The 56604-nt window shown below is 60.2% G+C and carries 54 protein-coding genes and 1 pseudogene (1 of these 55 cut by a window edge); 24 read left to right on the top strand and 31 right to left on the bottom strand.

The features are described 5' to 3' along the window. The first annotated feature begins 199 nt into the window (after window positions 1-199). Together BLV61_RS21160 and BLV61_RS21155 are read left to right on the top strand one after the other, a co-directional pair. Window positions 200-700 (top strand): DUF3916 domain-containing protein, encoded by a 501-nt coding sequence (locus BLV61_RS21160; RefSeq protein WP_090467285.1) that lies wholly within the window; start codon window positions 200-202, stop codon window positions 698-700. Between the two features lie 156 nt (window positions 701-856). After that, window positions 857-1465, top strand: coding sequence for a LysE family translocator (locus tag BLV61_RS21155; protein WP_090467283.1), 609 nt, complete (start codon window positions 857-859; stop codon window positions 1463-1465). 132 nt (window positions 1466-1597) lie between these two features. On the opposite strand, the gene BLV61_RS21150 is transcribed toward BLV61_RS21155, so the two are convergent. Beyond that, window positions 1598-1966, bottom strand: a complete 369-nt coding sequence (locus tag BLV61_RS21150; protein ID WP_090467281.1) for a PH domain-containing protein — start codon at window positions 1964-1966, stop codon at window positions 1598-1600. Between the two features lie 497 nt (window positions 1967-2463). Here BLV61_RS21150 and BLV61_RS21145 point away from each other — a divergent pair, with 497 nt between their 5' ends. The 4 genes from BLV61_RS21145 to BLV61_RS21130 are packed head-to-tail and all read left to right on the top strand — an operon-like array spanning window position 2464 to window position 7596. Then, window positions 2464-2940, top strand: a complete 477-nt coding sequence (locus tag BLV61_RS21145) for a formate dehydrogenase subunit gamma (RefSeq protein WP_047538018.1) — start codon at window positions 2464-2466, stop codon at window positions 2938-2940. Further along, window positions 2940-4499: a formate dehydrogenase beta subunit gene (locus BLV61_RS21140; RefSeq protein WP_090467279.1), complete on the top strand. Its 1560-nt coding sequence runs from the start codon at window positions 2940-2942 to the stop codon at window positions 4497-4499. Before BLV61_RS21145 ends, BLV61_RS21140 begins: the two co-directional genes overlap by 1 nt. Beyond that, on the top strand, window positions 4496-7378 hold the full coding sequence (gene fdhF, locus BLV61_RS21135) for a formate dehydrogenase subunit alpha (RefSeq protein ID WP_090467277.1): 2883 nt from the start codon (window positions 4496-4498) through the stop codon (window positions 7376-7378). Before BLV61_RS21140 ends, fdhF begins: the two co-directional genes overlap by 4 nt. Further along, window positions 7375-7596 carry a formate dehydrogenase subunit delta gene (locus BLV61_RS21130; RefSeq protein ID WP_090467275.1) on the top strand — a complete coding sequence of 74 codons (222 nt, stop codon included), beginning with the start codon at window positions 7375-7377 and terminating at the stop codon, window positions 7594-7596. Before fdhF ends, BLV61_RS21130 begins: the two co-directional genes overlap by 4 nt. Window positions 7597-8361: 765 nt before the next feature. Here BLV61_RS21130 and BLV61_RS21125 read toward each other — a convergent pair. Next, on the bottom strand, window positions 8362-8826 hold the full coding sequence (locus tag BLV61_RS21125; RefSeq protein WP_090467273.1) for a hypothetical protein: 465 nt from the start codon (window positions 8824-8826) through the stop codon (window positions 8362-8364). A gap of 163 nt (window positions 8827-8989) precedes the next feature. Between BLV61_RS21125 and BLV61_RS21120 the strand changes: the two genes are divergently transcribed. Next, the gene (locus BLV61_RS21120) at window positions 8990-10912 is read left to right on the top strand and encodes an alkaline phosphatase D family protein (protein ID WP_090467271.1); all 1923 of its coding nucleotides are present in this window, start codon (window positions 8990-8992) and stop codon (window positions 10910-10912) included. Between the two features lie 312 nt (window positions 10913-11224). Beyond that, window positions 11225-11725 (top strand): P-loop NTPase family protein, encoded by a 501-nt coding sequence (locus tag BLV61_RS21110; RefSeq protein WP_090467269.1) that lies wholly within the window; start codon window positions 11225-11227, stop codon window positions 11723-11725. A 36-nt stretch (window positions 11726-11761) separates the two neighbouring features. On the opposite strand, the gene BLV61_RS21105 is transcribed toward BLV61_RS21110, so the two are convergent. Beyond that, the gene (locus BLV61_RS21105; RefSeq protein ID WP_090467267.1) at window positions 11762-12937 is read right to left on the bottom strand and encodes an aspartate aminotransferase family protein; all 1176 of its coding nucleotides are present in this window, start codon (window positions 12935-12937) and stop codon (window positions 11762-11764) included. A 101-nt stretch (window positions 12938-13038) separates the two neighbouring features. Here BLV61_RS21105 and BLV61_RS21100 point away from each other — a divergent pair. Continuing rightward, window positions 13039-13941 (top strand): annotated as a pseudogene (locus tag BLV61_RS21100) (LysR family transcriptional regulator); the annotation flags it as partial. A gap of 10 nt (window positions 13942-13951) precedes the next feature. Here the strand turns inward: BLV61_RS21100 and msrA are convergent. Together msrA and msrB are read right to left on the bottom strand one after the other, a co-directional pair. Further along, a complete protein-coding gene (gene msrA / locus BLV61_RS21095; protein WP_090467263.1) occupies window positions 13952-14659 on the bottom strand; it encodes a peptide-methionine (S)-S-oxide reductase MsrA in 708 nt (235 codons plus the stop codon). Window positions 14660-14763: 104 nt separating this feature from the next. Further along, window positions 14764-15294: a peptide-methionine (R)-S-oxide reductase MsrB gene (gene msrB, locus BLV61_RS21090; RefSeq protein ID WP_090467261.1), complete on the bottom strand. Its 531-nt coding sequence runs from the start codon at window positions 15292-15294 to the stop codon at window positions 14764-14766. 270 nt (window positions 15295-15564) lie between these two features. Here msrB and BLV61_RS21085 point away from each other — a divergent pair, with 270 nt between their 5' ends. The 4 genes from BLV61_RS21085 to BLV61_RS21070 all read left to right on the top strand — a co-directional run bounded on the left by BLV61_RS21085 (window position 15565) and on the right by BLV61_RS21070 (window position 20383). After that, window positions 15565-16281, top strand: coding sequence for a response regulator transcription factor (locus BLV61_RS21085; RefSeq protein ID WP_090467259.1), 717 nt, complete (start codon window positions 15565-15567; stop codon window positions 16279-16281). Next, complete coding sequence (locus BLV61_RS21080) at window positions 16278-17798, top strand: sensor histidine kinase (protein WP_090467257.1); 1521 nt, start codon at window positions 16278-16280, stop codon at window positions 17796-17798. The genes BLV61_RS21085 and BLV61_RS21080 overlap by 4 nt, the downstream gene beginning before the upstream one ends. A 178-nt stretch (window positions 17799-17976) precedes the next feature. Continuing rightward, the gene (locus tag BLV61_RS21075) at window positions 17977-18681 is read left to right on the top strand and encodes a hypothetical protein (protein ID WP_090467255.1); all 705 of its coding nucleotides are present in this window, start codon (window positions 17977-17979) and stop codon (window positions 18679-18681) included. 271 nt (window positions 18682-18952) lie between these two features. Then, the gene (locus tag BLV61_RS21070) at window positions 18953-20383 is read left to right on the top strand and encodes an aminotransferase-like domain-containing protein (RefSeq protein ID WP_047537978.1); all 1431 of its coding nucleotides are present in this window, start codon (window positions 18953-18955) and stop codon (window positions 20381-20383) included. Between the two features lie 820 nt (window positions 20384-21203). Here BLV61_RS21070 and BLV61_RS21065 read toward each other — a convergent pair. The 10 genes from BLV61_RS21065 to BLV61_RS21020 form a co-directional block, all read right to left on the bottom strand. Then, on the bottom strand, window positions 21204-22004 hold the full coding sequence (locus BLV61_RS21065; RefSeq protein ID WP_090467253.1) for an N-acyl homoserine lactonase family protein: 801 nt from the start codon (window positions 22002-22004) through the stop codon (window positions 21204-21206). A 13-nt stretch (window positions 22005-22017) separates the two neighbouring features. Next, window positions 22018-22977 carry a diiron oxygenase gene (locus BLV61_RS21060; protein ID WP_090467252.1) on the bottom strand — a complete coding sequence of 320 codons (960 nt, stop codon included), beginning with the start codon at window positions 22975-22977 and terminating at the stop codon, window positions 22018-22020. Window positions 22978-23043: 66 nt separating this feature from the next. After that, complete coding sequence (locus BLV61_RS21055; protein WP_090467250.1) at window positions 23044-23802, bottom strand: TauD/TfdA family dioxygenase; 759 nt, start codon at window positions 23800-23802, stop codon at window positions 23044-23046. A 21-nt stretch (window positions 23803-23823) separates the two neighbouring features. Continuing rightward, window positions 23824-24696: a branched-chain amino acid aminotransferase gene (locus tag BLV61_RS21050; protein WP_090467247.1), complete on the bottom strand. Its 873-nt coding sequence runs from the start codon at window positions 24694-24696 to the stop codon at window positions 23824-23826. Window positions 24697-24727: 31 nt separating this feature from the next. Then, complete coding sequence (locus BLV61_RS21045) at window positions 24728-26080, bottom strand: KamA family radical SAM protein (protein ID WP_090467245.1); 1353 nt, start codon at window positions 26078-26080, stop codon at window positions 24728-24730. Between the two features lie 25 nt (window positions 26081-26105). Continuing rightward, on the bottom strand, window positions 26106-26750 hold the full coding sequence (gene yfcF, locus BLV61_RS21040) for a glutathione transferase (RefSeq protein ID WP_090467243.1): 645 nt from the start codon (window positions 26748-26750) through the stop codon (window positions 26106-26108). Window positions 26751-26960: 210 nt separating this feature from the next. Next, window positions 26961-27446: a cupin domain-containing protein gene (locus BLV61_RS21035; protein WP_047537959.1), complete on the bottom strand. Its 486-nt coding sequence runs from the start codon at window positions 27444-27446 to the stop codon at window positions 26961-26963. 83 nt (window positions 27447-27529) lie between these two features. Then, window positions 27530-28024 (bottom strand): RidA family protein, encoded by a 495-nt coding sequence (locus BLV61_RS21030; RefSeq protein WP_090467241.1) that lies wholly within the window; start codon window positions 28022-28024, stop codon window positions 27530-27532. Between the two features lie 61 nt (window positions 28025-28085). Beyond that, window positions 28086-29366: an ATP-grasp domain-containing protein gene (locus tag BLV61_RS21025; protein WP_090467239.1), complete on the bottom strand. Its 1281-nt coding sequence runs from the start codon at window positions 29364-29366 to the stop codon at window positions 28086-28088. Between the two features lie 42 nt (window positions 29367-29408). Next, window positions 29409-30509: an MFS transporter gene (locus tag BLV61_RS21020; RefSeq protein WP_047537951.1), complete on the bottom strand. Its 1101-nt coding sequence runs from the start codon at window positions 30507-30509 to the stop codon at window positions 29409-29411. A 150-nt stretch (window positions 30510-30659) separates the two neighbouring features. Between BLV61_RS21020 and BLV61_RS21015 the strand changes: the two genes are divergently transcribed. Together BLV61_RS21015 and BLV61_RS21010 are read left to right on the top strand one after the other, a co-directional pair. Further along, window positions 30660-32078 carry an aminotransferase-like domain-containing protein gene (locus tag BLV61_RS21015; RefSeq protein ID WP_090467237.1) on the top strand — a complete coding sequence of 473 codons (1419 nt, stop codon included), beginning with the start codon at window positions 30660-30662 and terminating at the stop codon, window positions 32076-32078. A gap of 329 nt (window positions 32079-32407) precedes the next feature. Then, window positions 32408-32686: a DUF3077 domain-containing protein gene (locus BLV61_RS21010; RefSeq protein WP_047537945.1), complete on the top strand. Its 279-nt coding sequence runs from the start codon at window positions 32408-32410 to the stop codon at window positions 32684-32686. Between the two features lie 99 nt (window positions 32687-32785). On the opposite strand, the gene BLV61_RS21005 is transcribed toward BLV61_RS21010, so the two are convergent. The 9 genes from BLV61_RS21005 to hmpA form a co-directional block, all read right to left on the bottom strand. After that, complete coding sequence (locus tag BLV61_RS21005) at window positions 32786-33238, bottom strand: hypothetical protein (protein WP_090467235.1); 453 nt, start codon at window positions 33236-33238, stop codon at window positions 32786-32788. Continuing rightward, window positions 33222-33860, bottom strand: a complete 639-nt coding sequence (locus BLV61_RS21000) for a DUF6036 family nucleotidyltransferase (protein ID WP_208604213.1) — start codon at window positions 33858-33860, stop codon at window positions 33222-33224. Before BLV61_RS21000 ends, BLV61_RS21005 begins: the two co-directional genes overlap by 17 nt. A gap of 231 nt (window positions 33861-34091) precedes the next feature. Beyond that, entirely contained in the window at window positions 34092-34979 is an 888-nt protein-coding gene (cyoE, locus tag BLV61_RS20995) for a heme o synthase (protein WP_047537940.1), read from the bottom strand. An 11-nt stretch (window positions 34980-34990) separates the two neighbouring features. Beyond that, window positions 34991-35332 carry a cytochrome o ubiquinol oxidase subunit IV gene (gene cyoD, locus BLV61_RS20990; RefSeq protein WP_047537937.1) on the bottom strand — a complete coding sequence of 114 codons (342 nt, stop codon included), beginning with the start codon at window positions 35330-35332 and terminating at the stop codon, window positions 34991-34993. Further along, window positions 35333-35956 (bottom strand): cytochrome o ubiquinol oxidase subunit III, encoded by a 624-nt coding sequence (locus BLV61_RS20985; protein ID WP_047537935.1) that lies wholly within the window; start codon window positions 35954-35956, stop codon window positions 35333-35335. A gap of 3 nt (window positions 35957-35959) precedes the next feature. After that, window positions 35960-37990 (bottom strand): cytochrome o ubiquinol oxidase subunit I, encoded by a 2031-nt coding sequence (cyoB, locus tag BLV61_RS20980; RefSeq protein ID WP_047537932.1) that lies wholly within the window; start codon window positions 37988-37990, stop codon window positions 35960-35962. 3 nt (window positions 37991-37993) lie between these two features. Continuing rightward, complete coding sequence (cyoA, locus tag BLV61_RS20975) at window positions 37994-38929, bottom strand: ubiquinol oxidase subunit II (RefSeq protein WP_090467233.1); 936 nt, start codon at window positions 38927-38929, stop codon at window positions 37994-37996. An 819-nt stretch (window positions 38930-39748) separates the two neighbouring features. Beyond that, complete coding sequence (locus BLV61_RS20965) at window positions 39749-40258, bottom strand: disulfide bond formation protein B (RefSeq protein ID WP_090467231.1); 510 nt, start codon at window positions 40256-40258, stop codon at window positions 39749-39751. A gap of 270 nt (window positions 40259-40528) precedes the next feature. Next, entirely contained in the window at window positions 40529-41710 is a 1182-nt protein-coding gene (gene hmpA / locus BLV61_RS20960; protein WP_047537922.1) for an NO-inducible flavohemoprotein, read from the bottom strand. Between the two features lie 156 nt (window positions 41711-41866). Between hmpA and norR the strand changes: the two genes are divergently transcribed. From norR to BLV61_RS20935, 5 genes are all read left to right on the top strand, one after another. After that, complete coding sequence (gene norR / locus BLV61_RS20955) at window positions 41867-43417, top strand: nitric oxide reductase transcriptional regulator NorR (RefSeq protein ID WP_047537919.1); 1551 nt, start codon at window positions 41867-41869, stop codon at window positions 43415-43417. Window positions 43418-43691: 274 nt separating this feature from the next. After that, window positions 43692-44594 carry a chemotaxis protein CheV gene (locus tag BLV61_RS20950; RefSeq protein WP_047537916.1) on the top strand — a complete coding sequence of 301 codons (903 nt, stop codon included), beginning with the start codon at window positions 43692-43694 and terminating at the stop codon, window positions 44592-44594. Window positions 44595-44621: 27 nt separating this feature from the next. Next, on the top strand, window positions 44622-45080 hold the full coding sequence (locus tag BLV61_RS20945) for a GNAT family N-acetyltransferase (RefSeq protein WP_090467229.1): 459 nt from the start codon (window positions 44622-44624) through the stop codon (window positions 45078-45080). 58 nt (window positions 45081-45138) lie between these two features. After that, entirely contained in the window at window positions 45139-45465 is a 327-nt protein-coding gene (locus tag BLV61_RS20940; RefSeq protein WP_090467227.1) for a hypothetical protein, read from the top strand. A gap of 78 nt (window positions 45466-45543) precedes the next feature. Further along, window positions 45544-46293 carry a YkgJ family cysteine cluster protein gene (locus BLV61_RS20935; RefSeq protein ID WP_047537906.1) on the top strand — a complete coding sequence of 250 codons (750 nt, stop codon included), beginning with the start codon at window positions 45544-45546 and terminating at the stop codon, window positions 46291-46293. A 113-nt stretch (window positions 46294-46406) separates the two neighbouring features. Here BLV61_RS20935 and BLV61_RS20930 read toward each other — a convergent pair whose 3' ends face one another. Then, on the bottom strand, window positions 46407-46664 hold the full coding sequence (locus tag BLV61_RS20930) for a hypothetical protein (protein ID WP_047537903.1): 258 nt from the start codon (window positions 46662-46664) through the stop codon (window positions 46407-46409). A gap of 200 nt (window positions 46665-46864) precedes the next feature. Between BLV61_RS20930 and BLV61_RS20925 the strand changes: the two genes are divergently transcribed. Both BLV61_RS20925 and BLV61_RS20920 read left to right on the top strand, forming a co-directional pair. Then, window positions 46865-47839: a 2-hydroxyacid dehydrogenase gene (locus tag BLV61_RS20925; protein WP_090467225.1), complete on the top strand. Its 975-nt coding sequence runs from the start codon at window positions 46865-46867 to the stop codon at window positions 47837-47839. Between the two features lie 166 nt (window positions 47840-48005). After that, window positions 48006-48515: a DUF2165 domain-containing protein gene (locus BLV61_RS20920; RefSeq protein WP_047537897.1), complete on the top strand. Its 510-nt coding sequence runs from the start codon at window positions 48006-48008 to the stop codon at window positions 48513-48515. A gap of 25 nt (window positions 48516-48540) precedes the next feature. Here BLV61_RS20920 and BLV61_RS20915 read toward each other — a convergent pair whose 3' ends face one another. Next, on the bottom strand, window positions 48541-49443 hold the full coding sequence (locus BLV61_RS20915) for a DMT family transporter (protein ID WP_090467222.1): 903 nt from the start codon (window positions 49441-49443) through the stop codon (window positions 48541-48543). 138 nt (window positions 49444-49581) lie between these two features. Here BLV61_RS20915 and BLV61_RS20910 point away from each other — a divergent pair, with 138 nt between their 5' ends. Beyond that, a complete protein-coding gene (locus tag BLV61_RS20910) occupies window positions 49582-50457 on the top strand; it encodes an AraC family transcriptional regulator (RefSeq protein WP_090467220.1) in 876 nt (291 codons plus the stop codon). A gap of 117 nt (window positions 50458-50574) precedes the next feature. Here BLV61_RS20910 and BLV61_RS20905 read toward each other — a convergent pair whose 3' ends face one another. The 4 genes from BLV61_RS20905 to BLV61_RS20890 all read right to left on the bottom strand — a co-directional run bounded on the left by BLV61_RS20905 (window position 50575) and on the right by BLV61_RS20890 (window position 55405). Then, window positions 50575-53001 (bottom strand): TonB-dependent siderophore receptor, encoded by a 2427-nt coding sequence (locus BLV61_RS20905; RefSeq protein WP_090467218.1) that lies wholly within the window; start codon window positions 52999-53001, stop codon window positions 50575-50577. 147 nt (window positions 53002-53148) lie between these two features. Next, on the bottom strand, window positions 53149-54138 hold the full coding sequence (locus tag BLV61_RS20900; RefSeq protein WP_090467216.1) for a FecR family protein: 990 nt from the start codon (window positions 54136-54138) through the stop codon (window positions 53149-53151). Then, window positions 54135-54707 carry an RNA polymerase sigma factor gene (locus tag BLV61_RS20895; protein WP_090467215.1) on the bottom strand — a complete coding sequence of 191 codons (573 nt, stop codon included), beginning with the start codon at window positions 54705-54707 and terminating at the stop codon, window positions 54135-54137. Before BLV61_RS20895 ends, BLV61_RS20900 begins: the two co-directional genes overlap by 4 nt. Window positions 54708-54994: 287 nt before the next feature. Further along, window positions 54995-55405: an HPF/RaiA family ribosome-associated protein gene (locus BLV61_RS20890; protein ID WP_047537880.1), complete on the bottom strand. Its 411-nt coding sequence runs from the start codon at window positions 55403-55405 to the stop codon at window positions 54995-54997. A 734-nt stretch (window positions 55406-56139) separates the two neighbouring features. On the opposite strand from BLV61_RS20890, the gene BLV61_RS20885 reads away from it, so the two are divergent. After that, window positions 56140-56457, top strand: a complete 318-nt coding sequence (locus tag BLV61_RS20885; protein WP_047537876.1) for a DUF3509 domain-containing protein — start codon at window positions 56140-56142, stop codon at window positions 56455-56457. On the opposite strand, the gene BLV61_RS20880 is transcribed toward BLV61_RS20885, so the two are convergent. Further along, window positions 56454-56604, bottom strand: the final stretch of a protein-coding gene (locus BLV61_RS20880) for a phosphate-starvation-inducible protein PsiE (protein ID WP_047537873.1). 350 nt of this gene lie beyond the right edge of the window; 151 of the gene's 501 nt are visible here — the last part of the coding sequence; the start codon falls outside the window, past its right edge; its stop codon occupies window positions 56454-56456. The genes BLV61_RS20885 and BLV61_RS20880 overlap by 4 nt on opposite strands.

Raw genomic sequence — 56604 nt, 5'->3', positions numbered from 1 at the left:
TGCGGTTGAAATGTACGATCCCCAGCGGAAACATCCTGTGGGGGTTAAATCCAGAGACGCGGAAAAGAGGGCGGATATTTTTTCGTTAGGCCGATGCTTGGCAGGTTTTTTGGTTGGAATACAAAACTGACCTGCACACTTTTCCATAGCACCAACAGACAACAACGAAAGACTCTTTCGGCATCACAAGGACGTATCAATGCGGCAAATCGCCCTCAGCAACAAGCCACTCAGAGGCGTTCACCGCCGCCTTCGCGCGCTGGAACACTGGGCCTGCAGTTTTCGCGACCAGTTTCACCCGCGATCCGTGCACATGGAGCGCTACACACATTGGAAGATTCCTGTGCACGAGGCCCTCGTCCAAGGCCCTCAAGCCAGGATCGAAGTTCAGGCCTTCTGCATTCAGCAACTGCTCGAAGCTGCTAGCCATCTCTCCAACGCCGCTGACCGCTCAAAGGGTTATTACCGGGTCGCGTGCCTGCTGGTGTGGCCATGGGTTCATCAGAGTGAGATCACCCTCTTCTATGACCGGGACTACTATCTGGGTTTTCTCGGTGAAACCAACTCGCTCAAGCCAGAGCGGATCAGTCATGCTCTTGCGTTGCGCACGCCAGCGCATTTCATCGAGCACGGGCATGACGTAACTCAATCTGAAGATGAGGTCGCAATACAGTGGTGGTGTATCGGCGAACCGGCCTGACGGCTTAGGCGAGCAGGAATCGTATGAAAAAAGGGACAGATTCATTCTCGGAATCGATCCAACAATAAATCTGTCCTCTTTTTGCAGATTTGTTGCGCGAGTACATCCTTTGGGCTAAGCAGTGTCTTCGGAATGCCCTATTTAATGGAGTGGTTCATGGCTAATTACGGACTGTTTATCATTCTGGCAACCTTGACCGTGCTTAGCCCCGGCCCTGGGGTGGTGTTGACGATTTCCAACTCCCTGCGTCATGGCTGGACTGGCTCGCTGCCCGGTATCTTTGGTATCGCGTTGGGTGCTTTTGTCGTCGCGGGTATTTCCGCCAGTAGCGTCGGGGTGATCCTGGCCACCTCGGCCACTGCGTTCACCCTTCTCAAGTACGTGGGTGCAGCGTACTTGTTGTATCTGGGGATCAAGATGTGGCGTGCCAAGAGTTTCATCCCCGAACTCAAAGTCACGTCCTCGCGTCCGTGGCGTCGTTTTTCCGAGGCGTTGTCGATTCAGTTGCTGAATCCCAAGGCCGGTTTCTTCTTTCTCGCAGTATTCCCTCAGTTCATCCAATCGGAGGGTAACTACTACAGCCAGTTCTTCTTGCTGGTGTCGTCCTATAGCTTGCTCGTCCTACTGGTTCATACCGGATATGCCCTCATGGCCAACAGTGCAAGAAGCTGGCTCACCACGAACAGTGGCGCCCGGATTGTCGGCAAACTGTCGGGCACTACCTTTTTTTGCTTTGGCGTGCTGATGGCCTCGGCCAGCAAATAAACTGACTTGGATGATTTCGAAAAAGGGGCACAGATTAATTTTCAAGGTGATTCCCTTTTTGATTAGCCCCGAGTTCTCGGGGCTTTTTATCGGGCGGGATTTGGCTGGGCGGGGATTCGGCAGACCGTCAGGTCAAAGCAGATGCTGAGAAATCAGTTTCGAAATTTCCACCATCAAAGTCCTGCCGGTAAATTCGAATTTCACTTTTCCCAGCGACGAGAAATAAATCTCCAGTTCGGAGTCCAGGTCGAACGTGCCCGAGGTTTCAACCGAGTACGCCACGATGTTTTTGTACGGTAACGAGGTGAAGTCTTTTTTGCTGCCGGTGATGCCTTGGACGTTGACCGAGATGATGCGTTTGTTGGTAAACACCACGCCGTCGCGCATGGATTTGTAGGCATCGATAACGTGTTCGCCGTCGATCAACAGGGCTGAAACGCGTTCGGCGTATTCGTCGTTTTGCTTGAGTTTGAAGAATCCCTTGTTGTTGAAGTCAATCATCTGTCTTTCCCTGTTTATCCAATGAACGGCTTGTGCATGACTTCATACCGTATCTCGATCGACAGTGCAGGGCCAACCCCCACTCCGCCGTTTTCCCCGCAATGGCTCGACCCATCTGCTCCGCAGAATCGCCCACGGTTCTGATGCTTCTTCTCACCTGCAATGCTTGCTATACATCCCCCTCGACAAGCCCTCCGGGCATCAGGCCAGTGAGTGAACGCCCCTGGCGGCACTCATCTAGACTGAATGGAGAGTCGTAGGCAGAACCGAGCACGTCGCTTTGGTGCAGTTCGATCAATAGCGGCGTGGCAAGCTGCCCTTTATGCCCGGTAGAGGCGCGGCGAAGACCGCGTCGGGCGCAACAAGATGCCCATTGAGGGTGCCCTGGCCAACGGCCTGACAATGCCACGATACCGTGACGTGGTGTGAATGCCGCAGCCGACACTTTCGGACGACCGACAACCCTATGGTTTGTCCGTGACCGTGAGGATTGCTGAATGCCTGATGAGAGTATGCACTTGCCTTTGGTCAACAGCCTGCTGGAGCGCCACAAGGGCGCTGCGGGTGCGCTGTTGCCCATTCTTCACGATATTCAGGAGCGCATCGGCTACATCCCCGATGCCGCCGTCCCCGAGATTGCCCATGCGCTGAACCAGAGTCAGGCCGAGGTGCGCGGGGTGATCAGTTTTTACCATGACTTCCGCACCGCGCCACCCGCTCGGCACATTCTGCGGCTGTGCCGGGCTGAGTCGTGCAAGAGTCGCGGCGCCGAGCAACTGGCCGCGCAGCTGCGCGAACGCCTGCAACTGGACGACCACGGCAGCAGCGCCGATGGCAGCATCAGTTTGCGGCCGGTGTATTGCCTGGGGGCCTGCGCCTGTTCGCCGGCGCTGGAGCTGGATGGCCGGGTGCATGCGCGGCTCAGTGCCGAGCGTCTGGATGCCTTGCTTGATGCTTGCCGGGAGGACGCTTGATGCCGACTCTCTATCTGCCCTGTGATTCGCTGGCCCGTGCCGTGGGCGCCGATGAGGTGGCGACGGCCCTTACCACTCAGGCCCACGAACGCCATTTGCCGCTGGAGCTGCAACGCACCAGTTCACGCGGCCTGTACTGGCTGGAACCGCTGCTGGAAGTGGACACCCCGCAAGGCCGTTTCGGCTTCGGCCCACTGACGGCTGACGATGTACCGTCAGTGCTCGAAGCCTTGAAAGGCGAGCCGTCTACTCATCCTTTGGCCCTGGGCCTGGTGGAAGACCTGCCCTATCTGAAGACTCAACAGCGCCTGCTGTTTGCCCGCGCCGGCATCACCCGGCCGCTGTCCCTGGACGATTACCGGGCCCATGGCGGTTTCGAAGGTTTGAACAGATCCGTCACCCTTGGCGGCGAGGAGACCGCGACTGAGGTGTTCGATTCAGGCCTGCGTGGCCGTGGCGGCGCGGCCTTCCCCGCCGGGATCAAATGGCGCACGGTGCGCCTCACCGAAGCGGCGCAAAAGTACATCGTGTGCAACGCCGACGAAGGCGACTCCGGCACTTTCGCCGACCGCATGTTGATGGAAGGCGACCCCTTCCTGCTGATCGAAGGCATGGCCATTGCCGGCCTGTGCGTCGGCGCCACCTACGGCTACATCTATGTGCGCTCGGAATATCCGGATGCCGTGGCCACCCTGCGCGAAGCGCTGGAAATTGCGCGTTCGAACGGTTACCTCGGCGCCAACGTCGGCGGCAGCGGCTTGGCCTTCGACATGGAAGTGCGGGTCGGCGCCGGTGCGTACATTTGCGGTGAAGAAACCGCGTTGCTGGACTCCCTCGAAGGCAAGCGCGGGATCGTACGTGCCAAGCCGCCGATCCCTGCGTTGAAGGGCCTGTTTGGCCAGCCGACCCTGGTGCACAACGTGCTGACCCTGGCCTCGGTGCCGCTGATTCTGGCCAAGGGCGCGCAGTTCTATCGCGATTACGGCATGGGCCGCTCCCTGGGCACCATGCCGTTTCAACTGGCGGGCAATGTGCGTCACGGCGGGTTGGTGGAACGGGCCTTTGGCCTGACCCTGCGGGAACTGGTGGACGACTACGGCGGCGGGACCGCCAGTGGTCGGCCGCTGAAAGCCGCTCAAGTGGGCGGCCCCCTCGGCGCCTGGGTGCCGCCGTCGCAATTCGACACGCCGCTGGATTACGAGGCCTTCGCCGCCATGGGCGCGATGCTCGGTCACGGAGGCGTAGTGGTGGCCGACGACAGCCTGGACATGGCCCAGATGGCGCGTTTTGCCATGGAGTTCTGCGCCGAGGAATCCTGTGGCAAATGCACGCCGTGCCGCATCGGCTCGACCCGCGGCGTCGAGGTGATCGACCGCTTGCTGGCCGCACCGGACGCGAGCGGTCGCGATGAGCAGGTGATCATCCTCAAGGACCTGTGCGACACGATGCAATACGGTTCGCTGTGTGCGTTGGGCGGCATGGTTTCCTTCCCGGTCGCCAGCGCCCTCAAGCACTTCCCCGCCGACTTCGGCTTGCAGCCCTCGGAGGCCGAGCAATGATCACTCTCTTCGACCCGAAAACCGATATCGATCTGGGCACCCCTGCCCGTGACAGCGACGTGCACGTCACCCTGAACATCGACGGCCGCAGCATCAGCGTGCCCGAAGGCACCTCGGTGATGCGCGCCGCCGCATTGCTGGGCACCACCATTCCGAAACTGTGCGCCACCGACAGCCTGGAAGCCTTCGGCTCCTGCCGCATGTGCCTGGTGGAGATCGACGGCATGCGCGGCTACCCGGCGTCCTGCACCACGCCGGTCAGCGAAGGCATGACCGTGCACACCCAGACGCCGAAGCTCGCGACCCTGCGCCGCAACGTCATGGAGCTGTATATCTCCGATCACCCTTTGGACTGCCTGACCTGCTCGGCCAACGGCAATTGCGAGCTGCAAACCGTGGCCGGTCAAGTCGGCCTGCGCGAAGTGCGCTACGGCTATGAAGGCGACAACCATCTGGCCGATGTGAAGGACACGTCCAACCCCTATTTCGACTACGACCCGAGCAAGTGCATCGTCTGCAACCGTTGCGTGCGTGCCTGCGAAGAAACCCAGGGTACCTTTGCCCTGACCATTACCGGGCGCGGTTTCGAGTCCCGCGTGGCCGCTGCCGGTGGGGATGACTTCCTCGACTCCGAATGCGTGTCTTGCGGCGCCTGTGTGCAGGCTTGCCCGACCGCGACCCTGATGGAAAAAAGCGTGGTTGAACTGGGCCAGCCCGAGCGCAGCGTGATCACGACGTGTGCCTATTGCGGTGTGGGCTGCTCGTTCCGCGCCGAGATGAAAGGCGAGCAACTGGTGCGCATGGTGCCGGACAAGAACGGTCAGGCCAACCACGGCCACTCCTGCGTCAAGGGGCGCTTTGCCTGGGGCTACGCCACGCACCCGGATCGCATCACCAAACCGATGATCCGCCAGCACATCAACGACCCTTGGCAGGAAGTCAGCTGGGACGAAGCGGTGACCTACGCCGCCAGCGAATTCCGCCGGCTGCAGCAGAAATACGGCCGCGACTCCATCGGTGGCATCACCTCCAGCCGTTGCACCAACGAAGAAACCTACCTGGTACAAAAACTGGTACGCGCCGCGTTTGGCAACAACAACGTCGACACCTGTGCGCGGGTCTGCCATTCGCCGACCGGCTATGGCCTGAAACAAACCTTGGGCGAGTCCGCCGGCACCCAGAGTTTCGACTCGGTGATGCAGGCCGACGTGATCCTGGTGATGGGCGCCAACCCCAGCGATGCGCACCCGGTGTTCGCTTCCCAGCTCAAACGTCGCTTGCGTGAAGGCGCACGACTGATTGTGATCGATCCTCGCCGCATTGATCTGGTGGATTCGGTGCACGCCCGCGCTGAATATCACCTGGCCCTGCGCCCCGGTACCAACGTCGCCATGCTCAACGCCCTGGCCCATGTGATCGTCACCGAAGGCCTGCTCAACCAGGCCTTTATCGACGCCCGATGCGAAGGCAGCGATTTCGCCAACTGGCGTGAGTTCGTCAGCCGGCCAGAAAACTCACCGGAAGTGCTGGGCGCGATTTGCGGTGTACCCGCTGCCGACATCCGTGCCGCCGCGCGCCTGTATGCCACGGGCGGCAACGCAGCGATCTACTACGGCCTGGGCGTCACCGAACACAGCCAGGGCAGCACCGCGGTCATGGGCATCGCCAACCTGGCCATGGCCACCGGCAACATCGGCCGCGAAGGCGTGGGCGTGAACCCGCTGCGCGGTCAGAACAACGTGCAGGGCTCCTGCGACATGGGCTCCTTCCCCCACGAACTGCCCGGCTACCGGCACGTCTCCAACGAGGTGGTGCGTACGCAGTTCGAACAGGCGTGGAACGTCACCCTGCAATCCGAACCGGGCCTGCGCATTCCCAACATGTTCGAAGCAGCCCTGGGCGGCAGCTTCAAGGGCTTGTATTGCCAGGGTGAAGACATCGCCCAGAGCGATCCGAATACCCAGCACGTCACCGCCGCGTTGTCGGCCATGGAGTGCGTGGTGGTGCAGGACATTTTCCTCAACGAAACCGCCAGGTTCGCCCACGTGTTCTTGCCGGGCAGTTCGTTCCTGGAAAAGGACGGCACCTTCACCAACGCCGAACGGCGTATATCCCGGGTGCGCAAGGTCATGGAACCGCTGGGCGGCAAGGCCGACTGGGAAGGCACCGTGGCCCTGGCCAATGCCTTGGGTTACCCGATGAATTACAAACACCCGTCCGAAATCATGGATGAAATCGCCCGCCTGACACCGACCTTCACCAACGTCAGCTACGCCGAACTGGAGCGCCACGGCAGCCTGCAATGGCCGTGCAACGCGGCGGCTCCGGACGGCACGCCGACCATGCACATCGAGGAATTCGTGCGCGGCAAAGGGCGTTTCATGCTCACCGGGTACGTGCCCACCGAAGAGAAGGTCAACAGTCGCTATCCGCTGCTGCTGACCACCGGGCGCATCCTCAGCCAGTACAACGTCGGCGCTCAAACCCGGCGTACCGAAAACGTTGCCTGGCACGAAGAAGACCGCCTGGAAATCCACCCGACCGACGCCGAGAGCCGGGGCATCAACGAAGGTGATTGGGTCGGCATCGGCAGCCGTGCCGGGCAGACGGTATTGCGTGCGCGGATTACCGAACGGGTTGCGCCGGGCGTGGTGTACACCACCTTCCACTTCCCGGAATCGGGGGCCAACGTGATCACCACCGACAACTCCGACTGGGCCACCAACTGTCCGGAGTACAAGGTCACGGCGGTAGAGGTCAGCCGCGTCTATCACCCTTCCGAGTGGCAAAAGCGCTATCAGGCCTTCAGCGACGAACAGGACCGTTTGCTCAAGGATCGGCGCCAGGCCCGTGGCGATAAGGCGGAGGCACGCCGATGAGCAACGACAACCTGATCAAGATGGCCAACCAGATCGCCCAGTACTTCGCCAGCCAACCGGACCAGGAACAGGCCGTGCTCAGTGTGCGCAATCACCTGCAAATGTTCTGGGCGCCGAGCATGCGCAAGGCACTGCTGGCCTGGCAGACCGAGCATCACGGGGAGGATTTACACCCGCTGGTGCAGGCGGCGGTGACCGGGGCGGGCTGGGAGGCTTAGCCCAATACTGAAAAACCACCTGTAGGAGCGAGCCTGCTCGCGATGGGCCCAAGACCGCCGCGTTTAGCCTGAAAGCACGCGTCATCGTTGACGACCATCGCGAGCAAGCTCGCTCCCACAGGGGCATTGGCGGCGTAACCCTATTCCGCGTTCGACCAGGACCACTGTAGGAGCGAGCCTGCTCGCGATGGACCCAAGACCGCCGCGTTTAGCCTGAAAGCACGCGTCATCGTTGACGACCATCGCGAGCAAGCTCCACACAGGGGAATTGGCGGCGTAACCCTATTCCGCGTTCGACCAGGCCCACTGTAGGAGCGAGCCTGCTCGCGATGGACCCAAGACCGCCGCGTTTAGCCTGAAAGCACGCGTCATCGTTGACGACCATCGCGAGCAAGCTCGCTCCCACAGGGGAATTGGCGGCGTAACCCTATTCCGCGTTCGACCAGGACCACTGTAGGAGCGAGCCTGCTCGCGATGGACCCAAGACCGCCGCGTTTAGCCTGAAAGCACGTGTCATCGTTGACGACCATCGCGAGCAAGCTCGCTCCCACAGGGGAATTGGCGGCGTAACCCTATTCCGCGTTCGACCAGGACCCCAGTATTATCGCCAGCACCCGCGATACCGCCCGTTTGGGCACCCCATCAGCGTGGCACAAACGCTGGATTTCGATGGCCGGGCCAACGCCGCGCCGCCCATCACCGACGGCCACCACGCCGGGCTAATGCGACAGAGGAAATACCGTAGCGACAGGCCTGTATCCGCGATTATTCGACCTCAATGGGCCCTTTTGTCCCGGCATCGCTGTCGGTCCAGTAGTCTTCCCCCGTCAGGCGCCGATCACCCTGGATCGTGAACGTCATCTTGCCCTGGCGGAACTGCAGCGTGCCGTCGGTGCGCTTGGCGTTGACCCGCTTGCCATTGACCCAGACGTTCTCCTTCGAGTCGATACGTATGGTGGCGACGGTCGCTCCGGCGTCGCTCTTGGCGACCCACTGCCCGGCATACGGCGTCTGGGTGTTCGCGCTGTCGTTGGCGACCGGCGCTTGCGGATTGCTGAACCCGGCCTTGGCGTTTTCGGCCTTGCTCTTGTGGATATCGCAGCCCTCCAGTTCACTCATCTGGGTGCAACCGGATTGTTCGAGCTGTTTGCGGTACTTGTCGTTGATGGCATAGGCCGGGGACTGGGCAACGATCAACATGGCCAGCGCCGGCAGGATGATCTTCTTCATGTGTTCCTCTTCTCTGAGCGAAAGCGTGTCGACAGTCAGGTCATTCACTCTAGCCTCTATTGGCCATCGGTCAGCTGACACTGATCACTTCAACGTTAACAGGCAGCAGCAACGACCTGCGCTATCATCGCCCGCTTCGGTGCCCCAAGAGTCTTGAACCCGGATGTCCGTCACTCTGCCATTGCCTGCTGATCATCATTCACTGCCACCGGTTCTGGCCGGGCCGCTGTTACGCCGTCTGGAGCCCACGCGGCTGGTGATGTGGCTGGTCGGCTCACGGTCGCTGGCACTGACGTTGCGCGTGCAGGGCATCGCCGATAGGCGTCTGGATGCCGGACAATGCACAGTCATTCAGGTGGGCACGCAGGCCTTCGTGCATTTGATCGACGTGACGCTGGAGGCCGCCCTGCCCTGGGACACGCTGATTGAGTACGACCTGCTGATCGATGACGCACAAACAGGTATCGCCGACTGGGCGCCCCATCTGTTGTACGGCGATGCCCGTCGTCCGAATTTCGTTCTGCGCTCACGCATCGATCAGTTGCTGCACGGCTCCTGTCGCAAACCTCATCACCCGTCAGCCGACGGCTTGCTGTGTGTCGATGCCTTGCTGGCGCAAACCCATGAAGCCAGCGAGCGCCCGGCACTGCTGATGATGAGCGGCGATCAGGTGTACGCTGACGATGTCGCCGGGCCGATGTTGCGGGCCATTCATGCCTTGATCGAGCGACTGGGGTTGTTCGGCGAGCACCTGGAAGGTGCCGTGGTCAGTGACAGCGCCAAACTCTACGAGCATCCCGCCAGCTACTACCACCGTGCGGATTTGTTACCGGCGCTTGAGAGCAACGAGACCTTGCGCGAGCGATTTTTCGGCGGGGCGCGCAAGCCGATTTTCACCAGCAGCAACGCCGACAACCATCTGGTGACCTTCGCCGAAGTCATGGCCATGTATGTGTTGGTCTGGTCGCCCACGCCCTGGACCTTGATTGCCCCGCAGCCGCCGACACTGACGCCGGACAGGGCTCAACGTTATGCGCTGGAACAAACCCGCATCGATGGCTTCAAGACCGGGCTCGGCAAGGTCGCCCGGGCGCTGGCGCATTTGCCGACGCTGATGATTTTCGACGACCACGACATTACCGATGACTGGAATCTTTCCGCGCAATGGGAGGAAACGGCCTACGGCCATCCGTTTTCCAAACGCATCATCGGCAACGCACTGCTGGCCTACATGCTGTGCCAGGGCTGGGGCAACAACCCGGAAGCCTTCAGCGGAGTCCTTGAAAACGCGCGCCTGTTGAGCGCCACCGGGCAGGACCGTTATCTCGACAGCCCTGTGCAAGATGACTTGATCGACCAATTGCTGACATTTCAGAACTGGCACTACGTGCTGCCCACCCAGCCAGCCATGGTGGTGATCGACACCCGCACCCGGCGCTGGCGCAGCGAGATGAACCTCAAGCAACCCTCGGGCCTGCTCGACTGGGAAGCCCTCAGCGAACTGCAACAGGAACTGCTGGATCACCCGTGCGCGATCATCGTTTCGCCGGCGCCGATCTACGGTGTAAAACTGATCGAGACCGTGCAGCGGGTGTTCAGTTGGTGCGGTTATCCACTGCTGGTGGACGCGGAAAACTGGATGGCCCATCGCGGTGCGGCGCAGGTGATCCTGAACATTTTCCGACACTCGCGCACGCCGGCTAATTACGTGGTGCTGTCGGGGGATGTGCATTATTCCTTTGTCTACGAAGTGCTGATCCGACACCGCAAGGCCGGGCCGCATATCTGGCAGATTACCAGCAGCGGCATCAAGAACGAATTCCCCCGCGCCCTGCTCGAGTGGTTCGATCGCCTCAATCGCTGGCTGTACTCGCCGCGCTCACCGCTCAACTGGCTGACCAAACGTCGGCGCCTGCGCATCGTGCCGTACGTCCCCGAGCATGCCGAGGCCGGTGAACGGCTATGGAATTCGGCGGGGATCGGCCAGGTGTTTTTCAATGATCAGGGTCAGCCGCAAGATATCTATCAGCACAACGCCAATGGAGCGCCGAAGACGCGCATGGTGCCGCCCGAAGCTGAAGACTGAAGGGATGACCACCGCTCCTGATCATGAGCGCAAACCTGTGGGAGCCAGCCTGCTGGCGATGGACCCGAGTGCGCCGCGTTTAACCAGGCCACACGCGTTATCGTTAACGACCATCGCGACGGTGCGACGATTCGACAGGCTCGCTCCTACACATGACCGCAAACCCGTGGGAGCCAGCCTGCTGGCGATGGACCCGAGTGCGCCGCGTTTAACCAGGCCACACGCGATATCGTTAACGACCATCGCGACGGTGCGACGATTCGACAGGCTCGCTCCTACAATGGATCGTGTCACGAATAGAGGCGATGCGAATTGGACCTCACTCGAACCCTGATCATCGGCAACTCAGGTTCCGGCAAGAGCTGGTTGGCAGAGCGACTGTCGCAGCCGTTGCACGTGCCATGGACCGATCTCGACCGCATTCACTGGATATCTGACGAACACAGCATCGCCCGCCCCCGGAACGAGGCGTTGGCCATGGCACGGGTGGCGGCCAGTGAAGAGCGCTGGGTCATCGAAGGGGTGTATGGCTGGATCGCCAGCGAACTTCTGCCCCGCGCCACCGCGTTGATCTGGCTGAGTGTTGAAGATGAGGATTGCGTGGCCAACATTCGCCAGCGCGAGGCCGGGCGCGATGAAGATGACCTGTTGCTGATCGCCTTGCTGGACTGGGCCGGTTGCTATCGCAAGCGTAAGGGATCCAGTGGGTTTGCGGCGCATCAGCGGCTGTTCGAGGATTTCACTGGCTCGCGCATTCAGCTGACGAATCGGGCGCAAATCACCTCCTTCGCAACACAGACTCCGCCCGTGTAGGAGCAGCCACAAGCGGCTCCTGCACGAGAACCCGGTTCAGGCAGCTCCTATCGACAACGCTATCCCCCTGACAATCATCTCCACCTCCCGCTCATCAATCGTCAGCGGCGGCAACAGGCGGATGATCTGGCCCCGGGTCACGTTGATCAGCAGGCCGTGATCCCGTGCGGCGATCAGGGACAGGTCGCGGATCGGTTGCTTGAGTTCGATGCCGATCATCAAACCCTGGCCGCGAATCGCCAACACGTTCGGGTCGTCCGCCAGTTCCGCGCGCAATCTTTCGAGCAGGCGTTCGCCCTGTATCCGCGCGTTTTCCCGCAGTTGCTGTTCCTCGATGATGTCCAGCACGGTGCACGCGACCCGACAGGCCAACGGGTTGCCACCGAAGGTGCTGCCATGGCTGCCGGGCGTGAAGAGTTCGGCGGCTTTGCCACGGGCCAGGCAAGCGCCAATCGGGATGCCATTGCCCAGGCCTTTGGCCAGGGTCATGACGTCCGGCACGATGCCTTCGTGCTGGAACGCAAACCACTGGCCGGTGCGGCCGATGCCGGTCTGGATTTCATCGAGCATCATCAACCACCCGCGCCGATGGCACAGCTCACGCACGGCTTTGAGATAGCCCGGCGGCGCCAGTTGCACGCCGCTTTCGCCCTGGATCGGCTCCATCAGAATTGCCACGATGCGCGGGCCATGGGCTTGTTGCACCTGATCCAGTGCCTTGAGATCGCCGAACGGCACCTTGACGAAATCCCCCGGCAACTTGTTGAAGCCCAGGCGCACGGCCGGGCCGTCGCTGGCAGACAGGGTGCCCAGGGTCCGGCCATGAAACGCGTTCTCCATGACCACCACCAACGGTTGCTCAATGCCTTTGTGCCAGCCATACAGCCGCGCGATTTTCAGCGCCGTTTCGTTGGCCTCGGCACCGGAGTTGTTGAAAAACGCCCGCTCCATGCCGGCCAGGCGCGTCAGTTTCTGCGCCAGTTGCTGCTGCCAATCGATGCTGTACAGGTTCGAGGTGTGCAACAGCAAACCGGCCTGTTCGCTGATGGCCGAGACGATTTTCGGGTGTGAGTGGCCGACGTTGGTCACCGCCACGCCGGCGATCGCATCCAGGTATTCACGACCGGCCTGATCCCACAGGCGTGTGCCAAGGCCCTTGGTGAAACTCAAGGCCAGCGGTTGGTAAGTGCTCATCAGGCAGGCGGCGGTCATGGCAAAAGCTCCCTCTATGGTCGGTGTTTTTGCAGTATGGTTAGCCACCAGCGCTGGATAAACTCAGCAAAACTTCATTCATTTTAAAGCCAGGCTTGATAATGGATTTGTTCCAGGCAATGAGCGTTTACGTACGTGTGGTCGAAGCCGGCAGCATGACCGCCGCCGCGCAGCAATGTGAGATGTCCACGACCATGGTGGGCAATCATCTCAAGGCCCTGGAGCAGCGCCTGGGTGTGCGCCTGCTCAACCGTACGACCCGGCGCCAGCGCCTGACCGAATTTGGCACGGCGTACTATCAACGCTGCCTCGAAGTGCTGGGGCTGGTGGCCGATTCCGAGCGCTTGGCGGAGCAAACCCACGATGAGCCCAGCGGCACCCTGCGTATCACCGCTCCGCTGACCTTCGGCACCGAGCGCCTGGCGCCGGCCTTGAGTGAGTTCAGCTTGCATAACCCGCGGGTGAAGCTGGACGTGGTGCTCACCAATCGACGCCCGGACTTGCTGGACAATGGCTTTGACGTGGCCTTCCGCCTGGGCGCGCTCGAGCCGTCCAACCTGATCGCCCGCCCGCTGATCGACTACACCCTGACCATGTGCGCCTCCAGGGAATACCTGGCGCGTCGGGGCACCCCGGAAAAACCCGAAGACCTGCAACAGCACGACTGCCTGGCGTTCGCCTACCCGGCCGGTGATGACTGGCAATCAGTGGCCCGGCAATGGCGCCTGCACGGTCCTGAAGGCGAAGTCGAGGTGGCGGTCAGCGGTCCGATGCTGATCAACAGCTCGGCGGGTTTGCATCAAGCGGCGCGCACCGGCATGGGCATCGTGATGGTGCCCGATGCGCTGGTGGAGCAAGACCTGCGGGAAGGCAAACTGGTCGCCCTGATGCCGAGCTATCAACTGCCGAGCCGGCCGATGCACCTGGTCTATGCCCAGGATCGACATCGCCTGCCGAAACTGCGTCGTTTCGTCGACTTCGCCGTGAAGATGTGGGGCAAGCACTCGCCGCCCCTCACATCCTCGCCTTCACCAGCACCGGTTTTTCCTGATAGCGATCCGGGTACAGCTGCTTGAGCTGCGCCACTTTCGGCAGGTCGTTGATCACGATGTAAGGGTACGTCGGATGCTCGGTCAGAAAGTCCTGATGCTCTTCCTCCGCCGGGTAGAAACCGTTGTAGCTCTCCAGTTTGGTCACAATCGGTTTGTTGAATGCATGAGCGGCGTCGAGCTGGCTGATGTAGGCCTGGGCCACCCGTTGCTGTTCGCTGCTTTGGGTGAAAATGGCCGAGCGATACTGGGTGCCGGTGTCCGGCCCCTGACGGTTGAGCTCGGTCGGGTTGTGCGCCACCGAGAAGTAGATTTGCAGCAAGGAGCCATAGCTGACCTGACTCGGGTCGAAGGTCACTTCAACCGACTCCGCATGTCCGGTATTGCCATTGCTGACGCGCTCGTACCGGGCCGTGTCAGCGGCACCACCCGCGTACCCCGAGACGGCATTTTTCACGCCTTTGACATGCTGGAACACCCCTTGAACGCCCCAGAAGCAACCACCGGCAAACACGGCGGTTTCGCTGTGGGCCTGCGTGCTTTCATCCAGGGCCGGAGGCGGCAGAACGACAGCCTCTTCAGCACCACCGAAAGAGAACGCCGAGCACTGACTGATGAGGCCGGCAGCGGCCAGTCCCAATAAGGTACGGCGCCAGGTGAACAGGTTTTTCATGACGTTGACTCCTGAAGAATTGAGGACCATCAGCCGAAGGTAAAGGCGTCGGCCGATGCGCCCGGATCCAGAAACTCGATGCGGCAAAAAACAAGGGATAGGAATCAGGCCGCCTTGGGCTCGAACGTCATCGCCAGGCCATTCATGCAGTAGCGCAGCCCGGTGGGTTTTGGGCCGTCATCGAAGACATGGCCCAGATGCCCACCGCAACGCCGGCAGTGAACCTCTTCGCGCAGCACGCCGAAGGAGCGGTCCTGACGGGTGGCGACGGCCTTGTCCAGCGGCATCCAGAAACTCGGCCAACCGGTATGGCTGTCGAACTTGGTCGTCGAGGAGAACAACGGCAGGTCGCAACCGGCACAGGCAAACGTACCGTCGCGGTGCTCATTGTTGAGCGGGCTGCTGTAGGCCCGCTCAGTGCCCTCTTCACGGAGGATTTCGTACTGTTCGTCACTCAGGATCGCGTGCCATTCACTGTCGCTGTGGGTCACTTCGAACACCTCTGCCGCGTCCGCCTCGCTGATCAGCGCGGTACTGGCGGAAAATTTGGGCAACAGGCCAATGGCCAAGGCTGCAACCCCCAGCCCGCCGCTCACTGCGAGAAATTGCCGTCGCGAAAATCGTCTTGAATCCATCGCCGTCTCCAAAAACCCTGGACCGTTTTCATTGAACACAGCCTAGGCTTGGGGTGATCGCCAAATCCTCACGGGGAGTTAAACAATTCGTGATAACTCCGGCCGCGGAAAAGCCGCACAATGCCTGAGTATTTCTATGTAGGAGCGAGCCTGCTCGCGATGGTGTGTCAGGTACGCAGGTGTCGACTGACACTCCATCGCGAGTAGGCTCGCTCCTACCACGAGCAGCATTTCGCACAATGCATTCATTGCGCCGAAGGATTGAGCTGGATGGAACAGACCAAACGTGTCCTCGTGGTCGAGGACGATTTGCATATCGCCGACCTGATCTGCCTGCACCTGCGCGATGAGCAGTTCGAAGTGGTGCACTGCGCCGATGGCAACGAAGGCATGCGCCTGCTGCAGCAAGGCAGTTGGGACGCGCTGATCCTCGACCTGATGCTGCCCGGCGTCGACGGCCTGGAAATCTGCCGGCGCGCCCGTGCCATGGCGCGCTACACGCCGATCATCATCACCAGCGCCCGTTCCAGCGAAGTGCACCGGATTCTCGGCCTGGAACTGGGGGCCGACGATTACCTGGCCAAGCCGTTTTCCATGCTCGAACTGGTGGCCCGGGTCAAAGCGCTGCTGCGCCGGGTCGACGCCATGGCGCGCAACCTGAAAATGGATGCTGGCAGCCTGATCCTCGACGGTCTGGCCATCGATCCGATCACCCGCGAAGTATCCCTCGACGGTCGGCGCCTGGACCTCACGCCGCGAGAATTCGACTTGCTCTACTTCTTCGCCCGCCAACCCGGCAAGGTGTTTTCGCGCATGGACCTGCTCAATGCCGTGTGGGGCTACAGCCACGAAGGCTACGAACACACGGTCAACACCCACATCAACCGCCTGCGCGCCAAGATCGAGACCGACCCGGCGCAACCGGTGCGCATCCTGACGGTGTGGGGGCGCGGCTACAAATTCGCGACCGGGGAGGAGCAGCCATGAGGTTGACCCTGACACAACGCCTGTCGCTGGTGTTCGCCGTGTTGCTGCTGGTGTGCTGCGGCACGTCGGCGTGGATGCAGGTGCGCTCCAACCAGATGCACGAGCAGGAAGTGGTGCAAGGCTTGTCGCGGGACCTGGCGCAACACATCGCCAGCGACACGGTGCTGATGGACACCAAGGGCCTGATGCCCGGTGCCGTGCGCGATCTGTTCAGCCAGTTGATGCTGGTCAACCCGAGTGTCGAGGTGTACCTGCTCGACACCGAGGGCAAGATTGTCGGCAGCGCCGCGCCGGAGGGTCGGATACGCCGCGAGCGGGTCGACCTGGCGCCGATCCAGCGCCTGCTCAGGGGCGACGCCTTGCCGATTCCCGGCGACGATCCACGCAGTGTCGACGGGCGCAAGGTGTTCAGCGCCGCGCCGCTCAAGGTCGATGGCAAACCGGCCGGGTATCTCTATGTGGTGTTACTCGGCGAAGACCATGATCGCCTCGCCGAACGCGGTGCGACCAGCGCGGCGCTGAATACGGCGCTGCTGTCCATCGGCTTGGTGGCGTTGCTGTGCCTGATTGCCGGTCTCACGGCGTTCGCCCTGATCACCCGGCCATTGCGCCGCCTGACCGAAACCGTCAGCCAGTTCGACATCGACGGCGTTCCGGTCTCGCCGCCCACAGCGGCTCCGCTGGAGAAAGCCGCCAGCCATGACGAAATCGCCATACTCGACGCCACGTTCCGGCAGATGCAGGCACGCCTCGGTGAGCAATGGCGCACCTTGACCCGCCAGGATCAGGAACGCCGCGAACTGGTGGCGAACATCTCCCACGACCTGCGCACACCGCTCGCTTCGCTGCATGGCTACCTGGAAACCCTGTCGCTCAAGGACGCCACCCTGTCCCCCGCCGACCGTCGTCGTTACCTGGGCATCGCGCTGGACCAGAGCCGCAAGGTCGGTGGCCTGGCGCAATCGCTGCTGGAACTGGTGCGACTCGAACATGGCTTCGTGCAACCGGTGCTGGAGCGCTTCTCCCTGACCGACCTGGCCCAGGACATCTTCCAGAAATTCGAGCTGACGGCCGAGGCGCGGCAGGTCGAATTGAAGGCCACGTTTGCCCCAAACGTTTCGGCGGCCTGGGCTGATCTGGGGTTGATCGAACGGGTGCTGACCAATCTGTTCGACAACGCCTTGCGCCATACCCCGCCAGGTGGCGAGATCGAACTCGGCTTGCGGCCACAGGGATCGTTTATTGAAGTCACCGTCAGCGACACCGGCCCCGGCATCGCCCCCGAGCTGCGCGAAGGCCTGTTCCTGCGGCCGTTCAATATTGGCGGGGCACGGCGTGATGGCGGGTTGGGCCTGCGGATCGTGCACCGCATCCTGCAATTGCACGGCCGCGACATTCAGCTGATCGATGTACCGGGGCGCGGCGCGACGTTCCGCTTCTCTCTCGCAGTGGATGAAGCCACCGCGTCGGCGTTGGCAGAGCGTTCAATGAACCTGAACACACCGGGGCACGCCTGACGGGCCGAGGCGTCCCATCGCGGGCAAGCCAGCACCTGCAGCGAGGTGCACGCCTTGATTTGCTCCGTTGGCCTGTTGGTCCGTGACAACCCCGCCCCGGTCCAATAGATTAGGCGGCCTGAAAAGGCCCCCGTGCTTTCTCGCCTCTATTCAAGTTAAAAGAAGTAGTGAATTTTCAATGTCCGATTCCAACACCGCTGAATCCGTAGTCACCTTGTCGTCCAAAGCGGAATACGAAAACTCCATCAATCTTTCACAACACGTGCCTCAGGCGAAAACCATCAGTGAGATGGTCCTCGACGCGTTTCAATCGAGCCGTGAAAGCGATCAGATCCGCGAACTGCGCGCGGCGATTCGCCAGGCCCACGACAACTTCGACGACGACAAGGCTTACGAGTTGATGGGCGAACTCAAGCAGCTCAAGGACGCCGAAGCGGCCGACATCGCCGCCCTGGAAGACCTGAGCAGCAAGTTCCCGATCAGCCGCATCCTCTCCAGCTTCAAGGACGACCCGGCCTTTCAGGAGATCGTTTACGGGCTGGCATTGAAGGTGCTGAACCAGACGCACCAAGCCATCAGCAACCCGAGCAGCGGCAAGAGCAAGGCGGCGCGAGCCAAGAAGGATGCCGAAGTGTTCACCATCAGCAAGGACGGCATGAGCGTGACCCTGCCGCTGCGCACTCCGCGTTCGCGCTTGAACGTTGACCGTGACGCCCTGGAATTCCTGGGCTTTACCTTCGTCGGCGAAGGCGATGACGCCGAGTTGGAAAGTGATACGTTCCTGGACAACAGCGGCGCCCCCCAAGCCGTCAACCGCAAGAACATCATCACCGCCCTGCAGCAGCAAACCGCGTTCGACGGCTACAGCATCGCCGCGCAGTAACCCGATACACCCTCGGGCTGCCCTATAGCGAGGGGGCCCCCTCGCCACCGGCAAGCCACCTCGCCACAAGACCCCATAGACTCATTTAAGAGCCCCGCCCCAGCGCGGGGCTTTTTATTGCCCGTGATTCCTCGCAATCCGCGATTACTCTTCCAGTATCGACGCCAGAACCACCTTCCCTTAAACCCTTGAGCACCACGGGTCCGCCTGCGGGGGAGCGTCACCTCACTTTCCAGCCCAAGACCTCAGTGGTGCGATTGCTGAGGTCATCATGAACACGACGCCCTTGTATCGTCAGCTAGCCAACCACTACCTGGACGCCATCCGCAGCGGCACCCTGAAAACCGGTGAACGATTTCCCTCGATTCGGCTGATGATGGAAAAGCATGCCGTCAGCCTGTCGACCGCGGTGCAGGTGTGCCGCGAGCTGGAGGACTACGGAGTGCTGGAAGCGCGGCCACGCTCCGGCAACTACATCCGCCAGCCCGACACACCGGTCAAACCCGCCCCCGCCGCCCCGCCGCCACTCCTGGACACCGGGGTCTACGTCGGCATTCACGAACAGGTGTCCTCGGTGCTCAAGGCCAGCCAGCGGGCGACGATCAAGGTCAATTTCGCCAGTGCCTATTGCGCACCGGAGCTGTACCCGCTCAAGACCCTGCAAGACAACATGATCAAGGCGCTGCGCCACGATCAGCATTTGCTCGATGCGGCCGGCTCGACCTGCGGCAACAGCGCATTGCGCAACATACTGGCCCGCCGGGCGCTGACCACCAAGACCCATCTGACAGCCGATCGCATCGTGATCACCAACGGTGCCACCGAAGCGATCAACCTGGCATTGCGCGCGGTGACCCGGCCCGGCGACGCCGTGGCCGTGGAATCGCCGACTTTTTACGGCCTGCTGCAAATTCTCGAAAGCCTGAACCTGCGCGTACTGGAAGTCCCGGCCACGCCCCACAGCGGGATCAATCTGCTGGCCCTCGAACAACTGCTGCAAGGTCCGGAACGGATCAAGGCGCTGATCGTCATTCCCAACCTGCACAACCCGCTGGGCAGCATCATGCCGGACGCCAACAAGGCGCGGCTGGTTCAGTTGTGCACCGAACACAACACCGTGCTGATCGAGGACGACACCTACGGCGATCTGGTAGACACCGAGCAGCCGTTATCCACGCTCAAACACTGGGACCGCACCGGCAACCTGATCTATTGCGCTTCGCTGAACAAAACCCTGGCGCCGGGCCTGCGCCTGGGCTGGATCAGCGCGGGGAAATGGCACGACCGCGTAGAGATGCTCAAACACACCCAATCCCGTGGGTGCGAGGCGTTGTCGCAACTGGCGGTCAGTGCGTTCATGGGGACACCGTCCTACGAGCGTTACCTGCGTCGCTTGCGCAAAACCCTGACGCAACAGCGCCTGCAAATGAGCGCAGCGATCACTCGCTACTTTCCCGAAGGCACCGGTGTGACCCACCCGCAGGGCGGTACCTTGCTGTGGGTGGAACTGCCGCGCGAGCACTCGGCCATGGCGTTTTTCCATGAGGCGCTGAAGGTCGGCATCCAGATTTCCCCTGGGGATATCTTTTCCAATGCCAAGCGTTTCAATCACTTTGTGCGCATTGGCTGCGGAACGCCGTATTCACCAAAAATCGACGAGGCACTGCAAACTTTGGGGCGAATCCTCAAGGACCATGGCTAGCCCACAGGGGATCTTGAACACAGGATTCATGCACGACCACCATCAACTGTGGGAGCTGGCCTGCCAGCGATGGCGGACTATCAGACCCATCCATGGTGAATGTACCGCCGCCATCGCGAGCAGGCTCGCTCCCACAGGGGTGTTTCAGTGAGCGAAGGATTCGTGCACGACCACCATCAACTGTGGGAGCTGGCCTGCCAACGATGGCGTCATGACAGACACATTGCTGTTGCCTGTGCCGCCGCCATCGCGAGCAGGCTCGCTCCCACAGGGGCATTTCAGTGAGCGAAGGATTCGTGCACGACCACCATCAACTGTGGGAGCTGGCCTGCCAGCGATGGCGGACTATCAGACGCATTGATGTTGCCTGTGCCGCCGCCATCGCGAGCAGGCTCGCTCCCACAGGGGCATTTCAGTGAGCGAAGGATTCATGCACGACCACCATCAACTGTGGGAGCTGGCCTGCCAGCGATGGCGGACTATCAGACACATCCATGGTGAATGTGCCGCCGCCATCGCGAGCAGGCTCGCTCCCACAGGGGCATTTCAGTGAGCGAAGGATTCGTGCACGACCACCATCAACGGTGGGAGCTGGCCTGCCAGCGATGGCGGACTATCAGACACATTGATGTTGCATGTACCGCCGTCATCGCGAGCAGGCTCGCTCCCACAGGGGAATTTCAGTGATCGAAGGATTCGTGCACGACCACCATCAACGGTGGGAGCTGGCTTGCCAGCGATGGCGGACTATCAGACCCATCCATGGTGAATGTGCCGCCGCCATCGCGAGCAGGCTCGCTCCTACAGGTTTGGGTGTTTTTCAGGTCGGGGATTGGTGCAGGCTGATGATGTGCGGGTCGTCGTTCCAGTGCGGGAAGCGTTCGGCGATCAGGGGGTCGTGACCGGGAATCACGTGGTCTTCGCTGTCGGCCAGGCGATCGATTTCGCTGAAGGCTTCAAGGGTCTGCGCCAGGTCGTCAAGGATCGGGAACGGGCTGCGCTCACGGATGTTGACCCACAAATGCGCAGCATCCGAGGCCAGCACGATCCACCCGCGTTCGGTATTGACCCGCACCACCTGACTGCCGGGTGTATGCCCACCCACCGGGTGCAGCGTCACACCGGGCATCACCTCGACCGTACCGCCGTGCAAGCGCATCCGCCCTTCGAACAACGGCGGCAGCGCCGACATCACATCGTCGACCTCGTAGGTTTTATTCACCGTGCGATGGGCCATTTTCGGCCCGGTGCAGAAGCGCAGTTCCGCTTCCTGCAGATGCACCGTGGCCTTGGGAAACAGCCCGAGATTGCCGGCATGGTCCCAGTGCAGATGCGTCAGGATCAGGTGCTCGACCTGCGCCGGATCGATGTCCAGTTGCCGCAGGGACTCCTCCGGCAGGCGATACATCTGACGATGGCGCCGATCCGCCGTGGCCGGTTGAAAACAGGTGTCGACCACGATCACCTGCTGCTCGTTGCGAATGACCCAGAAGTAGTAGTCCAGGGGCATCGGCGCATTGGGATCACCGCAACAGGCGTCGTAAAGGAAATTCTCCCGCGCGGTGCGCTGGGCATTGGCGCCGACACGGATGGCGAACACTTCGTACACAGGAACTGACATGGGCGCCTCCGGTTCAGGCCGCTGCGGTGGTATTGAGGGTCGGACGAAAATCGAAATCGATCTGCTCGCTGATGCCCAGATCCTGCGCCAGACGATGCAGGCCGCTGTAGTCGCGCATGATGGTGGCGTTCTTGTTGCTCTCGCGGGTGTCGGCAATGATCAGCGCGGCGTCTTCGACCCCAAGCTGCGTCAGAATCGCCTCCCACATCGAGTAGTCCTGGGCGATAAAGGCACTCAGCGCCTGCGACAAGGTGCGTGCGAAAAATGCCTGCTGAGGCGGCTGCATGTTGGCGTACATCACCTTGGCCACTTCGGCCAGCACCTTGCTGTGGGCGTACTCATCGCGGTTGTGCTGTTCGGCCACTCGACGGTTTTGCGGCTGGATGGTCTGGTCGTCCGCCAGCAGATCCAGATAGGCGTTGACGCTGATCTCGGCCACCACCGCAAAGGTGATCGCCGCCAGATCCTTTTGCCATTGCTCGGCCAGCGATTCACGCAGGGCCAGCAGGCGCAGGTAGGTGACGGACGGCGGCAAGTCCAGATCCTGATCCAGTGCCCGGTCGGCCTTGGTGCGCTCGATGGCCCGCAAGTGCATCAGCGTGTGGTAATGCTCGTCGATCAGGGTCTGCTGCATCGCCTCGCGAAAATGCCAGTCGTCCTTGCCCAGGTACTGGTTGGCAATGACGCTCAGCGCCGGATTCACGACGTGCTCTTCGGCGGTGACGGTGCGCAGGTTGTAGCCGATCCAGCCCCAGGTCACCACGCTGCTCTTGAGCGTTTCGCTCAAGGCCTGGAATTTGGGGTGATGGAAAAACGGCACCATGCGCTCGGGGTAATCCGGACGCGCCGGGTCGAACACTTCATCGACCGACCACTTGTCCGGCGAGCAGACGGTGGCGCGCCGGGTCCAGGCCTGATTGAGCCGCACGATCAGTTGATGATCGACCTTGGCGATCTCGATTGCTGTTTGCATGACGCGATACCTGTAAGACGCGTACCCACCAGGGGTACGCCAAAAGAATGAAGGGCGACGGAAAAATCAGGCCAGCCAATAGCGGGTCAGGTGGCGCGCCGGGTCAGTGTAACGACTGCGGGCGTGGATCATTCGCCAGTTGTCCCAAATCAGCATGCAGCCATCGGGAATCAGCACCGGGATGTTGTGCTCGATGAAATACGCCTCGCCGAGCGTGGCAAACCGGGCCAGTGGGGAGCGGCTGTTGGCGACCAGGGATTGCTGCAAGGCTTCCTTGGAAGGATTCACGTCGCCGTAGTGAAACTGGTTGTAGCTAAAGCGGAAAATATCGCCGTCCTCTGTCGGCGTCAGGATGTATTCCTTGACCCGGCTTTGCGCAGGTTCGCCGGGTTTGGCAGTCGCGACGAACTCCACCGGCGTGTCGTCCAGCCACTCGCGCAGTTCCGGCTCGGTGCGCTCCAGGGACTTCAGGAATTCGTAACCGTCCACCAAGCCGGTATGCCCGCCACCGCAAGTCGCCTGATGGTGACAATGCAGGGCCAGGTAACGCGGTGGCGGCCCGTATACCGGCGCTTCGGTATGGGGGCCGATGCCGTTCATGCTCTGGGAGTACGGCAAGTCTTCGTAGCCCGGTTTGCGGGTAATGGCAAAGGCCGTTTGCCCGTTGAACTGCGGAATGATCGGACCGAACTCATGCAATGTGCCTGTCACGTCATGGGCGAATTCGCCGGGGGTCAGGACAGTCCAGCCACGAGTCGACAATTCTTCATGGCGATGATCGAGTGAGACGTAAGGTTTGGACGCAACAATCCCTTGATTTGGCATGGTGAAATTCCTGGCGGTTGATCAGGCGTTTACGGTTGAGGTGTAGGCAGCAATGAATTGGCGACAAGCATCACCCGGTCGATAGTGCTGCTCATCGATGCTCTGTACGGGGGTGATTTCGGCGGCGGTTCCTGTAAGAAAACACTCATCGAAGTCGCCCAGTTGCGTCGGCAGAATCGTCGCTTCGACCACCTGATAATCCAGGGCCGTGGCCAGCTCGATCACGGTCTGCCGGGTAATGCCGTTGAGGAAGCAGTCGGGCACCGGCGTGTACAGCGTCCGGCCTTTGACGAAGAACACGTTGGCGCTGGTGGCTTCGGCGACGTGGCCGCGCCAGTCGAGCATCAAGGCGTCGTGGTAACCGCTGTTTTCCGCGTCGTGCTTACTCAGTGTGGCGATCTGGTAATGCCCGGACGCCTTGGCCTCGAAAGGACTGCTGCTCGGCGGTGGACGTCGCCAGGTGGCGGTCTTCAACCGGATACCGACCATGCGCGCCGCCGGATCGAAATAGCTCGGCCATTGCCAGCAAGCGATGGCCACATGCACGCGATTGAAGCGCGCCGAGGTGGAAATCATCTCGCTGCCGCGCCAGGCCACCGGTCGCAGGTAACCGTCGCTGACGTTGTTGCGTTGCAGCAGTTCGTGGCTGGCCGCTTCCAGTTCGGCCAGTTCAAACGGGATCGCAAAATCCATCCATTGCGCCGACCGATACAGACGCTCGCTGTGTTCGCGCAGCTTGAAGATCTTGCCGTTGTAGACGCGCTCCCCTTCATACACCGTGCTCGCGTAATGCAAGCCGTGGCTGAGCACATGCAGGCGCGCCTGGGACCACTCGACGAACTCGCCGTCGAGCCAGATCCATCCTTCGCGTTGATCAAACGGGATACCGCTCATGTCCTTGTCTCCCCAGTGTTCAAGATTCGTCCTACGCCGTTTGCAGCAGGACCGGTATCAATTCGGGCGCTGACTCAAGCAACCGCTCAGGCTCGCTCTGAAAGAAAAACCTTCGCTCGCCAAAGGCCGGTTGCAAGTCATCGAACCAGGTCACCTGCGGGTCGAAGCGCGCGTAAAAGGTGCGCAACACCCATTGCGGATCGCGGGCCTGGAGGAACTGCAGGACAAAGACTTTTTCCCCGGCGACAGTCTCGATGCCGTTGATCAACACCTTGCCGTAGAAGGTGCTCATGGACGGCCCGCGGACCGTGCGCGCAAGGCCCGACACCGTGCGGTACGCGGCCTGGAAGATTTCGAACGCCCGGGCCAGCGGCATCGCGAAGTAATGGCTGGGGCCGGTGTCGCGCTCGACGAACATGTAATAAGGCACCGCCCCGAGCCGCACGCCTTCGGTCCACAGCGCCGCCCAATCGGCAGGGTTTTCGTTGATGTGGCGGATCACCGGCGCCTGCATGCGCAGGGTCGCGCCCGTGGAGCGGATGCGTTCGACAGCCTGACGGGCAATGTCCTGGCGAATCTCCACCGGATGGTTGTAGTGCCCCATGATCGACAGGTTTTTCCCTGCCGCGACGATCCGCTTGAACAGCGCCAGCAACTGCGGCGCGTCCTTGTCAGTGACGAATCGTTGCGGCCAATAGGCCACCGACTTGGTGCCGATGCGGATGCTCTTCAGGTGGGGCAATTCCAGCAGCGGCTCGATGTACCCGGCCAGGGATCGGCTGTTCATGATCAGCGGGTCGCCGCCGGTGATCAGCACATCGGTGACCTCGGTGTGCACCCGCAGGTAACTCACCAGTTCCTGGGATTCGCGCGCATTGAACTTGAGTTCTTCTTCGCCGATGAACTGCGCCCAACGGAAACAGAAGGTGCAGTACGCATGACAGGTCTGACCGGCACCGGGGAAAAACAGCACGGTCTCGCGGTACTTGTGCTGAATGCCCGGCAGGACTTTTCCGTCGAGGGTGACGCCGTTGTGCGTCAGCTGCCCCGCCGGGTGCGGGTTCATGCGCAGCCAGATCGCCTCGATCCGCCGCTTGATGGCGGCGCTGTCGTCCTGCTCGATCAACTGCTTGAGCGATTGGTACTCGTCTGGCAGCAGCATGTCCTTGTGGGGAAAGGTCATGCGAAAAATCGGATCGTCCGGAATGTTGTTCCAGTCGATCAGTGTTCCCAATACGTATTCGTTGGTACGAAACGGCATGACCCTGGCCACCACGGTCATGGCCTCCTGCAACGCCGGCGTCAACCGCTGCCAGTAAGGCGTGTCGCGGATGGTGCGTGCGTTATAGGGTTTGTATTTTTCGTGCTCCGACAGTCCTTGCATGGCAGCGCTCCTGTACTGGCGGTGGTTACTGGATGGCGGGCGCTTTGCGCTCTAAGTCCATCCATGCCCGGACGCTGTCGCGATCCCACTGGCGCTGCACATAGGCCGCCAGGCGCGCCGGGACCGGATCGCCGTTGGCAACCAGTCGGTTGAGCATGATCGCCAGGTCGGTGTCGGCAATGCTCCAGTCGCCGAACAGGTGCTCGGCGCCCTCCTCCAGCAAGCGGTCCGCCACGAAGAACAACCGGTCGACGGCGGCCCGGGCCTCGTCGGACAACGGCGTGTCCTTCTTGCCGAAATACACCAGGTCAAACGGACGCTCCCTGCGCAGCACGAGCAAATCGCTGCGCAACCAGGCCTGCAATTGACGGGCACGGGCGCGTTGCTTGATGTCTTGCGGGTAAATTCTTTTTGAGTCTGGAACGAGCTCTTCCAGATACTCGGCAATGGCTGAAGACTCCGAAAGCGCAAAACCTTCGTGAACTAACACCGGGATTTTGCAAGTCAGCGAAAGATCGCGGTAATTTTCCAGATAGTTTTCACGCGCCTTCAAATCCAGCGTGACCAGCTCAAAGGAAAGTTGCTTTTCCTTTAAAGCAACAAAAGCCGACATGGCAAAAGCACTGACATAGTCCGCACCCAGATACAGCTTTAATTTCGTACTTTCCATAGAACGCTCCCTTGCATCAAACACATTAATCCGTTGCATTTGAAGCGATCGTAGTAAGTTGATTAAGCGCTGAACAGATACAGAAATTATCTGTTTCTATCGATACAGAAATCAGAGCATTTCAATTGTCCGAGGGCATTTTTGAGGTGCGTAAAAATCAAAAAAGGGAGTCCGCGTACGCGGACTCCCTGGTGTGCAGCCGAGAAGAAATTACAGCGGGCGGGGTATCAGGCCAACGTTGTCGGCATGATTGGACAGCAATGCCATTTGCGGCATGTTGCTGAGGTTGAGCATGGCCAGCGCCTCGGTGGTGCTGGTGTTGACGAAGCCGTGGCGGGTCCAGGCCGGCACCAGCAAGACATCCCCGGGGCCGATGTTTACCTCGTCTGCATCCCCCAGTGACAACGTGCCGCTGCCCGACTGGATAATGAACAGATGCCACCAGGCATGGGCATGGCCATCGAGTGTGGAACCCGGCACCAGCCATTGCATGGATACCGCCATGCCGGGCGTCAATTGGCAACCTTCCAGCGTATTATCGTGGGCCAGCGCAACTATATCGACGTCGCTGGCCTCGAGGGTCTGGCGCATATCGCCAAGTTCGGAACATCTCCACACACGAGGTTTGATCGGTTGCCGATCCAGACTCTGGCGAAAGTCCTTATATGAAAAAAACGCACCCTGAACGTTATTCATTAGCTGCTTCCAACTTATTCTGCCGAACTGTATTACCCGACCTTAGGCCAACCCTTCAACAGTGTAAAGCCGGTCAATTTCATTTATAACGCCGACGGTCGCAACGCCACGATCATATCCACTTCAATGGCCGCATTTTTTGGCAATTGATAAACACCGACTGTGGTGCGTGTATGTTTCCCGGCGTCACCCAGTACGTGTCTGAACACATCCGACGCACCGTTGGCGACTTCACTGAGGTCGACAAAATCCGCCGTGGACTTCACATACACCGTTACCCGAATCAATGACTTGATCTTGTCCAGCGAACCGATGGCATCCACGATCAGCGCCAACCCCCGCATTGCACTGATGCTGGCGGCCGCCTGCGCGTCCGCCATGTCGAGTTCCAGTCCGACCCGCCCCGGGTAGTGGATTATGCCGTTCATGCGCGGCACCAGACCGCTGATATACAGTTCATCGTGATGACGAATCAGCGGCGCGTAATGCCCGCCTGCGGTGTTCTCGCCGTAGATGTCATAGTCAAATTCCTGTGCCAGAGCGATGAAGCGCTCATCACAGGTCATGTGTGCATTCATTTACTTTTCCCTCTTGATCAATACTGCAAAAAACATCGATCGCCGCTGCTTGTTCCACGACTCAACCCACAGCCCTTGCCGGTGCGGCCAGGCTGGTGATCCCGACACTTGATTCAATGGCCTCGGCCAGCCGCGACAGATCCTGGCTGAGGTCCTCGTATCGCTCGTTGAACAACACGATGTGGCCGATGAACGAAAAGTTATCTTTCACCAGTGCACTGACCGAATCACCGATGTGCTTGGTCAGCACCGCTTCCACCAGCTCGATGTTCAGCGAACGGGCTAGCGACGGGATGTCCGGTACATCCCGCAGGATGCCGCCGGTGTTCGCTCGCAACAGGCGTATGCCGCAGTAGCCGCGCGGCACCGGATCGTGGTTGGCGACCTGGCCTTCCACGGCCCAGCGGACCCACCGCTCCCACGGGTCGAAGTCGATGAACGCCTTACGTGCCAGGTCCCAGATGTGCATGCCACCGGGACGCATGTTGGTTTCCACCGCCGAGGTGCGGTGATTGGCCCTGTGGAAAACTTCGTTGTGCCAGGCCCCGTTGTCCTGCGATACCAACCCTGCCATGTGTCGGCCGGCGGCCATCAGCTGCGCCTGTGCGTCCGCTGCCAACGGGGCGGGCACCACTTGTTGGATCTCGGCGCGGTAGGCGCCATCGGTGGTGGTTTTCTCGGTGATCCAGGTGCTTCCGGCGACATAGTCCCAGCTGTATTCCCGGGCGTTCTGGATCAACTCTTCGAGTACGATGCCCCCCTCGCGATAGGGCTTGAGCGCCTGCCAGGCCTCGTCGCACTCGGACGGGTGCCGAATGACCCGGCAGCCGCGGCTGGCACCTTCGCAGGCAGGCTTGATGAACGCCTTGCCGCCCATTTCGATCACGCGCTGACGCAGTTCCGCAAGGCTCTCGATCCGGGTGGAAAGGATCGGCCGGTAATCCTCGGGCGCCTCTGTGGCCGTCGCTTCGAGCTGGCGGAAAATCTGTTTGTCGAGCCCCGCCCGCGCCTCGGCCGGGGTGATGCCGGGCAGGCCGAAATGGCTGGCCAGCGCCGCACCGAGCAGCACACCGCGATCCGAAAACGGCAGCACCCCGATCAGTTTCCAGCGATCGGCATTGAGGCAACCGACCACCAGTTCGAGAGAGGCCGGAACGTCTTTCTCGGCCAGCGATGTACTGCAAACATGATCAGCGACCTGATCGTCCTGGGGCTGGATCTGCTCGACCAGCAGAATGAGCCGCGCGTTGTACAGCGACTTGCACAAATCGCGCAGCTTCTGGACATCGTGAACCCGGCTGCCGTTGTACCCCACCACTACTACACATGAAGTCGTATTCATAAAATCCCCGACTTGCAAAATGAAAACCGAAACGGCGATGACTCAGTCGTGCAGCGACGCGATCGATTTACGGTTGAGCCAATACCAGACCAGAATCCCGCCAGCGCCGATGGCCGCCAGCACCAGCGCGTTATAGGGCGGCGGCATGACCCGCATGATCAACACGGTCAACCCGGCGCCGACGCCCAGGGACACTTCCTTGACGAACATGTTGTTCTGCTTGACCGAGAAGTAATCGAGGTGACTGAACGCGCACTCGGCGATGGACAGCAGTGCCACCCAGACCAGCGCGCCGACCAGGGTTTCGACGTGGAACGCCGCCGGTGAAGACAGCACCGCAAAACCGCCGACGATGATGGCGATCACTGTCAGCACCTTGAAGCGCCCGGTACGCTCGATCAGCTTCATGACCGGCACTTGCGCGAAGACCACCACGGCGCTGTTGAGGATCAACATCAGGCCGTACCAGGCCGGCAGTTCGCCGGTCTTGAGCAGGATCGCTTGCGGCAGGATCGAGAACACGCCAAACAGCTTGATGCCCATGATGACGCCGGCGATGACCCAGGGCAGTTTGTTGGCCCAACCGCTGCCGTCCTTGCTGGCCGGGCGCGCCACTGCAGCTTCGGTGGTGAAAGTCGCGCCCATGGCGATGGGCAGGCACAACAGGACGAAACTGGCGGCGCCGAGGAAAAACATGCCCGGGGTCAACAGCGGCGACAGCAGGATCAGACCGGCCAGCAGGCTGCCCATGTTCATGGCAACGCGGTTGTAGGCCGCGCCTTCCTTGGTCTGTGCTGCTTCGCTCTTGATCAGGTAACCGGCAATCGCGATGCCGTAGGCAAACAGCGCCGCGGCAAACATGACAACGCCCTGGTTGTGGGTGACGGCCAACAGCACCAGGCCGGCGGCAGCGCACAGCAGCGTGACACTCAGGGAACGGCGACCGAGGACCAGCAACGTCAACGGCAGCAGCAACAACAAGGCCCGATACCCCAGGGCCAGAATGCTGTTGGTGGCGGTATCGAGCCAGACGTTGGCCTTGCCCAACACCGCGAACAACGCCACGGCCGTGATGATTCGAATGGTGAACAACCGCAGGTTGATCACGGGTTTCGCCACGACGGCGGTTGTTTCTAAACTCATGCGGCACCTCATGAACCTGGCCACGAAACGACTGGCAGCAGGTCGATAATCCGAAAACTTTCCAAAGTGATAGTAAAAAGAGATGCCTGTCTTGATCAGAGCAAGTTCGTATAGAATCAAACGAACTTTACTGCCGGAGAGACCAGTAAAATGCAGGCTCAGCGAGCAGTGATCGCCGCTATCGAGTTCCAGCCAGGTGTGCCGCTGGTCCAGCAGATCGTCGATCAACTCACGGTGGCGATCAGCCAGGGCGGCCTCCCCCACGGCTCAAGGCTGCCGCCGATTCGCGAACTCTCCGACTTGATGCACGTGGGCAAGTCCACGGTGGTCGACGCCCTGGACCGCTTGCGGGCCAAGGGCCTGGTGGTTTCCCGCCAGGGTTCGGGGCATTACGTGCACCGCTCCAGCACTACGCTGCCAGCCAACGCCGGGCCAGACCTGCTCCCGCAAGACACCCTCAGCGTCGTCCGCCGCGCCGTGCTGCTGGACAATGGTGCGCTGCGCCCAGGGGCCGGTTTTCTGCCGTCCTCGTGGTTGCCTGCCGAAGAATTGCTCAAAGCCGTGCGCGGAACGCTTCGCGCGACCACCTTGCGCATGGGCGAATACGGCAACGCCAGCGGTTACCTGCCTCTGCGCCAGGCCTTGCGGGTCAAGATGTCGACCTTGGGCATCGACGCGCCGGTGCAGCAGATCATCACCACCGCCAACACCGTACAAGCCATCGACATGCTGATGCGCCTGCTGGTCAAACCCGGCGACACGGTGCTGCTCGACGACCCGTGTTACTTCACGATGCACACCAATCTGGCCTGGCATGGCGCCAAGGTCATCACCATCCGCCGCGGGTGCGACGGCATGGACCTGGACGCGTTCGAGCAATTGCTGATCACCCATCGTCCCGTGCTCTACATGACCAACAATGCCCTGCACAACCCGACCGGGCACTCGTTCACCTCGGCGCAGGTTTACCGCTTGGTGGAGCTGAGCCATCGCTACAACTTCCACATCCTCGAAGACGATTTGTACTGCGACATGCAGCAACGTCGAACGCCGCGCCTGGCCGCGAGCGGGCTGGACAATGTCTCTTACGTCTCCGGGTTTTCCAAAACCCTGACCGCCAATAGCCGCGTCAGCTTCGCCGTGCTGTCACCGCAACTGGCGGCGCGGATGGTGACGTTGAAAATGGCCTGCGGTGGCATGACCTCGGAAATGGCCGAGCAGATTATCTGCACCATGCTCAGCGACGGCAGCTACGCCAAACACATGCGCCGCACGGTGGACCGGCTCTATGAGTCGAACAGCCGGGTGGCGGCGTGGCTGGGCGAAGCCGGGTGTTCGGTGTCATCGCTACCAGGGGAAGGGTTGTACATCTGGACCCGATTGCCAGAAGGATTCAAAGCCGAATGCCTGGCCAGAAAGGGTCTGGAAATCGACCTGGTACTGGCACCGGGAACCTTGCTCAGCAAATCGCAGGATGCCAATCAGTTTCTGCGATTCAACGTGGCGCACAGTGATCACGTGCAGGTGCGGGAGCGGTTTTTCCGGTTGCTGGACAGGCCGCAAAAATAACTGACTGTCTTCGATCCTGTGGGAGCGGGCTTGCCCGCGAAGAGGCCGTCACATCCAGCATCAATGTCGCCAGACACACCGCCATCGCGGGCAAGCCCGCTCCCACAGGGGTTTCGCTGTGCAATGAGATCCCCGGCCAGCAGATCGCCACGATTGCCGACCTCATCCTGAGTGACTAGCTTTGCCCGTCGCTGCCAATTCAGCGACCGGGCCTGAGAACTCGAATTCGATATGGGCACATTCGGTGTTTTCCTTATGCATGCCAGCTATCCGTTCCAAATTTATGCTTTTGCACCCAACACCTCCCAACCAGCAGGAGGTGAAGCCCAATGACCATTCCACAAGACCTCAAAACCATCGGCCTCACACCCTTCTCCTACCACGCCAACGCCCCCTTGTTCCGCATCAACGCCGGTGTCCCGGTCATTTCTGCCCTGACCCACGCCTCCGACCTGCTCCACCTCGCCAAACTCCTCGCCTCAGACGCCACCATGGTCCGCGACTCCGACCGACACGCCTGGGCCTCGCACTTCTTGCAGGACATGAGCAAGGCCATCATCGATGACGTGGTGAAGGTGCTCGATGCACCGTGCAACAACCGCGCATAAATGAAAAAGCCCCGCGATTCTTTTGAATGGGGGGCTTTTAAGCCGCTAAACGTCGTCATTACAGGACGAGCGATGCAGCCGCTTTGATGCAAGCTGGGCTCAGGAAAACATCGCGCGCTGCTCAGCTTCGTAATGCCGGGTTTGAAAAGGCATGAGGATTTGGGCTTTCAGGCCAAGACCCTCACTCAATCCCCAAGAGACAGCGAGCTCATCACGACGTCGACGCAGTGGTGTGACGGTTCTTGGGGTCACGGGTTGTCCGCAAGTCCAATGTGCAACAAGTTCGAGGGCATTGAGGGTTTCTGACACGCGGAGATCGGATACACACGTAAAGCGAGTGAATCGCTCGAGCAGATACCCGGCACGCCGAACCTCAACCTCGTCAGTGTGACAACTCAAAAAAGCGACTAACTCGCCCTCCAGATCTGAGTTGGAATACCAGACAGCCTTGGCGGCACTCACGAGCGCGGCGTCGTCAGCTTGATTCAAAGGTCTTTTTACCAGCGTGTCCAAAGCGGATGTGAGGACTTGGCCATCAAGGGGCTTCGTCATCAGTGCTCTCCAGGTAATCGTGCAGAATATTCGTAAGAACGGAGATGGGTGGTTCCTTATTGCCAACATATACATCAATCGCCTGTAACGCCAGCCGGCGGAATTCGCGGGTCAATATGAAACCAGCCCTGAGAAGTGCCTTGATATCACCGATGTCCTGATCGGTCGCTCTGCCCAGCTTGGAGATGGCAATGTCAACAGGCGCTGCGATATGCACGTGGAGCGGGGACTCGACCGTAAACTCTGCAATCGGAAGGCTCCGCTCCCAATAGTCTTCGTGGATTGGGCCAAAACTGGTGTTGTACTGAAGGTCGTAGTTCAGTTCCATCAATCGACCGGATCGCTCATCAACAAACTGCTCGGGTATCTCTGCCAGCATGGTTTGCAAGTGCAAACCTTCGGGAACATGAGCCTCATAAATCTCGGCATCCACGTCGGTGGAAACGCGATGATGGGTATACAGGTGAACAGCGCAGCCACCGAACAGGATAATTTTGACGGCTCCTGGTCCTGCTTTCACAAGCTCTAATTCCGCTTCGACGGATTTGAACATCGAAATCAAAGCCTGCCCCAACGCAGTATCCGTATTAACGCAGGGGGTGATTACCTCTGGCAGTTCCATCGTAGATCCTCTGGGATGCTTGTAATAACGGCATCCCGAGGCTAGACAGACGACTTCCGACCCTCAACCTGAAAACTCCGTGGGAAAATTCAGGTAAATCCTTAAGTTTTTTCGCCTGCCAAATCGCCCCATCCAAGCGAGCCTGCTCGCAATAGCGACACCGGAAAAGCACCCAACAAAAAGCCCCGCTCTTCTCTCGAAGGCGGGGCTTTTCAATCCAGCATCTAAACCTTACGGTGCGTACGTCAGCAACAGCTCGGTCGGCACTTTGAAGTCCAGGGACATCATCACGCTCAACGCGGTAATGGTGAAGATCGAGAACACGAACAGCTTGCGTGCCCAGACCGTGTCATCCACTGCCTTGTAGCCGGTCCAGGCCATGTACAGCCAGTACATGCCCATGGCCGCGGCGACGGCGAGGTAGCTCATGCCGGCGTAACCGCTGAAGGTCAACATCAAGGTCGCCACGAGGAAGGCCAGGATGTAGATCAGGATGTGCTTCTTGGCCACTTCGATTCCGCGCTTCACAGGCAGCACCGGGATGGAGGCGGCCAGGTAATCGTTGAAGCGGAAGATCGCGATGGCGTAGGAATGCGGCATCTGCCACAGGCTGAACATCACCAGCAGGGTCAGCGCGGCCATGTCGAAGGTGTTGCTCACAGCGACGTAACCGATCACCGGCGGCATGGCGCCCGACAGGCTGCCCACGAGCGTGCCGTGAACCGACTTGCGCTTGAGGTACAGGCTGTAGAAGCCGACGTAGATGACGAAACCGATCACCGCAAACAGCGCGGCCAACGGGTTGGCCACCTTGTACAACAGCGCAACGCCGGCGACGCCCAGGACGGTCGCGTAGACCAGCGCCAGTTTCAGGGAGATCAAGCCCTGGACCAGCACCCGGTTCTTGGTGCGTTCCATCTTCAGGTCGATGTCGCGGTCGATGCAGTTGTTGAACACGCAACCGGAGGCGACCACCAGGGACGTGCCGATCATGGCGGCCAGGAAAATGGCCAGATCGACATGCCCTTTGGAGGCCAGGAAAAATCCGCCTGCCACAGAAAGCACGTTACCGAAAATGATCCCCGGTTTGGTGATTTGGATAAAGTGCTTAAAGGACATCCGGACTTACCTCACTTCGCCATCATGAACGTGTGGATGCTGAACATGATCCACAGCGACAGGCCAACCAGCAGGACGATCACGATCGCGGCGAAAACAAACGCAATCACGTTGTTACGCTGCGCGGCCGAACGGTCCAGGTGCAGGAAGTACACCAGGTGCACCAGCACCTGGATGATCGCGAACGCCAGTACGATCCACAGGGTGATCGACTTCGGCAGCGACGGGTACATCACCAGGCCGAATGGAATCGCGGTCAGGATCACCGACAGGACGAAGCCAATGACGTAGGACTTGACGCTGCCGTGACCGGCGTCGTCGTGACCATTGTGAGAATGAGCTGCGTTAGCCATTTACATAGTCCCCATCAGATAAACAACTGTGAATACGCAGATCCACACCACGTCCAGGAAGTGCCAGAACAGGCTCAGGCAGCTCAGGCGAGTCTTGTTGGTCGCCGTCAGGCCGTGCTTGTTGACCTGGTACATCATGATCGCCATCCAGATCAGACCGCTGGTCACGTGCAGACCGTGGGTGCCGACCAGGGTGAAGAACCCGGACAGGAAACCGGAACGGCTAGGGCCGTAGCCCTCGGAGATCAACATGTGGAACTCGTTGATCTCCATGCCGATGAAGCCGGCACCGAACAGGAAGGTCATGGCCAGCCAGCCCAGGACCTGCTTCTTGTTGCCACGGAAGAACGCCAGCATGGCGAAGCCGTAGGTGATCGAACTGAACAGCAGCAGAGCGGTTTCGCCCAGTACGTAAGGCAGTTCGAAGATGTCGTGGCCCGACGGGCCACCGGCTACGTTATTTACCAGAACCGCGTACACCGCGAAGATCGACGCAAACAGAATGCAGTCGGTCATCAGGTAGAGCCAGAAACCGTATACGGTCATCTCGCCCGAGTCGTGGTGGTGGTCATCGTGCCCATGGTCACCATGGGCGTGTCCAACATTGGTCACTAAATTCGACATGGTTTAAGCCTGTTCCAACGAGGTTTCAACACGGGTGGCCGTGGCCGGGATTTTCCCTGCCGCTACCAGACGCTTGTGCTGCTCGGCTTCGATGCGCTCGATCACGTCGACCGGCACCATATAGCCTTGATCATCACGGGCCGCGTGGATCGCGAAGTAGATCACGGTGCCAGCGAAGCTGGCGATGGCCAGCCACCAGATGTGCCAGATCATGGCGAAGCCGAACACGGTCAACAGAGCGCCCATGACCACACCGGTGGCGGTGTTGTTTGGCATGTGGATCGGTTCGTACTTGGCCGGAGCCTTGTACGCGGTACCGTTTTCCTTGGCTTCGGTGAACGGGTCGATGCAGTCAGCCTTAGGCAGCACAGCGAAGTTGTAGAACGGAGGTGGCGAGGAGGTCGACCATTCCAGAGTGTGGCCATTCCACGGGTCACCGTGCTCGCACTTGTTCTCTGGCTTGTTGCGGTCACGCACACTGACGTACAGCTGGATCAGTTGGCAGGCGATACCGAACGCGATCATCACCGCACCGAACATGGCGACGTACAGGTACGGCACCCACTCAGGGTTGGTGGTGGCGTTCAGACGACGGGTCATGCCCATGAAGCCCAGCGCGTAGAGCGGCATGAACGCGACGAAGAAGCCGCTGATCCAGAACCAGAACGCTGCCTTGCCCCAACCTTCGTGCAGCTTGAAGCCGAACGCTTTCGGGAAGTAGAAGCCGAAACCAGCGATGTAACCGAATACCGCACCACCGATGATCACGTTGTGGAAGTGCGCGATCACGAACAGGCTGTTGTGCAGAACGAAGTCAGCACCCGGGATGGCCAGCAGTACACCGGTCATGCCGCCGATGGCGAAGGTCACCATGAAGCCCAGGGTCCACAGCACCTGGCTGGTGAAGCGCAGACGGCCCTGGTAGATGGTGAACAGCCAGTTGAACAGTTTCACACCCGTCGGGATGGAAATCAGCATCGTCGCCAGACCGAAGAAGGCGTTGACGCTGGCCCCGGAGCCCATGGTGAAGAAGTGGTGCAGCCAAACCATGAAGCCCAGTACCGAGATCGCGCCCGAGGCGTAGATCATCGAGTGGTGGCCGAACAGTTTCTTGCCGGTGAAGGCGGAGATGACTTCCGAGAAAATGCCGAATGCCGGCAGGATCAGGATGTACACCTCAGGGTGACCCCAGGCCCAGAACAGGTTGACGTACATCATCGGATTGCCACCAAGTTCATTGGTGAAAATGTGGAAATCCATGTAACGGTCAAGCGTCAGCAGTGCCAGGGTAGCGGTCAGGATCGGGAACGAAGCCACGATCAGGACGTTGGCCCAGGTGCAGGTCCAGGTGAAGATCGGCATGTCCATCAGTTTCATGCCAGGGGTACGCATTTTCAGCACGGTGGCCAGGAAGTTGACCCCCGTCAGCGTCGTACCCAGGCCCGATAGCTGTAGCGCCCAGATGTAGTAATCCATCCCCACGCCAGGGCTGTATTGCAGGCCCGACAGCGGCGGATAGGCAACCCAACCGGTCTTGGCGAATTCGCCGACGCCCAGGGACAGGTTGATCAGCACAACGCCGGACACCAGCAGCCAGAAGCTCAGGGAGTTCAGGAACGGGAAGGCAACGTCACGCGCGCCGATCTGCAGCGGCACTGCAAGGTTCATCAGGCCGGTGAAGAATGGCATCGCCATGAAGATGATCATGATCACACCGTGAGCGGTGAAGATCTGGTCATAGTGTTCAGGTGGCAGGTAGCCAGGCGAACCCTCGGTGGCCATGGCCAACTGGGTACGCATCATGATGGCGTCGGCAAAGCCACGCAGCAGCATGACCATGGCGACGATGATGTACATCACGCCGATTTTCTTGTGGTCGACCGACGTCAGCCACTCGGTCCACAGGTAGGTCCACTTCTTGAAGTAGGTGATTGCAGCGAACAGTGCCAGACCACCCAGCGCAATCATGGCGATGGTCACCATCACGATCGGCTCGTGGAACGGGACCGCTTCCCAACTTAATTTACCAAACATCGTTTACTCCTCTGCCCCGGCAGCTGAATGCGAGTTCATGTCCGTAGCGGCGACTTCTTTCTCTTTCTTCTCGTGGTTCAGTTTCGGACCTGGTTTCATGCCTTCGTACTTGTCGACGATGGTCTGGAACAGGTTCGGCGTGACCGAGGAGTAGAGCTCGACTGGGTTGTTCTGGCTTGGCTTGGAAAGGGCAGCGTATTCAGCTTGTTCAAGCTGTTTAGGTGCCTTCTTGACTTCGCTGACCCAGGCGTCGAAATCTTCCTGTGTCGTGGCGATTGCCTTGAATTTCATACCGGTGAAACCGGCACCGCTGTAGTTGGCCGAGATGCCTTCCATTTCAGCGTTGCGGTCGGCGATCAGGTGCAGCTTGGTCTGCATGCCCGCCATCGCGTAGATCTGGCCGCCCAGGCCCGGGATGAAGAACGAGTTCATCACAGCGTCGGAGGTGATCCGGAAGTTAACTGGCGTGTGCGCCGGGAACACGATCTTGTTGACCGTGGCAATGCCTTGTTCCGGGTAGATGAACAGCCACTTCCAGTCCAGCGCGACCACTTCGATGGTCACCGGCTTCACGTCGGATTGAATCGGACGGTATGGATCCAGCTCGTGGGTCGTCTTGTAGGTGATGTAACCCAGGGCAAGGATGATCAGAATCGGAACAGTCCACACCGCGATCTCGATCTTGGTGGAGTGGTTCCATTTCGGCGTGTAAGTGGCGTTAGTGTTGGACGCGCGATATTTCCAGGCGAACAGGAACGTCATCACGATGACCGGGACCACGACCAACAGCATCAGCAGCGTTGCGGTGATGATCAGGTTTCGCTGCTCCAGGCCAACCTGGCCCGTGGGATTGAGCAAGGTCATGTTGCAGCCTCCCAGCAACAACGTGCCGAGCAGCGGCACTAGGCCTAGTAATCTGGGGTACCTGTTTTTACTCATCTCACGACCTCTAAAGCTGCTTGCGCAATGCAGTTGGGTTTTGATCGCCAACACTTCACCCTGCCAAGGGTTGGCATTTTTCTTGGATTGAATAAGGGCTGGCCCGTCGTGCGTCAGACGCGTTTCGACAAATCCTGGGCTAGCGTTGAGTTCTTATTCGAATTCGTGGTCAAAGGCCTTGTTACAGACCAATTCCATTTGGTGCGGATAATTGGAGGCACCGACACCAGGGGGTCGCATGAAGCCACCCGGCCTCTCGACACCCGGTTTCTGCTCATGCTCCTGAGTCAGGGCGAGCGGAGTCGGGAATTCAGTGCGGGCGATTGTAGATATGTAGCGTTTTATAAACCATGTCTCATCCCGAAATAATTTTTATCCAAACCGGCAACAATACTGACCGGTTTTCGTAAAAGTGGCGCATTTTATCGAAATTAATTCTCAACAAAAACACCAAAAATTGTAGGCCTACCACCCGCGATTCAGACAGTATCCGGGCAGCTCCAGGCGCCACCGACCTGCCCCAAACCCCGATATGACAAGGGCTCTGGCAAATTGCCAGAGCCTGTTAAAACTGCCTGCTCCAGCCGGATCCGGGCAAAATGGCCACCCCGAAAAGCAGGCCAATTTCCTTGCGTAACGGCGTACCAATCCGCCGTCCCGGGCGCCGCTGCGACACCCCTGATGTGACAACATGTCGCACACGTGTCACACCCTTCATTGCCACGCATCACGCTCTTTTCACCGAGCCGCTGAAACGCATTCCTCAAGACAAAAAAAGCCCCGGTCCTCTCATCGAGGACCGGGGCTTTTTCAGGTTCCTCAGCGCAGGGCTTTGCGGTTTCGCAGCGTGAGCAGCGGCACCAGCACGACGACCAGCACGAAGGCCACCAGCGCCCATTGCGCCAGGGACAACCCGAGGATCGGCGGGTATGGCGTAGAGCAGAAGCCATCCACCTGGAAACCCAGCGGGAAGATCTTCGCCAACGGCAAACCGTCCACGATCGGTTGCAGCACATCGATGCCGCAACTCACCGCCGGATAAAACTGCGTGTAGACGTGATGCCCGGCCACCCCGACGCCTGCCAGCGCGCAGATCACCACCAGGGTTTCAAATAGCGTGATGCTGCGACGGGTACGCATCGCGGCGCCGATGAAGGCGAACAGCGCGATCAACAGCAAGGCATAACGTTGCAGGATGCACAGCGGGCAAGGGGCCTCGCCCAGTACGATTTGCATGTACAGCGCGCCGCCGATCAACGCCAGGCAGATAATGCCCAGCAACACCAGAAAGCGCCGCTCACGGCCCAACCGCATTGTTTCCTCGCTCATCGCGTTTCCCTTCAAGGTATCGATTGCCCGCCAGTCTACACGCCTGGTGCGTGTCGGGGGATGTCGGGGGAATAGACGATAAGCGGGTTAAGAAGGGATTAACTTTCGGTCTTTTTTCCATTCGGGACCGAGGTGCAGCCATCGCGGGCAAGCCGCGCTCCCACAGGGTTCCTGTCGATCCCAAGAAGCGCGAACGACATCAAACGTGTGGGAGCGCGGCTTGCCCGCGATGAACGCGACGCGGTGAGGCTGGATCACCGCGCCTGGGACTTACTCCAGCGCCGCAGCCGGCCCGAAGAACTCATAACGGCTTTGTTTCTCCGGCACGCCCAGGGCCTTGAGGTGCCGTTTGATGGCCACCATGAAGCCTTTAGGGCCCAGGAAGTAAGCGTCCACATCGCGCTCTGCCGGCAGCCATTCGCCCAGTTGCTCCTGGCTCAACAACCCGACCTTGTGTGCCGCCGCGCTGACGCCGTCATCTTCGTCGTAGCAATAGAAGCGCTTGAGTTGCGGGTGACGCTCCGCCAGACCGTCGATCCAGTCGCGGAAGGCGTGAACGCTGCCATTGCGGGCGCAGTGGATGAAGTGCACTGGCCGTTCGGTTTCCAGCGCCGCTTCGAGCATCGCCAGGGTCGGGGTGATGCCGACGCCGCCGCTGATCAGCACCAGGGGTTTTTCGCTGGCGGTCAGGGTGAACTCGCCCGATGGCGGGAACAACTGGATGCTCGACCCGACGTGCAATTGATCGTGCAGATGGTTGGAGGCACGACCGCCGGTTTCCCGCTTGACGCTGATGCGGTACTGGCCTTTGTTCGCCAGGGCCGACAGTGAATAGTTACGACGAATCTCTTCGCCATCGAGGATCAGTTTCATGCCGATGTACTGGCCTGGCTCTGCTGCCAGAATCGGGCCTTTATCTGCAGGTTCGAAGTAGAACGAGGTGATTTCCGCGCTTTCTTCGACTTTGGCCGCCACGATGAATTCCCGCGCCCCGCGCCAGCCGCCCGGTGCCTGCTCCTTCTGATCGTAGATGCTGGTTTCGGCACCGATCAGGATGTCCGCGAGTTGACCGTAAGCCGCGCCCCAAGCCGCGATCACTTCCGGCGTCGCGATTTCTTCGCCCAGGACTTCGGCGATTGCGCGCAACAGGCAGGTACCGACAATCGGGTAGTGCTCCGGCAGAATTTGCAGGGCCACGTGCTTGTTGATGATCTTGGCCACCAGGTCGCCCAACTGGTCGAGTTGGTCGATATGGCGCGCATACATCAGTACGCCATTAGCCAGGGCGCGCGGCTGGTCACCGCTGGCCTGGTGAGCCTGGTTGAACAGCGGGCGCACTTGCGGATACTCGGAGAGCATCATGCGGTAGAAGTGGGTGATCAAGGCTTCGCCGCCGCTTTCCAGCAACGGTACGGTGGATTTGACGATGGCACGGTCTTGGGCGCTAAGCATAAAGTGACTCCAGGGCAACGAGGTTTTCTCAACGTTTGCCCTGTACTTATCAGTTTCCATGCCAATATTTATATTGTTAAAAATCAATAACTTATAGACAAGATAGTCATATCGACACAGCTTGCCTTATAGTCACACTGACTACATGGAGTCACTATGACTGCAAAATCCCTGCTAACCGCCCTGCTGCCACTGGTCTCGGACCTGTCCCGCGAACTGCCCGAAGGCGAGCGCTATCGGCGCTTGCTGGAAGCCATGCGCGCCCTGCTCCCTTGCGATGCGGCCGCCCTGCTGCGCCTCGACGGCGAATGGCTGGTGCCGCTGGCCGTCGATGGCTTGAGTACCGACACCCTCGGCCGCCGCTTCAAAGTCAGTGAACACCCGCGCTTCGAAGCCTTGCTCAGCAGTTCCGGGCCGACCCGCTTCGCCGCCGACAGCGACCTGCCCGACCCATATGACGGCCTGGTCGAGGGGCTGGATGATCATCTGGAAGTCCATGACTGCATGGGCTGTCCGCTGTTTATCGATGAGCGTCCGTGGGGGCTGCTGACCCTCGACGCCCTCGATCCGGAACAGTTTCAACCGATCGAACTCGATTCGCTGGAAGCCTTCGCCAGCCTCGCCGCCGCTACGGTCAATGCCGCCGAACGCATCGAGCGCCTGAACAATCGCGTCGAGGACGAACACCAGCGCGCCGAGGTGTACCGTCAGGCCAGCGGTCAGCAGAGCCGTGAAATGATCGGCCAGAGCAAGGCGCACAAGCGCCTGGTGGAAGAAATCAACCTGGTGGGCGGCAGCGACCTGACCGTGCTGATCACCGGAGAAACCGGGGTCGGCAAGGAACTGGTAGCCCAGGCCATTCACGCCGCTTCGACCCGGGCCGACAAACCGATCATCAGCCTCAATTGCGCCGCACTGCCGGACACACTGGTGGAGAGTGAACTGTTTGGCCACGTGCGCGGCGCCTTTACCGGGGCGATGAATGATCGGCGCGGCAAGTTTGAACTGGCCAATGGCGGCACGTTGTTTCTCGATGAAGTCGGCGAGCTGTCCCTGACCGTACAGGCCAAATTGCTGCGAGTGCTGCAAAGCGGTCAATTGCAGCGACTGGGTTCGGATACCGAGCATCAGGTCGACGTGCGGCTGATCGCGGCGACCAACCGCGACCTGGCCGAAGAAGTGCGCAGCGGCCGTTATCGCGCCGACTTCTATCACCGCCTCAGCGTTTACCCACTATTAGTACCGGCACTGCGTGATCGCGGGCGGGATGTGCTGCTGCTCAGCGGCTACTTCCTGGAGCAAAACCGCTCGCGCATGGGACTCAACAGCCTGCGCCTGAGCACCGATGCCCAGGCTGCCCTGCTGGCTTACGACTGGCCGGGCAATGTGCGGGAGCTGGAACACTTGATCGGCCGCAGCGCCCTGAAAGCCTTGGGTAACTGCAAGGAACGGCCAAAGATTCTCAGCTTGAGCGCGGCGGACCTGGACCTGCCCAATGCCAATGCGCAAGCACCCTCCGAGCAACCGGCCCCCGCCGCCATGGCTTTGCTCACGGGGGATTTGCGCGAAGCCACTGAAAACTATCAGCGCCAGTTGATCGGCGCGTGCCTGGAGCGGCATCACAACAACTGGGCGAGTGCGGCGCGTGAGCTGGGCCTGGATCGGGCGAATCTTGGGCGGATGGCCAAGAGGCTCGGCATGAAGTGACGCCGAACTTGTGCCCGAATCACACACCTGTGGCGAGAGAGCTTGCCCCGTTCGGCCGCAAAGCGGTCGTAAATCCTGACGATTCGGATTGGCGGGTAAAAAGCTGGGGCCGCTTCGCGACCCAACGGGGCAAGCCCCCTCGCCACAGGAGTCGTGCTAAAACCAATGGATGGGTATTGGCCCTAAAGCCTGCCCCCAACAAGTCGATAACCCGGCATCGAAGTTATTGGCGATCCTCGCGATAGCCCATCACCTTTTTCCCAAGAAGGTACATATGTCTTCCATCAAAGCCCGTGCAGATTCACTGTCGCTTCTGCTGTTTACCTTGCGCAGCGGCAAGTTGATGGCAATCAACCTGCTCAAAGTCAGTGAAATCATCCCCTGCCCGCCGCTGACCAAGCTGCCGGAGTCGCACCCCCACGTCAAAGGCATTGCCACGCTGCGTGGTGCGTCGCTGTCAGTGATCGACCTGAGCCGCGCCATCGGCGAACGTCCGCTGGAAGACCCGAATGGCGGCTGCCTGATCGTCACCGACGTCAGCCGCTCCAAGCAGGGCCTGCACGTCCAGGCGGTGAGCAAGATCGTTCACTGCCTGACCACCGATATCCGTCCGCCGCCCTTCGGCTCCGGCGGGGTGCGCTCGTACATCACCGGCGTGACCTCGGTCGATGGCACCCTGGTGCAGGTACTGGACATCGAAAAAGTCATCCACGGCATCGCCCCGGCGCAGATCGAAACGGCACCGACCGAACTGAGCATGGAAGACGCCGAGCTGTTGGGCAACGCACGGATTCTGGTGGTCGATGACAGTCAGGTGGCCCTGCAGCAATCAGTGCACACGTTGCGCAATCTTGGCCTGCAATGCCATACGGCGCGCAGCGCCAAGGAAGCCATCGACTGCCTGCTGGATTTACAAGGCACCGCCCAGCAGATCAATCTGATTGTCTCGGACATCGAAATGTCCGAAATGGACGGCTACGCCTTCACCCGAACCCTGCGCGAAACGCCGGATTTTGCGCACCTCTATGTGCTGCTGCATACCTCGCTGGACAGCGCGATGAACAGTGAAAAGGCTCGTCAGGCCGGTGCCAACGCGGTGCTGACCAAGTTCTCCTCGCCCGAACTGACCCAGTGCCTGATCACGGCAGCCAAGGCTGTGGCTGAACAGGGTCATTGAGTCTTGGCCGAGGACTTTTGCTTGTTGATGCGGCGCAACCTCGCCGAGGCTGTGCCGGCCATCCCTTGGCCAGGCGATCTTCAATTGACCCGCTACCGCCCTGAACTTGCCGACACCGCCCATCAGTTAATGACACTGGGTTACCGCGAGGGCGGTGGGTGCGTACCGGCGCTGGAGTGCTGGCAACGGCAATTTGAAACCGACCCCGAATACGATCCCGACCTGTGTTTCATTGCCCTGGATGCCGAAGGTGTGGTTGCCGTGTGCCAGTGCTGGACCAGCGCCTACATCAAAGACCTGGTGGTGCATCCACGGGCTCAACGGCGAGGTCTGGGCCGCGCTTTGCTGCTGCACGCGTTCAAGGTATTCCAGCAACGCCGCGAAGGTTTTGTGGACTTGAAGGTGCTGGAAGACAACCTGCGCGCGCAGCGGTTGTATGAAAGCGTCGGGATGTATGTGGTTCGCCGGGAACCGGTTCCAGCCTGACGAACACCCTCCTTCAGGCATAATCCGGTCCTTCGCCCTCCAAAAGGATTTCCGGACCATGAAAGCCGCCACCCTGACCTTACTCTGCCTCACCGCCCTCGCCACCCAGGTCCAGGCTTCCAGTCCCGTCGCGTGGGCCGCTTACGACAAAACCGTCCTGGCCAGCTGCACCAAGGCCAGTGGCTTGAAGAATGCCAACCCCGTGGGCAATGCCGCCCAGTTCGACGACCGCGTCGGCTACACCGCGCTCCTGCTGCAAGGTCAGTACCCGCAAAAACACATGAAAGGCGCGCAAGGCACCGAGCTGTGTCTCTACAACAAAAAAAGCAAAACCGCGTATGTCACCGAATGGGACTCGATTTACCCCGCCGTCAAGGCACAGTGAATGGCGCATAACTTGCTTCGGCAGCAGACTTCACGGTGACATCCTGTCGCCTCTTCCCTCGACGCGACTGAGCGCTCAATGAATACGACGTTTTCCTGCGTAGGCTGTGGCAAATGCTGCAACGATCACCATGTGCCCCTGACCCTGCCCGAAGCCCGGATGTGGGCGGCCGATGGCGGGCAGGTGATCGTGCTGGTGGAGGCGTTCCTGGGCAACGGCCTGGGCCTGCCGGCGCAGCAACGCGACCACGCTGAGCGCCGCTCGGCAGTGGTTCACAGCGGCGAATCCGCGGCGTACGTCGCCATCACCTTTGCTGCCTACAACGTCGGCCCCTGCCGGAATCTTGACGAGGACAACCTCTGCCGCATCTACGAGCGCCGGCCATTGGTGTGCCGCATTTATCCGATGGAAATCAATCCGCACATCGCACTCAACCCGGCCATCAAGGAGTGCCCGTCCGAGTCATGGGAAAAAGGGCCGGACCTGATCGTTGGCGGTGAGTTGGTGGACCGCGAGCTCCGGGTACTGATTGAGCGTTCCCGCCAGGCGGATCGCGATGATATTCAGATGAAGGATGCGATTTGCGCGCTATTGGGGATTCGCACGACGGCGCTGAAGGGGGATGGATTTACCGCTTATCTGCCGGACATGAACGAGTTTGCCTCGATCCTCGACGACTTGGCCGGGCAGACGTTGCCGCAGTGGGACAGCGAATGGCTGTTCCATGTGTCCGGTGAAGATATCGCCAGGCAGGTCACGGATGCCGGTGGGCAAGTGGCAACGCAGGCGCCGGCGAACTACTCGTTTATTTCGTTGCGGGTGGCTTGAGTCTAAAAAATGTGTCGCCTGTGAGGGCGTCATTGCAAGCAAGCTCGCTCCCACAGGGGAATGCATTCCAATTGCGGGAGCAAAGGCCGGCCTGACACCGCAAAGCCTGGAACCTAGCGCTTGCCCATCGAACGCCGGGTCCCTGGCGGCGCCATGCCCGGCGTCTTGGTGTGGCCGTTCTTGGCGCCGTTCTTGTACCACGGCTGGCTGGCGTTCTTGGCGCCGGCCAATTCTCCTGGCTTGAACGGGAACTTGAACGCCGGGATGGCGGCTTTGGTTTCGCTGTCGGCGCTGGAGTCGACGCTGTCTGGCAGCTCTGCCTGCTCGTCGCTCAAGGTGTCGGCGACCGGCGGTTGTTTCGGGGAAGTCATGAAAGCTCCGGGTGATGCGTAAAGTGTCGGGCCCGGTCAGCGAGCCACGAAAGGCGGCAGTATAGCGGAACGGCAGCTACAAGCTTCAAGCGGTGAGCCTCAAGTTAAAAAGCGATGGGTACGGCTTTTAGGCTTGCAGCTTGCCACTTGATACTTGTAGCTTGCTAAGCATTCTCCTCCGCCTTGACGAGCCCCGCCCCATGAAAAAGACCGTCCTCGCCTTCAGCCGCGTCACGCCTGAAATGGTCGAACGCCTGCAACAAGACTTCGACGTCATCGTGCCGAATCCGAAAAATGGCGACATCAACGCCCAGTTCAATGAAGCCCTGCCCCATGCCCATGGCCTGATCGGCGTCGGCCGCAAACTCGGTCGCGCCCAACTGGAGAACGCCGCGAAACTGGAGGTGGTGTCCAGCGTGTCGGTGGGCTACGACAACTATGATGTCGCGTACCTCAGTGAGCGCGGGATCATGCTCACCAACACCCCGGACGTGCTCACGGAAAGCACCGCTGATCTGGCGTTCGCCCTGCTGATGAGCAGTGCCCGGCGCGTGGCGGAACTCGACGCCTGGACCAAGGCCGGCCAATGGCAGGCGAGCGTCGGCACGGCGTTGTTCGGTTGCGACGTGCATGGCAAGACCCTGGGTATCGTCGGCATGGGCAACATCGGCGCGGCCATCGCTCGCCGTGGGCGCTTCGGTTTCAACATGCCGATCCTCTACAGCGGTAACAGCCGCAAGACCGCGCTGGAACAAGAGCTCGGCGCACAGATGCGCAGCCTGGATGAACTGTTGGCCGAAGCCGATTTCGTCTGCCTGGTGGTACCACTCAGCGAGAAAACCAAACACCTGATCAGCCATCGCGAACTGGCGCTGATGAAGCCGAGCGCGATTCTGGTGAACATCGCTCGCGGCCCGGTGGTCGACGAACCGGCACTGATCGAAGCCTTGCAGAACAACCGGATTCGCGGCGCCGGGCTGGACGTGTACGAAAAGGAGCCGCTGGCCGAGTCGCCACTGTTTCAGCTGAAAAACGCCGTGACGCTTCCGCACATTGGCTCGGCGACCCACGAAACCCGCGAAGCCATGGCCAATCGTGCCGTGGCCAACCTGCGCAGCGCCTTGTTGGGTGAGCGACCGCAAGATCTGGTCAACCCGCAAGTCTGGAAAGGCTGATTAAAAACGGGCAGGCGTTACAGTCGCCTGCCCGTTCACACTAATGCCCGGAGATTCAACTTACCGATACATATCCTGCAATTCAGTTCACGGCCAATTAAATAATCCGCCGTATAAACTCCAGACTAAAAAACACCCGATATTTTAGTTATGGAGCACATACACCTTGAGCCAAATCACGACCAACCAGGTTATAAAATTCAGTAAAGCCACACTGATGTTATTCGTCAGTTTCTTCGGCTTGCTGGTGATGTACAGCAACATTACCGATTACGCCACCAACTATGAGTACCTGTCGCATATCCTGAGCATGGACACCACCCATGCGAGTTTCAGGTACAGCGAACGAGCGATTGCCTCGCCCATTCTCCAGCATCGGATTTACTGGCTGATCATTACCCTTGAAGTCATGTACACGACCTTCTGCATCATGGGCACGTACTATCTGTACAAGAACATCAACTCCAGCAGCAAGAAATTCCACGAAGCGAAGAAGTTCGCCATTATCGGCTTATTGATTGCACTCTTTCTTTATTACCTCTGTTTCCAAGTCATTGGTGCCGAGTGGTTCAATATGGACCAATCGCAACACTGGAACTACAAAGACTGGGCCCAGCATATTGTCGACTTCATGTTGCCATCGCTGCTGTACGTGGCGATCAGGATCGAGCGTTGAAAACACACTCGACCCTGACAAGGCTTCAAGCCAGCTTGCCATTGCCTTGAACCATCGGCGCCTTGGGCTTGCGGAACACCAGTACGTTGCCCAGCATCACCAGCACCAGCCCCATCAGGGCCGGCAAGGTCCATTGATACCCCTCGGCGAACGCAGACACGTTCAGCGCCACCACCGGGAACAACACGGTGCAATACGCGGCGCGCTCCGGCCCCATACGCCCGACCAGTGTCAAGTAAGCCGTGAAACCAATCACCGAACCCGGAATGACCAGGTACAACAGCGAACCGATGTAGCGGGCGCTCCACTCCACATCGAATGGAATGCCCTTGACCAGGCACCACACCGACAGCATCGCCGCGCCATAGGCCATGCCCCAGGCGTTGGTGGTCAGCGGCTTGAGCCCGGCCTTCTGTTGCAGGCTCGACAGCATGTTGCCCGCCGAGAAACACAGGGTGCCGCACAGCGCCAGACCCAGGCCGAGCAGGGTTTGCGGGCTGGCGGTATGGCCGACCAGTCCCGGCCAGAACAGCAGGCCCAGGCCGCACAAGCCCAGCGCGCCGCCCATCAGCACGTTGCGGGCAATTTTCTGGCCGAAGAACACCCGTGCATTGAGGGCGTTCCACAGTGTCGCGGTGGAAAACACCACGGCGACCAGACCGCTCGGAATCCACTGGCTGGCCGTCAGGAAGCACATGAAGTTGACGCAGAACAGGCACAGCCCTTGCGCCAGGCAAATCAAATGCCCACGACGGTTCATCACCTGTAACCGCCGACTGAGCAGCAACATTACAAACAGCACCAGTGCGGCGAGGCCGAAGCGATAAACGATCGACACGGGAATCGCCACGACACCCAACTGCCATTTCAAGGCAATCCAGGTGGTGCCCCAGATCAGCACGGTCAACAAATACAACGAAAGGTTCATGACAAAGGCTCCTCGATAGGTGCCCAGTGTCCTGCGTCGCACCATGGCGCACTTGCATAAACTTGCGCTTTTGTCGCGCCACTGGCTGGCAGGCGCACGCCTACGGAGTAGGATGCAAGGCGTTGGAGAGAACTGATCATGCCCGCACTGGAAACCCTGCAAGTCTTTCAAGCCCTCAACCGCTCGCCCAATGCTCGCCTCGAGCACAGCGCCGAGCTCGGTGACGGCATGGCGGCAGCCTTGTGGAGCAACCATCACGACGCCCAGGATTACGAAGCGCCGAGCCACCACACTTTGTCCTGCTACATCGCGGGCGGCACCGGCACTTTTCGCCGCGATCAGCCCGGCACCAAGGGTGGACCGGACAAGCTGTGCATCCTGCCGGCCGATCATCAGTCAGGCTGGGTGATCAACGGCGACATTCGTCTGGCCCACCTCTATTTCAGCCCGGAACAATTCGCCCTCGGCTGCGTCACGCTGCTGGACCGCGAGCCCCGTGAAGTGCAGTTGCGCGAAGGCACGTTCCTCGACGACCCGCTGCAAGCGCGGCGCTTTAGGCAGATGATCGGCCTCAATTGGGATGAACCCGGCGAACGCCTGCTCACCAGCAGCCTGGCCCACGAAATGCTCAGCCATGCCTTGCTCAGTCAGGTCGGCCTGCGCGACGGATTACGACTCAAGGGCGGGTTGGCGGCGCATCAGCGGCGACAGTTGGTGGAATACATCGACAGCCAGTTGGGCGAAGCCATCAGCCTGGGACAACTGGCAGCGCTGTGCGCGCTGTCGGAATACCACTTTGCGCGGATGTTCCGCGAAAGCTTCGGCCTGCCGCCGCATCAGTACGTGCTGGCACGGCGACTGGGCCGGGCGCGGGAGTTGTTGCGCTCGACATCGCAGCCGCTGGGGGACATCGCGCTGGCCTGCGGATTTGCCAGTGCCAGTCACTTCACCAACCGGTTTCGCCAGGTCTCGGGGGGGACGCCGGGCGAATATCGGCAGGCGTTTTTGCGCTAGGTTCGGGATATCAAGCCGCTGTCAGACCGCCATCGCGAGCAGGCTCGCTCCCACAGGGGAATGCATTCCAATTGTGGGAGCGCGCCTGCTCGCGATCAACGATGACGCGGCCTTGCGTTAGAACTCCAACGTACTCGACAACGTCACCTGCCGCGAATCACCCATCGACACAAAGAACCGGCTCGCCGCCGAGGTGTAGTAAGTGCGGTCAAACAGGTTCTTCACGTTGAGCTGGAACTTGACCTTTTGCCCATCAAGCTGCGTGTCGTAGGTGGCGAATGCGTCGGCAACGGTGTAGCCCGGCAGCTCGAAATCATTCACCGCGTTGCCCTCCCGCTCCCCGACATAACGCGCCCCCGCGCCGACCCGCAGTTGATCGCCACCGATGACATTGCCGAAGTCGTACACCGCCGACAGCGAACCGCTGTTCCTGGCCACGTTTTGCAGTTGATTGCCCTTGTAGTCCGGGTCCTCGGTCACTTCGGCATCGGTGTAGGCGTAACTGCCGATCAGGCTCCAGCGGTCACTCAGTTGACCGCTTAGATCCAGTTCAAGGCCGCGGGAACGCACTTCGCCGGCCGCACTGTAGATCGTGACCGGTCCTTCGGAGTTGGCCACCAACACGTTGCGTTTCTTGATATCGAACAGGGCGATGTTGCCCGTGACCCGCCCCGGCATATCAAGCTTGGCACCGATCTCCCAGGACTTGGCTTGTTCCGGTGCAATGCTGCCATCGAGCACGGTACTGCTGCCGCTCAGGGGGGCGATGGTCGAGTTGGGTTTGAAGGATTCGGTGTAGCTGCCGTAGAACGACAGCTCATCGGTGTAGCGATAGACGAGGCCGGCGCGCGGCACCCATTTCTGGCCGTTGTTGTCGGTGTTGGCCTTGAACGGCACGCCTTTGCCGGCGTACTGGTCGTACGCCTGAAAACGCCCGCCCGCTACAAAAATCCACTGGTCGGTGAGGTGAATCGAGTCCTGCACAAACACCGAATCGCTGCGCAGCAAATCGGTCTGGGCGCTGTCCGCCGGGCTGACTGTGGTGCCCTGGACTTCACGGCCGTAGACCGGGTTGAGGTAGCTGAACGTGCTCAGGCTTTTCTGGCGGATCAGGTCGGCGCGGTAGATCTTGCGGTACTCGTCATCGATCCCGAACACCAAGTCATGCTGCATGCCCGCGACATTGACCTTGCCTTCAAGGCTGGCCGTGGCGAACCGGTCGGTGCTGATCGCATTCTGCGTGCCGTCCATGCTGCGGGTCAGGGTGCCTTTGCCGGTGTCGATGGCGGTGACACGGACTTGGCTGGCGTCGTAGGTTTCGCGGTTCCAGCTGTAGCCTAAGTGGGCGTTCCAGTTGTCGTTGAGTTCGTGATCGGCCTCGAAGTGATAGAGATCCGAACGCCCTTCCATGTCGTTGAACGGCTCGTCGAGGCGCTCATTGCGAGAGATGTCCAAGGGGTGGTTAGTGCGCGGATCGATCACGGTGCCACGGTCGAACGGGGTGAGGAATTCGCGATGCTCATAGGCGAAGAGCAGCTTGGTGCGCTCGCCGAACCAGGCCAGCGACGGCGCCACCAGAGTCTCGCGATGTACACCGTAGTTGCGCCAGTAATCTTCGTCTTCGTGGTCCAGCACCATGCGATAGGCCAGCCCGGAGGTGCCCAGGGCGCCGGTGCTGTCGAAGCTGCCGCCACTGCCGTTTTTTCCTTCACCGTAAGTCGAGCCGCGCAGGGTCAGGGCGTTGTACTGCTCAAGTTCTGGCTTTTTGCTGACCATGTTCACCACACCGCCCGGGTCCTGAATCCCGTAGAGCAACGAAGCCGGCCCCTTGAGCACTTCAACCCGGTCCACCGTGGCGTTCATGCCTCGGCCCTGCACCAGGGGCATGCCGTCGCGCATGATCGAGCCGTTGCGGTTGTCGCCGAAGCCGCGGGTCATGACTGAATCCTGAGTGCTGCCCAGCGTATTGCCCTGGGTAATACCGCTGACGTTGGCCAGCGCGTCATCCAGATTACGCGGTGCCTGATCGCGAATGACCTGGGCCGCCACCACGTTGATGGTCTGCGGGATCTCCTGAATCGGCGCCGAACTGCGCATGATCGAACTGGTGGGCGGCGGCTGGTAGCTGGTGGATTGATCCATCACCGAAGTGATGGTGGTCGCCCCGAGGTTCAAGGCGCCTTCGGTGGGCTGCGGTTCCAGTGCGATGGTGTGATCGTCGGTGCGACGGAAGGTGAAGCCTGAACCGCTGAGTAAACGCTGCAGCGCCTGTTCGGCACTCATCTGGCCGTTGATGGCCGGCGCGTTGAGGCCGTAGGGCGCTTCATCGGTGTAGATCACACTGATGCCAGTGACGCGGCTGAAGTCGCTCAGGGCCTGGGGCAGCGGTTTGGCGGCCATCGAAAAACTGAAGGGCGCGCGTTGCGGGGCACGGGTGTCTGCAGCCATTGCTACACTCAGCGGCAACAACGCCAACGCCGAAAAGCTCAACGCAGCAACACCCAGCCATTGTTTGACCGAACCCGATTTTGCCCTGGACTTCATGACTCGTGACCTGTGTAGAACCGCAATGGATGCGAATGAATCGCAGTTTCAGTCACTACACGAATGGCGTTCGGATTTACCTCAGCACAAAGTTGAAAATAATTTAATCGAGGGTGATTGGCAGACCAGCGATGGCTGCCATAAGGGTCAACGCAAAATAATCAAATGCCCCAGAAGCTGGTGTTGCTCAAACCCCAGTACTGCCTGCAACGAACTCAGCACCGACTGCGGGTCCTTGCTCGGGAAGCTGCCACTGACCCGACGTTTCGCCAGTTCATCGTTGAGCAACACAATCCGTCCCGGGTAATAGCGCTCCAGGTCCTGGACCACATCGGCCAGTGTCGCTTTGTAGTAATTGAGCCACCCCTGGCGCCACGCCAACTGCGCTTCGCTGTCCACCGCGTGGAGTTTTTCCGCCAGGCCTTTGCCATATGCCACTTGCTGACCGGCCGTCAGGACCTGCTGCCCGGCGCTCCTGTCCGCCGTCACGCCAACCCGCCCGGACAACACCGTGACCTTCGCCCCATGGGGTTGCAGGCGCACCTCGAACTGCGTGCCCAACACTTGGGCGCGGCCCTTTTCGGCCTCCACCACAAACGGCTCGCCGGTGTGGGTCACGTTGAAAAAACCGGCCCCTCGTCGCACCTGCACATGCCGCTCGCCACGACTGAAATCCACGGCGATGGCGCTGTCGGTATCGAGGGTGACTTGCGACTGATCGGCCAGGGTGACGGTGCGGATTTCCCCCGGTGCCGACACATAATCGGCCCCCAGGTCATCGACCCAGCGCGAGAGCTGCCAACCCGTACCGAGGCTGATCATCAACAGCAGGCATGCCGCCATGGCCAACGCCCCGGACCAACGCACAACGCTGCGGCGGCGCGAGCGGTTCATGGCGTCGAGATAACCTTGCAGGGCCGATGCATCCTCATCCGCCATCGTCCGCGCCGGCACTTCGCTCAATTCCCAGACAACCTGAGCACGGGCATAGGCCTCGGCATGGGCCGGGTCGGCCTGCAACCACTGGCTGAACGTCGCCTGATCACCGCTGCTGGGCTGGTCGTGCAGCAGACTCAGCCAGGCCAATGCCGCCTGTTCCTGTGCTGGCGTCGGGATGACGGGTTCAATGGTATTCACTTCGCTTTCCCTGGCGTGCGAGGTTCGGGTTCCCGCAGGCTGGCCTTGCAGGCCTCGAGCGCGCGCATCATGTGTTTTTCCACGGCACTTTGGGACAGTCCCATGGCCTTGGCGATCTCGGCATATTTGCGGCCATGGATACGATTGAGCAGAAAGATCTGCCGCGTGCGTTCGGGCAATGCGCGCAACGCCGCCTCGACATGACGCAGATCGTTGCCCGCCTCCAGTGCCGCTTGCGGTTCGCTGCCCACGCCATCCGCCGGTTCGACCATCAGACCTTCGCTGGCCCGCACCCGTGTGCCTTCACTGCGCAAATGATCGATGGCGATGTTTCCCGCGCAACGCAACAGGTAGGTGCCGAGCTCTTCGACCTGCACCAGCGGCCGTCGCCAGAAACGCAGGAACAAGTCCTGAACCAGGTCCGCCGCCGTCGCCCGGCAGCCGACGCGACGACTGACCAGCGCTTCCATTTGCGAACGTTGCGAGAGGAATACCTGAAGAAAATGTGCACGATCGCCGTGCAGGCCATCGCGTTGGATTTCGCGGGGTTCGGGTGGACGAGTGATCATCGATTCAGTACTGCGCCAATGCGGTAATCAGCCTGGCCAGCAGCACCGCACGGAGCATCAACGGTAAAACGAGGGGACGTGCCGAGGGTGCCTTTCATGTCGCGACCTGTAAACCGATGAAGCCGCGTGAACATCACGGGCCAACAAGGCCGCCAATACTAATGATAAATATTCTCATGCGCAAAAAATAATAGGTGAAACAGCGTTCCAAAGCCCACGACGCTGAAAACAAAACGGGCCTGCAATGCAGGCCCGTTCGAGTGGGTGGTTTAAAAGTGAATCAGGTTTCAGCCGTTTTGCGCAGCCTGCTCGTTTTCAAGAAATTCTTCTTCCAGCAGCACGTCGGCGTTAGCCTCGCGCTCGAACGGCACCACAGTGGCTCGTGGTTTGCCGCGCAATTTGCCGAACAGGTGTTCCAGTGCGTGCTCGAGTTTCTCGGCAGCTCCATCGATCGCCAGTTCCAGGCTGGCGGCTTTATGGGTAACGGAAATCGGTTGGTGGCCCTTTGGCCGCGCTTCCAGTTGGCAGCGTAGATCGTGGGGACCAGGCTTGTCGCCGTTCTCGTCCCGCAGGTGAACCTCCACTCGGGTCAGGTCCTCCTCATAACGTTCGAGCGTGCTCTCAATGGTAGTACGTACCCACTCCTCCAGTCGGATGCTGCTTTGAATATGGTTATCGCTGTTGACTTGGATTTGCATAGTTCATCCCTTATTTCAGCTAGCTCGCGAGAGGCCGGTCAGCTAAGCCCTTGGGCGTCATCACCGTGACCTCTTGATTTACACAATCGGTCTGTACGCTGAACAATTCAACCCCTAAAAAAAGATAAATTTTTAATCGCAAAAAAAGCCGGACAACCGGCAAAAGCGCTGTTAAGGTCGGGAGTTGAGTCGCCCTGCTCCTCTGTCACAAATCCTCACATTTGCTGGTCCGCAGCGGATACTGGCCGCAAAGAATCCCCGCGTCCTCCTCCAGCGCCCACGCTGGCAATCGCCCCACATCCGTGCCTTCGAGGCCGGTAGCACTCAGATAGAACTCCAATACCCCAGACTCGTAACGGTCGTGCCGGGCGGTTTGACGGTGAACCGGGTGGAGGGCTGATCGCTTTGGAGGCACGCCCAGGTTTATTGCCCTCAAATGGGCAGGCGGGCACACATGAGCAGCAGATATCCCTGTAGGCCCCGGCTTGCAGGTGAAGGCGATTCATCCGGCGACACCTGCGCCTGAAGGGGTTACCTGGCGCGTATTCGCTGTAGAGCCCCTCGGCTTTTCCACAGCCATGATTGTCCGACAATCTTTCCGGCATGCCCCTTGCTACATCCTTGTTGCAAGCATTGATGGCGATTTGGCCATGAAGGCCGATGGTCCGGTGTTGCGAACTAATCCCGATATCGACCGGTCAACAACTGCACGTTCAATCAGGCGGTGACGCATCATGGACAACCCTTTCCAGCTCATTACCGATGCTTTTGCAGCGGATTATCAGATCAACCTGAGCATTCAGGGTCTCGATGGCTGCATCATGCTGACCCTGTCCAATAGCGGCCATATCGTGGCCAAACGCATGATCAGTGCTGACCAGCGCAACGACCCCGAGCGCCTCAAACGCCTGGTACAAAGCATTCAGTTCGGCATTGCCATCGAACAGGGCCACAGCGCCGTGGCCATTCTCGAAGCCATGACCGATGGCGACACGCGCAACCTGCCGCCGCCACCTGCCAAAGGCCGGCCTCGACCCGCCATGGGGTTTTAAAGCTCGCCCTTCTCCACTTCCGGATGTTCACTGGAGCCCGCGCCTGTCTTGCGGTGCGGGTTTTCAATTTTCACCGATGGGAACTGCGACGAAGCGTAACGCACCACCAGAATCGAAAACGCCAGCAGCAGAATCCCGCCACACAGG

The organism is Pseudomonas mohnii (genome assembly GCF_900105115.1).
Classification (GTDB): Bacteria; Pseudomonadota; Gammaproteobacteria; order Pseudomonadales; family Pseudomonadaceae; genus Aquipseudomonas; species Aquipseudomonas mohnii.
The sequence above is the reverse complement of the archived record's forward strand: the minus strand, read 5'-3'. Positions and strand labels throughout refer to the sequence as shown.

Coding starts and splice junctions, on each gene's coding strand:
- BLV61_RS21160 (WP_090467285.1), top strand. CDS start 200: ATGCGGCAAATCGCCCTCAGCAACAAGCCACTCAGAGGCGTTCACCGC.
- BLV61_RS21155 (WP_090467283.1), top strand. CDS start 857: ATGGCTAATTACGGACTGTTTATCATTCTGGCAACCTTGACCGTGCTT.
- BLV61_RS21150 (WP_090467281.1), bottom strand. CDS start 1,966: ATGATTGACTTCAACAACAAGGGATTCTTCAAACTCAAGCAAAACGAC.
- BLV61_RS21145 (WP_047538018.1), top strand. CDS start 2,464: ATGCCTGATGAGAGTATGCACTTGCCTTTGGTCAACAGCCTGCTGGAG.
- BLV61_RS21140 (WP_090467279.1), top strand. CDS start 2,940: ATGCCGACTCTCTATCTGCCCTGTGATTCGCTGGCCCGTGCCGTGGGC.
- fdhF (WP_090467277.1), top strand. CDS start 4,496: ATGATCACTCTCTTCGACCCGAAAACCGATATCGATCTGGGCACCCCT.
- BLV61_RS21130 (WP_090467275.1), top strand. CDS start 7,375: ATGAGCAACGACAACCTGATCAAGATGGCCAACCAGATCGCCCAGTAC.
- BLV61_RS21125 (WP_090467273.1), bottom strand. CDS start 8,826: ATGAAGAAGATCATCCTGCCGGCGCTGGCCATGTTGATCGTTGCCCAG.
- BLV61_RS21120 (WP_090467271.1), top strand. CDS start 8,990: ATGTCCGTCACTCTGCCATTGCCTGCTGATCATCATTCACTGCCACCG.
- BLV61_RS21105 (WP_090467267.1), bottom strand. CDS start 12,937: ATGACCGCCGCCTGCCTGATGAGCACTTACCAACCGCTGGCCTTGAGT.
- msrA (WP_090467263.1), bottom strand. CDS start 14,659: ATGAAAAACCTGTTCACCTGGCGCCGTACCTTATTGGGACTGGCCGCT.
- msrB (WP_090467261.1), bottom strand. CDS start 15,294: ATGGATTCAAGACGATTTTCGCGACGGCAATTTCTCGCAGTGAGCGGC.
- BLV61_RS21085 (WP_090467259.1), top strand. CDS start 15,565: ATGGAACAGACCAAACGTGTCCTCGTGGTCGAGGACGATTTGCATATC.
- BLV61_RS21080 (WP_090467257.1), top strand. CDS start 16,278: ATGAGGTTGACCCTGACACAACGCCTGTCGCTGGTGTTCGCCGTGTTG.
- BLV61_RS21075 (WP_090467255.1), top strand. CDS start 17,977: ATGTCCGATTCCAACACCGCTGAATCCGTAGTCACCTTGTCGTCCAAA.
- BLV61_RS21070 (WP_047537978.1), top strand. CDS start 18,953: ATGAACACGACGCCCTTGTATCGTCAGCTAGCCAACCACTACCTGGAC.
- BLV61_RS21065 (WP_090467253.1), bottom strand. CDS start 22,004: ATGTCAGTTCCTGTGTACGAAGTGTTCGCCATCCGTGTCGGCGCCAAT.
- BLV61_RS21060 (WP_090467252.1), bottom strand. CDS start 22,977: ATGCAAACAGCAATCGAGATCGCCAAGGTCGATCATCAACTGATCGTG.
- BLV61_RS21055 (WP_090467250.1), bottom strand. CDS start 23,802: ATGCCAAATCAAGGGATTGTTGCGTCCAAACCTTACGTCTCACTCGAT.
- BLV61_RS21050 (WP_090467247.1), bottom strand. CDS start 24,696: ATGAGCGGTATCCCGTTTGATCAACGCGAAGGATGGATCTGGCTCGAC.
- BLV61_RS21045 (WP_090467245.1), bottom strand. CDS start 26,080: ATGCAAGGACTGTCGGAGCACGAAAAATACAAACCCTATAACGCACGC.
- yfcF (WP_090467243.1), bottom strand. CDS start 26,750: ATGGAAAGTACGAAATTAAAGCTGTATCTGGGTGCGGACTATGTCAGT.
- BLV61_RS21035 (WP_047537959.1), bottom strand. CDS start 27,446: ATGAATAACGTTCAGGGTGCGTTTTTTTCATATAAGGACTTTCGCCAG.
- BLV61_RS21030 (WP_090467241.1), bottom strand. CDS start 28,024: ATGAATGCACACATGACCTGTGATGAGCGCTTCATCGCTCTGGCACAG.
- BLV61_RS21025 (WP_090467239.1), bottom strand. CDS start 29,366: ATGAATACGACTTCATGTGTAGTAGTGGTGGGGTACAACGGCAGCCGG.
- BLV61_RS21020 (WP_047537951.1), bottom strand. CDS start 30,509: ATGAGTTTAGAAACAACCGCCGTCGTGGCGAAACCCGTGATCAACCTG.
- BLV61_RS21015 (WP_090467237.1), top strand. CDS start 30,660: ATGCAGGCTCAGCGAGCAGTGATCGCCGCTATCGAGTTCCAGCCAGGT.
- BLV61_RS21010 (WP_047537945.1), top strand. CDS start 32,408: ATGACCATTCCACAAGACCTCAAAACCATCGGCCTCACACCCTTCTCC.
- BLV61_RS21005 (WP_090467235.1), bottom strand. CDS start 33,238: ATGACGAAGCCCCTTGATGGCCAAGTCCTCACATCCGCTTTGGACACG.
- BLV61_RS21000 (WP_208604213.1), bottom strand. CDS start 33,860: ATGGAACTGCCAGAGGTAATCACCCCCTGCGTTAATACGGATACTGCG.
- cyoE (WP_047537940.1), bottom strand. CDS start 34,979: ATGTCCTTTAAGCACTTTATCCAAATCACCAAACCGGGGATCATTTTC.
- cyoD (WP_047537937.1), bottom strand. CDS start 35,332: ATGGCTAACGCAGCTCATTCTCACAATGGTCACGACGACGCCGGTCAC.
- BLV61_RS20985 (WP_047537935.1), bottom strand. CDS start 35,956: ATGTCGAATTTAGTGACCAATGTTGGACACGCCCATGGTGACCATGGG.
- cyoB (WP_047537932.1), bottom strand. CDS start 37,990: ATGTTTGGTAAATTAAGTTGGGAAGCGGTCCCGTTCCACGAGCCGATC.
- cyoA (WP_090467233.1), bottom strand. CDS start 38,929: ATGAGTAAAAACAGGTACCCCAGATTACTAGGCCTAGTGCCGCTGCTC.
- BLV61_RS20965 (WP_090467231.1), bottom strand. CDS start 40,258: ATGAGCGAGGAAACAATGCGGTTGGGCCGTGAGCGGCGCTTTCTGGTG.
- hmpA (WP_047537922.1), bottom strand. CDS start 41,710: ATGCTTAGCGCCCAAGACCGTGCCATCGTCAAATCCACCGTACCGTTG.
- norR (WP_047537919.1), top strand. CDS start 41,867: ATGACTGCAAAATCCCTGCTAACCGCCCTGCTGCCACTGGTCTCGGAC.
- BLV61_RS20950 (WP_047537916.1), top strand. CDS start 43,692: ATGTCTTCCATCAAAGCCCGTGCAGATTCACTGTCGCTTCTGCTGTTT.
- BLV61_RS20945 (WP_090467229.1), top strand. CDS start 44,622: ATGCGGCGCAACCTCGCCGAGGCTGTGCCGGCCATCCCTTGGCCAGGC.
- BLV61_RS20940 (WP_090467227.1), top strand. CDS start 45,139: ATGAAAGCCGCCACCCTGACCTTACTCTGCCTCACCGCCCTCGCCACC.
- BLV61_RS20935 (WP_047537906.1), top strand. CDS start 45,544: ATGAATACGACGTTTTCCTGCGTAGGCTGTGGCAAATGCTGCAACGAT.
- BLV61_RS20930 (WP_047537903.1), bottom strand. CDS start 46,664: ATGACTTCCCCGAAACAACCGCCGGTCGCCGACACCTTGAGCGACGAG.
- BLV61_RS20925 (WP_090467225.1), top strand. CDS start 46,865: ATGAAAAAGACCGTCCTCGCCTTCAGCCGCGTCACGCCTGAAATGGTC.
- BLV61_RS20915 (WP_090467222.1), bottom strand. CDS start 49,443: ATGAACCTTTCGTTGTATTTGTTGACCGTGCTGATCTGGGGCACCACC.
- BLV61_RS20910 (WP_090467220.1), top strand. CDS start 49,582: ATGCCCGCACTGGAAACCCTGCAAGTCTTTCAAGCCCTCAACCGCTCG.
- BLV61_RS20905 (WP_090467218.1), bottom strand. CDS start 53,001: ATGAAGTCCAGGGCAAAATCGGGTTCGGTCAAACAATGGCTGGGTGTT.
- BLV61_RS20895 (WP_090467215.1), bottom strand. CDS start 54,707: ATGATCACTCGTCCACCCGAACCCCGCGAAATCCAACGCGATGGCCTG.
- BLV61_RS20890 (WP_047537880.1), bottom strand. CDS start 55,405: ATGCAAATCCAAGTCAACAGCGATAACCATATTCAAAGCAGCATCCGA.
- BLV61_RS20885 (WP_047537876.1), top strand. CDS start 56,140: ATGGACAACCCTTTCCAGCTCATTACCGATGCTTTTGCAGCGGATTAT.